Origin of the sequence: Arthrobacter woluwensis (assembly GCF_900105345.1) — a bacterium.
In the GTDB taxonomy this organism is placed as follows: domain Bacteria; phylum Actinomycetota; class Actinomycetes; order Actinomycetales; family Micrococcaceae; genus Arthrobacter_E; species Arthrobacter_E woluwensis.
This window is the reverse complement of sequence record NZ_FNSN01000004.1, coordinates 284,314-325,375: the sequence shown is the minus strand read 5'-3', so window position 1 is coordinate 325,375 and position 41,062 is coordinate 284,314. Positions and strand designations below refer to the sequence as shown.

Below are 41,062 nucleotides of genomic sequence, written 5' to 3'. Positions count from 1 at the left end.
GGTCACGCTGATCTGCCCGCCGGGGACGAGGACGCCGCCTTCGACGCGGAGTGTGCCACCTGGCGGGATGGTGGATGAGCTGTTCCGGTTGGCCCCGTCAAGGGCCTGCTGCTTCCGTGCCAGCTCATCGACCCGGTTCCGCGCATCGGTGACACCGAAGGGGCGGGGGATGAAGCTGTTTATCCACTGGCACCAATGTCACCTCCTGTCAGGTCGGCAAGGGTCGGCTTCCAGGTCTTCATGTCCTGGCTCAGGGAGTACGATGACAGGCCAGACAGCATCAAGCTCGATGGCGAACTCGTCCAGGTCGACGGGGGTCTTGCCCGACGCGGACGTTGACCTGTGCGGTATCGCCCAGGGTCAGGTCCGCCGGCCCGGTGTAGTAGTCCCGTCGCCGGGGATCTTCGCTTCAAGAGTCACGAGGGTCTGGCCGCCGAAGAACGCTTGCTTCATGCGGGCCATGTGGGCGGCGATGGTTTCTTCGCTGTCCACGCCGGAGAAGTTGCGGCGTTCTTCCAGGCGTGGCCATCCAGCGGCTTCCCGGATGGTGTCGATCCCGGGTGCGGAGATCAGCCGGGATTCGCCTTCACCGTCGCCGACTGCGGTGACGAGGGTCGCGGCGTCTCCCTGGCCCCACCGGGTCTCTGGGGTGGCGTCGGTGATGTTCACCCGGAGATGAACGCGTGCTCCGGGGTGGTGGTGCGGTTGCCCATGGTGGGGCGCATCCGTGCGATCTTCCGCACCCGCGACTGGGCGGCGTCGGCCCATTGGATATCAATCATCCAGTCGAAGCCGGGGAAGCGTTGGACAGTTCCGTGAGACGGTCCCCGATCCTGGTGTTCTCCGCGTCCTGATAGAGGCGTTCCAAGATCACCCCCGTCAGTGGGGCGTCCACCTCGAGGCCGATGCCGTTGACGTTCGCGGCGTTGATCATGGCGGCGAAGATGTTGGCCTGGTCGACGTCAAGGAACTCGGCGGTGGGCATGTACCGGCGCAGAAGGTATTCCTCCACGGTCCTGCAGGGATTTCCTGACCGTTGATACCTGGTGTGGCGGTGCTGTTGGGGATCCCGTGCCAGATGATCCGGCCATCCTCGTCGGTGACGAGGATGAGGGACTTCCACGGAACGATCAGCTTCTCCCAGTACCGGCTCTTGTAGAGGCGGCCTTCCCCGTCGAAGAACGGGGCGAAGAACTTGCCCTCGCCCACGCCCTTGAGCTGGCGGGTCAGGTCCTCCGCGATGACCAGGGGCGCTTCGTCTAGGACGGTGCCGGTGATCAGGTCACAGATGATGAACCTCACGGCATCCTAGGCTTCGTCAGCGGGGCATTCCTCAACCCAGAACTTCGTGATCTTCGGATCCACGGACACGCCCGTGAAGACGTTGCCGGTGACCTTGTCCACCCAGAAGCGCGGGATGGGCAGGAGTTTGCCGGGACGATGATCTCTTCGGTTTCGATGTAGCTGCTCATCAGGTAGTTGCCGGGGGCTGTCCAGCACAGCGGGGAGCGGGTCTGGGCGTTGGATGCCTGGGACTGCATGAGGGATGCGCACACATCCCACCGGCTGATCCCGGAGGCGATGGCACCCGAGTTCACGCTGGTCTGGACGAAGACCTTCATGCGCCGGTCGTAGGCTTCCGCGTTCATCGACATGGTCGCCACGGCACGGGAGCCGGTGCCATCACTGGCCGAGGTGGGGATGTTCGTGGAATTGACGGTGAAGGTGGTGCGCTTCCACGGTCCGACATGGGTCCAGACGGTGCCGTTGTAGACTGCGTGGGGAACCCGGGAAGGTCCATGCGGAGCCTCTGCAGGCCGCGCACCTTGGGCAGGGCGCGGGCCTCGGCCAGGCTGTTGACCGGGATCGGTGCTCCCGCTGCTGCGGTGATTGGCCGCTGATCGGTTACCACGGGGGAGCCGCTTCCGGCCTTGGGGACGTCGATGAACGCCAGAGTCAGGGCCAGACCTGGTTCGGGCTTCACCCCGCCGCCCGTGGTGGCGAGCGGGTCCGGGTCCCCGGTGAGTATCCGGACGACACCCTTACGGTTCGTCCCGCCGCTGGTGCCGTCATTCTGCGGGTTGCTGGGGTCCCAGACCTGAAGGATCACCCGGTCACGGCGGGGGTTGTTCGCATCCGCTGCGACCAGGGGGTCAACGGTGGCTGAAGTGGCCAGTCCGGTGAGGTACGCTCCCGTACTGGACGCGACCGCTGCCGGCCCTGCCGTTGCCAGGACATTGTTGCCCGAGAGGGTGATCGCCAGGGCGCGGGCGTCAAGGACACCGCTGCGGCTGGTCCCCACCGCGGCACCGGGGGCCAGGAGCCCGCGATGTCACGGCGCAGGGACTCTCCCGTGTAGAGGGGAGGGCCAGCGGGGGGGGGCGCGTTGATGAAGCTGGGGTCGATTGCGTCAAGAGGCACAGTAGGCCCTCCTAATTCCAGGTGTCAGTCCAGGCCACGGTGGCGGTGGCCTGGTTGGTGGAGAGGAACCCCTCAGCGTTGAAGGTGAGGGTCATGCCGGGCGGGGGTTGATCCACGATCCTCGTAGGGCGGTGCGCCGTGAGGCGGTGCCGTTCAGCAGGATCGTTTTCTTGTCCAGGTCGATCACGAGGAACTGCCCCACGGTCAGGACGAGGTTGAACGTCATGCGGTTGCCGAGGTCATCGGTGATCTGAGGGTTGGTCAGATGCGTGTTCACGGCGGCGATGGTCACCACGACCCGGGGTCCCGGTGCCGGAGGATCCGACCGTGACGGCGTTGTTCGTCACGGTCGCGGTGATCGCGAACGGCACGGTCAAACCGGCGAGCTGAACCTTCTCCGAGGTGCTCTTTCCCGCTGTGGACGTGTTACCGGAACGTGTACCCGCCGGAGGGTGCGGAGCCGCCATCGAAGTAGTCCCCGGCAAAGGCGACCGCAGCGGACTGGGTAGCAGCGGCGCTGATCTGACGGCGTCGAAGTCCAGCTTCACGCCGGAGGGGATGACGGTTCCGCCGTTGTACAGGTAGGGCACTGGCTGGCGTAGATTGTGCCTGCCGGGGCCTGTGCCGAGTGTGTGACCCTGCCCCCGGTGTTGTTGGTGGGGGCGCTCATGGACTCACTGATACGGGTGTTGGTGGAGTCGAAGAAGCGGATCCCGATCTGGCTGGTGTAGCCGGAATCGTTGGCCATCAGCATCGACACCGCCGCCCAGTCCCCGGGGAGAGGTTCACCCGCTGGTCCGTGGATGATGCGGCCAGGACGCCGGGTCGGGTTGCCCCGGAACCGGTGGTGAGTCTGCCCCAGGCCGTGCCGACGATCCACGCCGGAGGGGATACGGTCTCCCGCGTCAGGGCTCCACCGACACCGACCCAGCCAGAGGTGTCTACCTCGAAGGACGGGTTGTTGGACCAGTTGGTGTCCGCGACAGTGGTGGGCGGGATGACCAGGCCCCCATCGGTGATGGGGAGCCTGGCGACCCCGGAGCCGCTGATGTCGTTCGGTCCGGTCCCGGCGAATCGGCGGTGGTCCGTGGCGACGAACTGCACGTTCACGCTGATCGTCTCGACCCCGTCCCACACCACCTCCGGCGTTCCCACGACACGGACCATCGCGTACCGGGGTCAGTTCCGCTTCAGCGACGATCAGGGGCTTGTAGACCTTCATGGGCAGGGCGGCGACGAACTGGTCCCGCACGAGCGCCGCACGGGCGAACGACGGGACCACGAGGACGCCCCGGAGGACGTAGTTCGCGCCGTCGTAGTAGGCCGGGTCAGACCAGGCCCCGTCGCGGTCGGGCCACGGGTTCACGTCCCCGCGTGTTCCCGGGTTACCCCATCCTTCGATGGGTGCTGTGAGGACCCCGCCGACGGTGTCCGCCGGGTCAAGGTAGAGCCCTGACCCGCCGAACGTTCGCCCGCCGATGGTGGCCGTTACGATGTCGGTCACAGACCCTCCAATCGACGCGCCGTCTCAAGAGCGGTAGCGCGCGGGTTGCGGTTTCGTGGATGTCGATCTTCACGGGGGTCCGCCCATCGGCCCACCGTCCGTGACTTCCAGGAGCGGGCACGTAGGAGGCTGGCCGGTAGGGCTGGGAAGCGACGGCGCTGGGGATCTGCACCAGGGAATCCACAGCACGGGACACCAGCCCCGTACCGTCCCGGACACCAAGCGCCAGGCCAGCAGGGACCTGCCGCCCGACCTCATACCGGAACACCCGCGACGGTGAGTGGATCCCGAGGTTCTTCTTCACCTGCGAGGTCATCCGGTCGGTGACCTTCTTGATCGCCGCATCCACGGCCTTGAGGTTCCCGGACAGCCCGTTCACAAGACCCTGCTGCGCGGCGATCCCCGCCCCGTACATCCCATTCGCCAACGACATGCCCGCGGACTGGGACACCGAACCGAGCTGTTTCCACTGCCCGTTGAGCTGACCGACAAGACCCTTGCCCCCGGCGATGAGGGACTTAGCGATGGAGCCGCCCTTACCGGTGCCAAGCTCACCGATCTGCGCGAGCAGACTGGAATCAAGGCCCATGGACCGCAGCTTGTCGAGTTGGCCCTTGAACCCTTGGACGCTGCCTACGGTCTTCTTCGCAGCCGCCACAATGCCCTGAGCGCTACGCCCGGCAAGGTCCCCCAGGTTGAACTCGTCCCGGAACTTCTCAGCCGCGTCACTGGCCGCCTTGTCCCGGGTCTTGACCGCATCCGAAAGGCTCTTCTGCGCTGTCTTCAGACGGGACGCGATGCTGGCGCGCTGGGTGGTGAGTTTGGAGATCTGCGCGTTGCTGGCGCTGATCATCCGCGACGTCGCATCCAACGTCCGCCCCAGAGACGTTTCCCGGTTGGCCTCGGCAAGCTTCTGCCGGCCCTGAGCGACCAGGGACGCGACCTGCTTATTCCGCTTCGAGATCGCCGCGTAGTAGGCGGTCATCTTCTTCGCGTTAGCCTTCGCGTCCTTCCCCAGGGTCGGGGCCTTCACCCCGGAGACCTGAGCGGCACGGCTCATCAGCGACGAGGCGGCCTTGCGGAGCTGGTCAGCCTTTGTGAAGTGCTTCGTGGCCTCAGAGGTGACCTTCCGTGCCACAGCGGTAATGGCTGCCGTTGCCTGCGGCCCGGCCTTCTTCACCCCACCGGCAAGGCCCTGAACGATGAACTCACCGAACTGCCGGAACACTCGCGACGGTGAGTGGATCCCCAGGGCCGCTTTGAACGGCCCGACGATCCAGCCGGGGAGCTGGTTGAGGAAGAAGCTGCCAATGCTGGACAGGAGGCTGCCGGCACCGTTGAGAAGACCCTGGATCATGTCTCGACCGATCTGGACGAGGGAGCCCGTCAGACCGGAGAGCGCGCCGAGGATCTTGCCAGGGAGGTCACGGAAGAACGAGACCACGTTGTTGATCCCGGACGAGATCGCACCCGTGATGTTCGACCAGAGCCCGGTGAAGAACGACTTGATGCCGTTCCAGGCTGAAGACCACAGCGACCCGATCAGTGAAAGGCCACTACTAATCACGGTCCGGACAATGCTGATAGCACCCGTGACGATGGACCCGATGGTGTTCCAGATGCCCTTGAAAATGTTCTGGATCCCTTGCCACACCTGGGACCAGTTGCCCGAGATGATGCCAGTGACTACCTGGATCACACCCTGAACGATCTGCATGACCGATGTGATGACGTTGGCTATCGCGCCGAACACCGTCGTCACTACCGGCATGAGGGCCTGGATGACGGGGATCAAAACGGCCAAGAGGATATTGATCAGTGGGGTTATCGCGGACACGATCGCCGTGAACAGCGAGATCACGGGCGGCAGGACCGTTGAAACCAACATCGTGATCACCGGAACAAGCGCCGATACCAGAGCTGACACCAGCGGCATCAGAGCAGCAAGAACCTGCATCACCGCCGGGCCGATAACTTGGAAGATCTGGACGACCGCCGGTAGCAGGGTCGAAACGAGCTGTGCGAGTACGGGAGCCAGCTGCGATGCCAGTTGCGCGCCCAGTTGAGCGAATGCCGCCCCAAGAGGCTGGAAAGCAGTCGCCAATGCGCTGATTACGGGCGAGAAGGCCTGGAACTGAGCCGAAATCTGTGCCCACAACGCACGTCCAGCATCGGTTTGGGTGAAGAAGTATGCCAGTGCCGTCCCGACGCCAACGAGGGCAGACAGAATAGTGACGAACGGATTGGTTTTCAGGACCTTCGTGAAGAGGGCCGCTGCAATTGCTGCCCCCTTAGTCACCGCGGTGTACACCGAAGTTGCGGTTGTGAGGACTTTGAAAGCTATCGCGCTAGCGCCAATTGCTGCCGCAACTGCCTTGAACGCGGAGGCGTTCTCACGCACGAAGGCCACTGCCGATGCCGCCGCGAGTCCAAGGCGCTCCATGAACCCGGAGAACCCGGACGACGTGACGTCATCTCCACCTGCCTTGAAGGCAGCGAAGAAGGCCTGGACTGATCCGACAGCGCTACGCGCAAAAAGGCCGACGCGCTCGAGCACCCCAGCGAACCCGGTTGACGTCACATCTGAGCCGCCCGCTTGGTAGGCGGCGACCATCGCCGTGATCCCACCCTTGACTTCGTCGAACGCCTTGCGTGCTCCCGCGCCGATTCGGAGGAACGTTCCCACAAAACCGGTGGCATTGACCTGAGCATTTGCGTTCTGCCAGCCGCCAATCAGGGCGTCGTAGCCCTTCATGACGTTTGCGAAGACTGGCTTGAGCTTCTTGTTTACGCCATCGATGATCGGAATAAGCCCGTTCATCCCGTCCTTGGCTGCGCTCAAGAAAGGGAGCATGACGGTTTCGCCGACGCGTCCGAGGGCTGCTTTGAGGTTCGCCATCGAGCCACGGAAGGTCTCTCCGGACTTCAGGGCTGCACCGCCGAGGCCCTTCTCCATGGCGTTTTGGAAGGTCGCGAAGTCGATCTTGCCCTTGGAGGCGAGGTCGTACACCTCGTCGGAGGTCTTACCCAGTTCCTTGCCCAAGAGCTGGACAATCGGAATGCCAGCGTCGTTCAGCTGGGCGATGACATCGCCCTGGATCTTGTTCGACGCGGCGACCTTGTTGAAGATCGCTCCCATCTCACCCATGCCGACACCCGCAATGGTGGCCGAGTCGCCCACGAGCTTCAGGGTCCGTTCAAGGTCTTGGCCGGGTTTCACCCCAGCAGCGACCACGCCAGCAGCCACGGTGGCCGCGTCACCCATGCCGAACGCCGTGCCCTTCACTGCGGCCATGGCATTGTTCATGATCTTCGTTACCGACTGGGTGGAGTGGCCCAGCCCGGTGAGTTTGGCCTGCGCGTCCTCGATGTTCAGTGCTCGAGAGATCCCGCCTTTGACTGCCAGCCCTGCAACCATTGCAGGTCCAGCGACGGCGAGGACCTTGCCGGCGATACCGGCGAATGCAGCGCCGAACGAGCTTCCGCCGCGCTTGCCAGCGGCCGCGCTGCCCGCGTCTGCTGCCCCAGTTAGGTCGTTGACGATGCTCTTGCCAAGGCCCTTGGAGGAGGCGACGATGTTGACATAGGCGGTCGCCAGTTCAGACATGGGGCCTCCTGGAATGCGGCTAGCCCCCGCACCAGGACGGTGCAGGGGCTAGCGGTTTCTGTTGTAATAGGCGACTTGTCGTTCGGTGACGAACTTGACCACGCCGGCCTTGGTGGTGTGAGCAACCTTCCCCGGTGGGGGTTGCGGTGCACGCCGAGCCTGTTTCCACTTCTCGGCCTGTTCGAGGCTCATGGGTTTGCCCTTGAACGTCGTGGTGGTCTTGTCCTCGAACCCTGGGCGCGGAATGGGCTTGGGTGGGCGTTTGCCCTTCTGCCCGTCAGCGGTCTTCTGCCATGCCAGGACTGCCAAGCGGTCTGCTATCAAGGCAGTAAGTTGTTCGAGAAGCGTCCAGCCTTGTCCGAGCGCCCGCTTGGTCGCCGAATCGTCAGGGAGATGTTCAGCGAAATCGGCAACCTCCCAGAGGTGGAAGCCGGGAACCCTGCCGGTGCGGGTGAGACGGAGCCCGTAGTATCGCAAGAAGTCGGCCCGCAACTGCCCGCCGAACTCCCGAAGGAGAGCGGCGAGCGTTAGGAGTTTGGGGCCAGTTCCTTGATGAGGTCCTGGACCAGTTCACTGCCAGCTTCCACGGAGACCCGCCCCGTCTCGGGGTCCCTAACCGATTCGAGCGCCGTTTTGAATGACTCCTTGCCAAGCAGCCGGCGCAGGATCCGGGGGAGCCGCTGCACCTCACCCTCATCGAGGGAGTCCAGGTCGTCGAGAAGTTCGAAGTCATCGAGTGCGTCGGCCGCGATGGTGTACTCCTGACCATGCACAGTGACGGTCTTTGTGCCGTCCTTGTTGACCCTGGGCTTGCGATCCTGGGGCTTCTTGACACCTTCCGGGATGGTGGTGGTGTCGTCGGTGATCTTGATTTCAGACATGGGTGCCTCCTGCGGGCAGAGAACTTGGTAGGGGTTGCGGGACTGGTGGTGACCTGTGGGGCGCGGTCCCGCAACACGCGCCCCACAGGGGTTGGGATCAGGCCATGTAGATGTAGGCCTTGGTGCCGGTGGAGTCCGGGTAGGCGGTCAGGGTGACGTCGTAGCCGATGGCCTCGTCACCCTTGAGGGAGACGTCGCCGCGTTCGGTGACCTGTGCGTCCGGGAGGCAGATGCGGATGGTCTTGGCACCATCACGGACCTCGATGACCCAGACCAGGTGATCGGTCTGAGTGCCCTTGATCTTGATCGCCGAAGCGGTGGCCGTGGGGTCCGCGTAGTAGACCTTCAGGACCTCTGCGGACGTCTCGATCATGGTGAACTGGTAGGTCAGGTCGTGGCTGGTCTGGATCTTCCGGACCACGTCACCGTTCTGCCAGGCCTTGATGTCGGTCTGGTCGGTGCTGATCGCCTGGGTGATGCCGTCCTCGGAGGCATAGCCGAGATCCTTGAGGGCGGCGTTCAGGGCGGTCGTGGTGTCAGTGGGGAGTGCGGTTCCGAGCGGGCCGGACGAGATCGTTCCGGTGACCGCGACGCGCACATTGCCGGCAGTGAGTGCCATGTTGTCCCTCCTGGGGGCATGAAAAAAGCCCCGCCAGGTGGCAGGGCTTGCAAGGGTTGGATGGGGTTAGATCGGCGTCCCACGAACAGCGAGTTCGAAGTTCTGCCGGTAGCGCGGGATCTTGGCGTCCGGGTCAGGAATATCCACGAGCCCACCCATGGGGTGGGCCCAGTAGATGACGACATCCATTGCTTGGGAATCGGCACTGGCCGGGACAGTGATGGTGTCATTGCTCAGGGCCGACAGGTGCGCCCGGACGAGCTGCGCCTTGGCCTTAGCAACGTTCTTCGTCGGCCCCCACGTATCGACCATGAGGAACGCCTTCTCATGGATCGGCGAGAACTGCCGGCCACCAGCATCACTGATGAGAACGAACTGGTCCGGACGAGGATTCGGTTCAGTACCGACGACGGTCAGGCCAGGGATCCTCGCGATCAGCCATAGCCGGGCCGCTGCCATGGCATTGCCGAACAGGACAACTTGGTTAGCCACTACCCACCGCCTTCGACAGCGCACCGTACTTCGCCTCAGCCCGGTACGCCTCTTCGGTGTCGGGGTAGATGGCAACACGAGCACGGGCACCACCTGTATGGGTGTCGGTCTCGAACCCTGGGCCGGCTGCATTCGCGACGCGTTCCGCCTGGGACTCGAGGAAAGCGACTACAGGTGGTGCGTTGCGAAGTTCGCGGAACCCTCGCTGGTTGAGCTTCACCCTGATTGCCATCAGCCCTCCACCCGCTTGAGGTTGATCCGGTAACCCGGTGCCCATCGCCAAGGCCCGTGGTTGTAGTCCTCGGGCCACCCGACAGCGAAGAACTCAACGCCGTCGATGATGACCTTGTCCTGGGGCTTCGTGAACCCGGTGGGGCTATAGAGGTCCAGATCCCGGTCGACTCCGGAGCCTGTGGGGCGGATCTCCACGTCTGAACCGGGTGTTGCCCAGCCCATGACCTTCTGATCAGGGCGGTCCTCCCAGTGCTCCGGGAGCGGATCACCCATAGGATCCTCGCCCCCCGCAATGCGCTCCTGGTGACCGACCGTGTAGGGGGAGGGGAATTTCATGGTGTCCCGCCTTCGTAGATCGGTTCCCCGGCGATGTCTGTCCCGCAGGAGCAGTACATTGCCCCGAAGTTCAGACTGCACCAGGGCAGATGGCGTCCTTCCGGGCGGAATGCGATCTGCACCCCGAAAGCCTTGGACTTCCCGCAGCCGAGCGCGATCTTCTCCTGCTTGTTCAGGTAGTAGTTACCGTCAGGGTTCGAGATCTTCCAGGTCTGCTGGAATGGCCCTGCCCCCTGAGTCATAGACTCCATGCCCTCGCCGCCGTCGGGGGTGCCCATTGCGCGGCGAACGACGGAGCAGACGACCCGGCGACGGGTCGAAGCGCTGGCGTTGGCGGCCCCTGAGCAGACGTCCAAGATGAATTGGGACGCATCCTCAAGGGCAACCGTCGCCGCTGCTTCACCCCCGGTAGGGAAGTCGGGCCACCGCTGCTTCAGTTCCTCCACAGTGGCGAACGGAAACGGTGTCACATCAGCCATGGCCCGACCTCCTTACTCGTCCTCGGACTTCTCGCCCTCGCCATGGCCTTCGGGTTCCTTGGCCTTGGCGGCTCGCCCGGTCGCAGCCTTCCGGGCTGCCGGCTTGCGCCCCGCCGGGGCCTCGTACTCGTCCTCCGGGACGTACTGGGAACCCAGGGACTCGGCCAGCTCGTCGTCAACGACGACGGTGGATCCGGTGTAGGTGTCGATCATCCGGCGGCTCACGGGGTCACCTTGTCTTCCACGACGGCGAAGCGGTCCGTGAAGACGTACCAGCCGTAGACGATCTCGAGGCGGAGAGCGATCTGGTTGTTTCGCATGAGGTCGCCCTGGCCGTCCGGGTCGCCGTAACGGATCAGCTCGACCGGGAGTTCACGCTGAACGCCCCAGCGGATGCCGTTCTGGAAGTCGCCAACGATGGCGCGCAGCTTCGTGTCGGCCGCTTCCGGGGTGCCGGAGACGGTGTTGCCCGTCGCTGCCGGGACGCCGAGGAAGTCGGTGACGTTGGTGCCGAAGCCGAGGTTCGGGTAACGCTGCACACCTGAGGGGGAGCCGTCGGCGTTCTTGCTCTGCAAGTTCGCCAGGGCCCAGGCCATCTTCGGGTCGAGGGCGATGCCGTTGACACCCCAGTTAGTCGGGGAGTTCACCAGCAGACCGACAGCGGCACGAATGTCCTGATCTGCCTCCGAGGACGCGGTGATCTCCACGCGCTTCGTGGTGGCGTTCAGGTAGTTCGACCAGCTCGAGATCACGGTGCCCGTGAGCGGGTTGATGCGGTGGTACAGGCCCAGATCAAGACCTCGGGACAGTGCCTTACTGCCCGCAGTGGCCAGCTCGGACAGGATGCCAAGCTGGTAATCCTCGTCTGCCCACTGGACTTCCTGATTGAAACGGAGAGTGACCTGCGCCTTCTTCGGGGTGGATTTCACGGAGGTGAAGCCGCCCGTGGTGGAACCCTTCTGGGCTCCCTCCTCCACGAACTCCGCCTTCGGGAAGTCGTTGAAGATGATGTACTCCGTCTCGCCGAACCGCTGAGGTTCGCGGGCGGAGAGCTGGCCAACGGTCGAGCCCGTACGGGCTTCCGTGACAATGCCGTCAGCGATGTTCTTGGGGAGCATCACCTTGGCGTCGGTGGTCGTGAAAACGGCCATGATTTACCTCCAGGTGGGGTTAGTTGTTGCCGAAGAGCTTCCGAGCCGTCTCCCGGGTCGGGTCGTCGGTGATCTTGGATGGGGTCTTCCCCTGGGCGGGGACGACAGGTGCGGTCTGCTTGGTCCCACGGAAGGCCAGAAGCGCGTCAGCGGCGGCTTCAATCTCTTCCCTGGTTCCACCGCTCAGAAGGTTCTCCGGGACGCCCTTAGCGGCTGCCACAGAGGCGCGCAGTGCGGTCGCCTGAAGAGTGGCGTTCTCCTTGGCGAGCTGTTCAGCCCGCTCGGTAGCCTTCTGCAGTTCGGTCTTGTTCGCTTCCTCGAGCTTCGTGAACTGTTCAGCCTTGGCCTTCAGTTCCTCGTAGTCCGCGTACTTGTCGCGTTCACGAGCCAGACGCTGGCCCACGATCCGGTCAAGGTCCTCCTGCGTGGCAGGCGGGACGAATGCCTTCGGCTCGGGCTGGGGCAGGGGCTCGGTGGATTCTCCCGCTGGTGCGGTGTTGTTCGTGTCGCCCAAGGCGGCACCTCACTTTCCGTTTAGGCCCCGTACGGGCATAGAGGGTGAAAACCGCGCAGACGGGCGCGTACCGCTTCACGGGAGAACCGTGGAAGTCACTTCACGCCGAGTTCGGCGCGCATGTACTGAAGGACCTGGCTGGTCCGGTCCTTGGGAGAGGACTTCTCACCAATGGGGGTTTCCCAGTGGCCGGTGCCGGAACGGGAGCCGTCCTGTGTACGTTGGGCAGGGACCCAGATCTTGCCGTCCTGGGCCTGCTCGTAGCCCTTGCGGTAGGTATCCAGGTAGCGGTCCGCGTCGGCCTGCATCTGCACCGCGTTCTGAGGTGTGACCGCGACGACGGCGCAGCGGCAGTGGTCGTGGAAGGACTCGCCCAGGCGACGGGAGCCCCGGGGGTTGATGCCCCTGCCCTGCCCGCCACGGCGGCCCTTGGTCTTCTCCAACGGCACGCCACGGCCCACCACAGTCCCGGCAGAGTCCCGGGAGGTGTAGGCGGCACCGCGGGAGGCGAGCATCCCGCAGAACGCGCAGCAACCCGGCTTGGGGACGCGCTGGTAACCCATGCCGCCCTGCGCCTCGGCGTTGCCGATCATCGTGTCAGCCGCCATCGACGTAAGAATCCGTGTCAGCCCACCGGACAGGAGCGAGAACATCAACGCGTTACCGCCCTGCTCGAACACAGCAGGGCGGGAAGCCCAACCAGCCAACGAACTCCACCGGTCACTACCCGCGCCGGCGAGGCTCTGCGCGTCCACAGGGTTACGGACCTCAAGGACCTGTTGCAGCTCCGTGAAGAATTGCGCCGAGATCAGCGACGTCATCCCCGCGTACTGGTCACCCAGCACCGGCAACAGGTCCCGCATGGTCCGCTGCTTCACCTCAGGCGACGCGTCAAGGACCGGGCCGATAGTGCGCTGCAGGTCAACAAGAGCCCGGGTCGAAAGCTCACTAAGGAGCAACGAGTAGCCATTGACCATGGCGAGAGGAATCACAAGAGCCCTCCTCGAAGATGTCAGGTACCCGGCTCACGAATCGTGATCGGGGAACCTGGCATGAACTGCACATCGGGTAGCCCCGCAAGGGAGGCAGCAGACGATGCCTCAACACCGGCGCGACGCAGAACACCGAGTGCGTCAGCCTTTGCCTTCAGCACCTGGGCGTCCTCTAGTGCACTACTTGCCCCCCCCTGAAATAGATGCTCTGCCTTGCTGGTTGTCGGCCCCCTTGGCGACCTCAGCGGCAACCTCAGGAGTAACCGCGCTTTGACCGGCCACGCGGTTGATGAAGTCTGAGACCATTCCCTTCTGGGCCTCCTGGCGCAGGCTGTCCACCTCGTCATCGGTGAAGACCCGGCCAGCAAGAGTCGGGTACTGGATGATCTGAGGAAGCACAGGGGCGAGCTTCGTGAGGGCATCAGCCTCAGCCGACATCGAGCGGAACTCCGGATTACGGAACCGTGCCGAGAGCTTCCAGAACTCGTCCGGGAGGCTCGTCTCGTCCTCCTTGACCATGTAAGCCAACCCGGCGATCTCTTCGACAGCAGGGGCAAGCACGTACTGGTTCTGCCACATGATGTCGATCAGTAGCTCATGCTCTGCCGCACGGATCGCCTCGGCGCTGGACGGCTGATCATGAAGCACGCCGAGAGAAGATGGTGACAAGCCAGTCTCGCCGCTGAACGCCATCGCAACTGTCCGGAGCATGTCGCTGTGAGGTGTCATCGTCGCCTGCTGCAGCTGTTTGAGCTGCGGGATATCCCCGTCCTCGTCCTTCGTCAGGGCAAGCAGACGGGCCATAGCGAGCTTGAATTTGGCCTCTTCCACCGAACCGCTGAAGGCATCCTCCGCAATGCCCAAGATCGCGAGCTGCGGGGTCGAGTAGAACTCGGCGTTGCCTTCCATACGAACGAACGCACGAACTGCCATGTCGTTCAGGGCCATCACGGAATTCGTCAGGCGGGATCGACCGAACGGTGCATTGCCTTGCGGATCGTTACGGATGGCAACGGCAAGGACGCGCCCAATCGAATGTTTTTCCTTGTTCGACTTCCACTTGCCATCATCAAGCTTGCACGTGATCACTGAGTCTTCGAGCCACAGGACGAACTCGGTAGGGTTGCTGAGCTGATCGACGTCAGTGATGGTCAGGAGCGCCGACATTCGACGCTTACGCCTGTCCCAGATGCCAGCAGCAGACTCTGCGGAATGCCCAATGATCTGGGCAGGCGCTTCACCATCAGTACCCTTAGCAACGGTCATGAACGACACCGAATGCTTATTCGCGCCGGTCACGGCCTGCTGGAACTCGAGCCCGAAGTTGTTGGCCTTCAACACCTCGCCAAGATCGAACGGGTCCTCAGAACCAGGAAGATGAAGGCCATCAAACTGCACCCGCAGGGAAGGCCTACGAACCGCCATGGCTGCCCAGGACAGATAGAACTTCGCGTTCCGAAGCTGAGGCGGCAGAGCGATGCCGAGGTCCTTGAACGGGTTCTCAGCATCCGCGTACTGGGACCGGCGCAGCGTCTTCGGCAGGCGGGCCGCCCACGTAGCAAACAGCTTCCGGGCGATCCTCAGCTCATCATCGCCGAGCCCTTCGACCGTCAGTTTGGAAAGATCCTGGTAGCCCCAACTCATAGGAACCCTCCCTTCCGGCCAGGCCGTCGTTTCGTGGTCTTTGCGCCCCAGTACGCCAGGGTGGCGGCGTCCAGTAGGGCGACGCTGGTCCCGTCGGCGGGGGAGTCCCAGCCGAAGCCGCCAGCTTTGCCGATCTTGCGCTTGATGGCCGCCTCAGCCTGTGTGGTCAGTTCACTCTCGCCAGAGTGCTCGAGGCCGCCTTCGATCACGCCACGTTCGAACATGGAGTGCGCGGCGATGACTTCCTCGGTGTTCGGGGTCAGGATGGCCTTGGCCGGCACTTTCTCCTGGCGAAGCGCGTTCACGAGGAACCCGACCCCGGAGCGACCGTCGATGACGATCTGCGCGGCCTCGTCCTTCCGCTCGACCAGGAAGTCAACGAGCCAGGCAGTGGACTCAGACGCCGACATGGACTTGATCGCCTCCACGAAAATCGGCGCGTCCGGGTCGTCCGGACGCAGAGCACCGGAGAGAGCCACGGTCGCGCCGTCCGGGGAGAACTTCACCCCGAAGACCTTCCGGCCACCCTCAGGCTTAGTGCCCTTGCACTTGGCCCACAGGCCCGGAGAGAAGGCCGTCTTGACCGTCGTCCGCTCATCCCAGATACCAAGGCCCTCACGGAGGAACGATTCGACGTTCCCCAAGAGCTTCCGCATCCGCAGGATCGCGGCACGCTTCACACGGTGAGGGAAGGATGGGTTGGCTTTCGCCCACTGGGATTCGTCGTCCGGGTTGGCGTGCGGGTCAGCGGAGAACTCGACATAGAGGGTGTCGGGGTCGTCGTCGTGCAGCTTGGCGGAACGGCGGCCGCTGAACACCTCGCCCGGGTCAATCGGACGCGGCGGGGTGCCGATCAGGATGACCAGACCGTTCGCGGCGGCGTTCGTCGCCGGCACCATGTCTTCCATCGCCTTCTCGGTGAGAATCTGAGCCTCATCCAGGACGATGATGTCCACCTCCGCGAAGCCACGCCCGAAGCCAGCCTCACGGGCACCGAACAGGATCCGCGACCCGTTGGTGAACTCGATCTCCTGCTCACCATTGGTCTTGCGGATCGCCTTGATGAACGGGGCGATCCGCTTACGCTTCGCCATGGACTCCATGGCCTTGAAGGTCTCGTTGTGAGTCCTGGTTCGGTGAGCTGTCCAGAGAACAAGAGTCCCAGGGTCTCTCTGACAGAGAGCGAAGATCAGGGCACCGATGGTGAACGTCTTGCCGACCTGCCGGGGGATGGAGATGATCGCCCCACCGATACCGCATGCATACAGGCCATCCTCGCGCTGCGCGGTAATCGCCTTGCTCAAGCCGACCTGCCAGGTATCCATGTCGATACCCATCCGGTCCAGCTCCGGCGCGATCTCCGGCCAACGGTGCGTCATGATGCCCTCTGGCATCAGCAGGTGGCGGGCTACCTCAGATAGCAGTCGGTCCTTCCCACCTGTTGCCACCAGCCTTCACCCCTGCCTCTGCCCGGGAACGCTCTTCCTCGTCCTCCTGGGCTTCCTTCGCCTCAAGGGCCTCGATCTCCTTGGCGAGATCCACCAACCTCTTCGACAGCGCAGCAAGATCCCGAGGCGGAACGCCGTTGTCAATGTCCATCGAGATCTTGTCTCGTAACGCCCTTCGCAGGTAGAGTGGTGATAGCTTCGAGGCTTCAAAAACTGACATCGGCTCAGCGCTTCTCGCAGCCTCAACGGCCTCATCTTCAGGCCCCGCGACTCGGAGTGTCTTCTTCGACGTCAAACGAATCACCTCTTCTGAAACATCAACTAATTCCGCAATGCGGAAAAACCGCCTTTCCCTCTATGTGGAAAAAGGAACGGGGAGAGATCGCTATGCCGCGAGAGCGACTTGGGCGGGGTGGGGGACCGGGTTCCCCCTGGGGTCACCAGTTGACTGTTGTCACTGGGTCCGCGATGGCTGGCTTCGGTCGGCCTTTGCGGCGTTTGTTTCCGAGTTGTTGGTTGCAGAGGCGGCATAGCGTCTGGGAGTTGGCGAGGGTGTCTGGTCCGCCGAGGGAGTGGGGGGTGATGTGGTCTACTTCGGCGCTGTTGGGGAGTCGGCCTTGTTCCCAGTTGAGCCATACGCCGCAGTGTGGGCACCGTGTGAGGCCGCGTTCTTGGTCGATGCGTCTGCGTTCGCGTACGACGCGTTTCCATTGGCCTGTGCCTGTGCGGCTGGTGACCATTGGTTACTCGGGGATGACGCGGACACGCTCGGCCAGGAGTGTGATGGTGACCTGCTGTATGCCGCTCCTGGGCTCGTAAAGGCTCACGTGGATACCTTCGTCGGCGGACAGGTACCACGGGAAGGGCTGGCCGTCGATGAGGAGCGGCACGGCTCCTTTCGTGTGGTCCACGGTCACGAGGTCAGGGAGCTTGGTGACCTCGTGGATGCTCAGCTTCCGAATGTCGTTTGCCATGGGCCCTCCTTGCGTGGGGCGGGGGTTTGTTTCACCGGAGTTCCTTGATGGCGTCGGTGTCGTAGGCTTTGGCCCAGCCGTCTTGGAGTGTGAGGCCGTCGGTGTCTTTGCTGTGGTGCCAGCAGAGGTAGAGGGGGCCGGCTGGTGTGTCGAGGCGCATGATTGAGCGGGCTACTCGGCATTGGTCGCAGGGTGGCATGTGGGCCTCCTTGGTGCCAGGCTCCCGGCTCGTTCCCGGGTGGGCCGGGGATCCAGCGGTGCGGTCGTCGTGACCCAGCGACCGCGCTGGGAGTGAACATGGTCATGGAGTAGGCGCGTAGCGTCGCCTCGTTCTTAGGCCGCCGCTAAGCTCGGTCCTCTGCCAACGCTGAGCGTTGACGTCACCCGGCTTACCGTTCGCCAGCACGTTTAGGGAACTTGTCCTAGTACCTAGCAGCGGTCTCCATGACCACGAGAGCGATAGCTGGGAGTTGAACCCAGGCTCCCGACTTGGAAGGACGGCGCTCTACCAACTGAGCTACTATCGCGTGCACTCAGCCCGTGGGCTGAGGCGGTGCATCTCCCCGTGATGGGGCAACGCGGGCCAGCCATTCCCGGGGGAAGGCTGGCAGTTATGGCGCAGGTCGATTGTGGATCGCTCTCGCTGCGTCGGGTGCCATCTTTCGCTGATGGCGCGTGGGTGATCAACCCAGTGGACAGGCCTGGTGTTGCACCAGGCTGAGGACCCTACAGGGGGCGTGTGGTCCTGTTCGCTACGATCCTGCCCTTGGTGTGTACCCGCCCATTGCTGGGCGGGCTCCCGTCACCATCCGGAAGGAGGGCATGAAAAAAGCCGGTTGCTGTGCGATCCGGCTGTTTTGAGAGTTCTGCCCTCAACATGAACCACTTTAACACGGGCGTGTTAGTGGTTCAAGGTCATGTGAGGCGTGTTGCGGCTACGAACCATTTGAGGTTGTCGCCGTCCCATGTTGCCCCGCATCCGTCGCACCCTGCGGTCCATTCTCCGGGTTTGGCCATGGTGTCGTTGTCGTGGTCCCAGACATCGACCCAGAGGCATTGGTCGCGTTCTTCGCCGTGGAAGCGTTGGCCGCATGAGGGGCAGGGGATTGACGGGCGCATGGGTGGTTTGCGTTGGGTGAAGAGCGCGTTGATGCTGGTGACCCAGTCGGCGGTGATGTTTTCGAGGAAGGCTTCCCATTCGGGGTCGTCGAGGTCTGCCCAGATTTTGAGCACTTCGGGTGTCGGCGTTGAGCAGCGTTCGCCGGTTCGTTCTTCTTGGTGGATGACGAGGTCTTTGCGGATCTCGATGTCGAGGTCTACTGCGGCGGCGTTGATGGGTATCCGGCCTGCAGTGCCGCGTCCGTTGCCGCTGGTGCCGAGGTCGCTGCTGCAAGCCTCCTTGAGCTGTTCGAGTAGGGGCCTGTTGGTGGTGTAGCCGCCGTATCCGTCGCTGACGACGTGTTCGTTGATGAGCTGGTGGATGTTCTGGGCGAGGGTCACGGGGGTCCTTTCAGTTGGTCAGGTCGATGATGAACAGGACGCATGAGAGCGCAGATAGGCTCATGAGCGACCAGAATCGCCAGCCGATTGCGTACTTTGGTGGTTTTCGGATGCCGTGGCCGTGTTCGGCGCAGGCGTCGAGGCCTTTGCCGAACCATTCGGAGCGTTGGTGGGTGAGCCAGTGGTCGAAGTCTTCGGGTTTGCCGCCGCAGTCTCGCCAGGCGGTGCGGATGTGCTCTGGGCTGATCGCCATGTCAGCAGCACCCCGAATCGGGGAAGGCTGCAATGCAGTCAGGCTCAGCGTCGGGCACTTCAATGGACCTGGTCGGGGCGGGAAGGTTTGGCCGCGCAGACCGGGGGTACTCTGCGGTGTCCTGGACGAGATCCAGGTACCTGACGTAGGCGGCTTGCGGGTTCCCTGATGTGATGATTACCAGCCCGCCGCCTGGGTGGTACCGGCCGGATACGATCTCGACATCCTCGTAGAGGTAGAGCTTCTTGGACATGTCACGTGTCCTTTCCGTGGTGGGTGATGGTGAGTGTGATGGCGTTGGGGCCGGGGTGTCCTCGTCGGTGGTCGGGGCCTTCGAGTTCGCGCCAGGAGTCGTCGGGGATGAGCCCGGCGTCTACGAGGCCGTCAACGATGGCTTTGGTGGTGGGGGCGAGATTATTCGGATCCCACCTGCCGCCTCGGGTCTTGTGGATTCGGGCTTCGATGTGGACTGGGGTTTTGAGTTGGAGGCCGGGTGCGACTCGTTGGCATTCGGTCATTGCTGCTGTGCGCCATGCTTTGGTGAGGTGGGCTTTGGCGAGTGGGTGGAGTCGGTGGTTGCTGTTGATCCAGTCGCAGGGGGCTTCGATGGTGAAGATGAGGATGCGGGTCATCGCACGTTCCCCCTGTTGCGGGCCTGTTCGTCGTCAAGGATGCGTTGAGTCTCTTTGAGCGCCTGGCTAGTTTTCTTCGCGGTTCGCAAGGTCCATATGACGAATAAGAAAGTGGCGAGCGAGATCAGGATTGAGGCGGCCGACATGATGCTCATCGCACACCCCACATGCGGGCGAGGATGATGAGGATGCCGATGGCGAGGCCTACGGCGATTGCGGTGAGGATTCCGGTGTCAGGGTGCTTCATGGCTGCGTGCCTTTCTGGGGCGTGAAAATAGCCGCGCCCTTGTTCTGGGTGCGGCTTGAGGGTTTGGGGCGGTTGTAGGGGCGGTGGAGGGTTAATCAGGCGGGCTCTGGTCCGTCGAGGGGTTCGTAGTGTTGGCGGTGGTGGGTTTCTGGTCGCATGCCGGTGATGATTTCGGAGCGGCAGCCGGGGCACCATTTGCGGTCCGGTCTGTCGTCGGGGTGGATGGGGCATCGGGCGCCTGCGGGTTTGTCCGCGGCTGCGCGGGGCCAGAAGCGGGGGTCTTGGAAGGCGAGGCCTGGGGTGTTGGTTTTGTCGTCTCTCGCGGCTGTGCAGAGTGCGTGTGCGATGTCCGGGAAGGGTGCTGGGTGGTCGTGGTGCTTTTCCATGAGGGACATGAGTGATGGGACTGTCCAGGCTTGGCGGAGGTCGTGGAGGTGGTTGGCGAGGTTCACTGCCTGCCGCCGCGTGATCGGCATCATTAGCCCTCGTTCGCCTGGCGGCCAACTACCTCTGTCAGCCACGCTTCAACGTCGGCCTTCCTGTATCGAACGGCCCGAGTGCCGACTCGAATGAACGCCGGCCCGACGCCTCGGTATCGATCCTGCGCGAGCGACTGCACGCTCTTCCCCAACCAACTCGCTATCTCCTCGGCGGTCAGAAGTTCATCAAGCCCGCCAGTCTGAGTCGTGTGGCGCTTTACCTGGTTGCTGCCAAGCTCGGAGCGGAGCTCTTCGAGTTCTGCAATGAGCGCATCGATGCGGGCGACGATGTCGGAGTGGATCTTCGTGGTCATGGCTTGTCCTTTCGGATGATGGTTTCGGTCAGTCAGGGCGTCGCGGTCTCGCGCGTCACTATGGTGACGATCTGACTGAAAGTGATTGATCTCTTCTTTAGAACTTGAGTGGAGACTTAGGTGAGTTTCGCTACTTACGTAAGTAAGTACTCTTAACTCTGCGAGCTGTTTGCGACGGTTTTGCGACGGTTTTTGCTCGCAAACGGATCGCAAGTGCGATCGCATTTGCGAGGATTTTGCGACGGTTTGCGAGGCTACTTCGGTACCGTTTCGGGGTGCGTGACCCACTGTTCGCCCTTGTCAGCGGCGGTTTTGCAGTGGGTGCAGGCCCCGTCGAAGACGCGTTTGTTCTCGTGGTGTCTGACGTGGTTCCCGCGAGCCCCTGCGGAGGCCCTATTTTCGGTGAGGTTTTCGGGCTCCGTTTGGTGCTTCTCGTAGTCGTGGATTGCCCACTTCTGAGGGCCCTTCCTGTCGAGGAGGCCAGCGTCAACCAGCTCCTTGAACGGGGCCGCGCCACGCACTTTGCATGCCCGCTCAGCGAGCATCCCGCCACGCCCCTGCGCCTTCGCTTTCAGGATCAACTGGAGGTGGAGGAGCTGTGCCGAGTCGGTCAGGAACTCGATCTTCGGGTTGTCGAAGTAGTCAACGGAGACCTTCGCCCACAGCCGCTTGTCTGGGGCTGACATCCGCTCCTCCTTCCTGTTCTTGTCGTGCTGCCATGCGGTGGAGGGCTTCGAGTGCTTGTTGGGTGACGACGCCGTTGCCGCAGGCTTTGATCTGGTCGTTGGCGCTGATGTCCACGGCGGTGATCCAGCCGGCGGGTTGGCCCATCATCCACTCGGTGAAGGCGGGGTTGAGGCGATGCTTGCCGCGGCTGTTCGGTACGGTGGGCGGCGGCGAGGGCGTGCGCATGACGTTCTCCCACCGACGGATCGCGGGTGCGCGTTTGAGCCGATGGATGGTTTGAACGGCCTGGGCGAGTCGGGCGCGGGGGTCCATGCCGTCATGTGCGGGGGTTGCGGGGGGTTTGTTTCCGCGGTACTGGTACATGGTTCCTCCTTTCGCGGTCGACGTTGGCTGCTGCGAGGTCACCGACTGGGTCTGGGTGGTCGCGGGTTGCGCGGTGGTCGAGGTCTTCTTGCGCCTCGTACTCTTTGTGGTGGTCGCATTGGAAGCGGGTGAGGCAGACGCCGGTGTGGGAGCGGCAGAGGTGGCAGCAGCGATCCGTCATGCGGCGTCCTCGCGACCGGTGATGTGCTTCGCGATAAGGTCGGGACGGAACCCATACCAGTGCAGGTCTTCCTCAGGGGTGGATACGTAGAGGACGGGGGCCGCCATGTAGCCGAGGTTCTTGACGAAAAGGAATGCATAGGGATCTTCCGTGATGTCAACTCGTCCGTATACGACGCCAGCTTCGTCGAGGCGCTTTTTGGACAGGGTGCACTGCGAGCACTCGGGCTTCTCATAGATCACCACGGCGACACCGTCGCGGTCTTGAATTGTTCGAGGATCGTGAGTCATGTGTGAGTCCTGTGAGTTTGGGCGGGTGCTGTGCCGGTGAGCTACAGCACCCGCTTTTGGGCATGAAAAAAGCCAGTCTGTGTGTGACTGGCTCAGAAGGGAGGTGCGGCGTCCCAGCCTTGGGGTTCGGTTGGTGGCTGCTCCCACGCGGGTTGCGTTGGTGTCGACTGCCTGTTGTGCTGGACAGCGTCGAAAGGCTGGTTGCCGCCGTGTTGGCGCTGCTGGTTCTTCTCGTTCTTTTTGATGATCGAGACGCCGGTGACAGTCACATCCATGGACTTTTCGGGTCCGTTGCCTCTGTCGTAGTCGCGGGTGTAAAACTCGCCGTGAACTTTGACCTTGTCGCCGCTGAGTAGCCGGTCCGCGAAGTACTCTGCATCAGTGCCCCAGATGGTGCAGTTGAACCACTGCTCCCTCAGCTTTTCCCAGCTGCCGTCTTGCAGACGCTTGGATTTCGTGTCGCAGACGCTGAACGACAGGCGAGGCGATCCATTCTTGTCGAACTGGATATTTGAGTCCTTGCCGATGTTGCCAATGAAGGTAATCTCAGCCATTGGTTGCGGCCTCCTTGATGTAGTTCAGCTCGTCGAGGCTGGCACCGTTCTTCTGCGCTTCGGTCCAGAGGGCTTTGAGCTTGGGTTCGTTGCCGGCGATCTTGTCGGCTTCGGCCTGCCAGTTCCGGGGTGGTGGTGCGTCGGCGAGGGGCTGGACGGTGTAGATCTCGGACTTGCCGCGCTTGACGAGGAGTGCGGTCTTCAGCGGCCCGTTGATGTGGGACATGTGGCTGATGCGCACTCCGCCAACGGCTTGGTTGCCGAACATGACGGTGGGGTCGCAGAAGAGGGTGACGGATCGTCCGGCGTATTGTGTGGCGTCGGTGCCCCATGCGTTGGCGATGACCAGCAGCATCGACTTGGCGGGTCGCCAGGGGCGGGGGAAGCCTGCCAGGTGGAAGTTCCAGGGCTGTTCGGCGTTGTTGGGGGTGACCTTCTCAATGGTGAAGGTACGGGGTGCAACGAGTTCAACGGCGTCGAGCTGGTCGGATTTCGGGGCGAGGGAAGCGGTGATGTCCACCTAGATGCTCCTTTCAAGGGTGATCTGGTCTTCTTCGAACGGGTCGAACCATTTGGCAGCGGGGAGCGAGTATCGTTTGACGTTCGCCTGGTAGTAGTTGAGGGCGTCAGTGATTCGTTCCTCGGCAGCAACGAACGCCGTGATTAGCGTTGCCCGCCATGCGGGTGAGGGTTCTACCCGGCGTACGAACGTATTGGCCCCAGGGCAGAAACTGACAAAGTCAATCCATGTCCGTCCTGAAACCAGGAGCCCGGCCTGTAGCTGACCCCAGTGTTCGTCTGGAACTTTGTTGTCCACGACAGTTTGGAAGTGGGTGTCTGGGCCCGGGCATTTGATTTCGATGAGCCCGTCATCGCCCACGAGACCGTCCGGGCTATATCCGAGACTCCCGCCCTCGGTGTCTATGCGCATGAACCCGACCTCATCGACGGTGACGCCCGCGTGCTCGGCGTATGCGTCGCGCGCCCAAGGTTCGAGGAGGGTGCCGCGCTGCATTGCCTTGGTCGGGTACGTGGTGATGGGGTGCCCGGTGATGCGTTCGGCGGCGAGTTTGCGGATGAGCCGGCGGGACGTTTCGTTGTCCGCGATCCCGAGGCTGGGTGTGATGAGTTGGCCGATGACTGAGGCGGTGAGGATGCCGCAGCGTGCTTGGAGCCACTCGTCCGCGCCTTGCTCGAGGTTGTTGTAGATGGTGAGGGTCATGGGGTGTCCTTGTCGAGTCCGAGCATGGCGAGAACGTCGTCTGCGCTGTGTGCGATGCAGATCGCGGCCGCAGCGGTCTTCTCGTCGTCGGTGTTGTCGGCGGTGATGATGGTGCGGTCCTGGTAACCGACCGCGACGCCCTTGACGGGTGACGGGTTGATGGTGTGGTCGTAGCCCGCGTACTTCCGGGTCATGGCTTCACCCGCCCACGAGCAACATCCAGGGCGTGGATGGCTTCCCGATGCGTGTGAGCCAGGTGGACAGATTCTGGGTAGTTGAACTCCTTGTTCCAGAAGATGCGCTGAAGATCTGCTGCCAGCACGAACCAGTAGCCGCTCTTCTTGACGACACGGTCACGGTTGAGCCGCAGCCCAACCGGCCTGGGGTCCTTGCTCATTCGCCTTTCCTCCTGTCGGTTCCGTTGTGAGTAAAGAGTTGGTTCCGCATCTCGGTTGCGGCACGTGCGGCGGAGGCTATGTCGATGAATGCGCCGCAGTAGTAGACCTTGCCCCGGTGCTTCACCTGGGCTACAAATCGATTTCCTTTTGGGCTCACCCCCCGAACCCCCGTTCGAGAGTTGGCCTGTGCGCCTGCCCTGTTTTCCCCGTTCTGTTTGTTGGTCACTTCCCGAAGGTGGTCTGGGCGCACGCATGATGGGTTATGGCATACATGGTCGATCGCGAGGCCTGATGAGATGGGGCCGTAAAAAAGTTCGTAGGCAACTCGATGGGCGAGTTTCATACCTCCGTTGAAACGGAATTGTCCGTATCCGTGCTCGTTTCTGAATGCATTCCAGACCCAGCAGCTTTCGCTCTTGTCGACTTTCGACCAGAATCTGGCCTCATCCTGGGTCATGACTTGTCCTTTCTCATCTCGTCGGCGCGGTCGTTGTATCGGGTGTCCGCTTCAGCTTCCTCAGCCTCACGGTCCCGGTCGTCGGGCTCGTCGTAGTAGCCCATGCGGTTCTCCTTCCGGGCATGAAAAAAGCACCCAGGAAGGGTGCTTGGTATGTTTTGGGGATGGTTTCTGATGTTCCTGAGCCGTGGGCCGGGTTGATGGTGTCGGCGGGTTTTCGTTCGATGCGGGCGTTGGCTGTTGCTGCGGGCCTGTCGGGGCCGACGGTTGCCAGGTTGGTGAACGGGACTGGGACGTCGTCGGTGGAGACGGTCAATGCTGTGGCGTCGGCGTTGGGTGTCCGGGTACAGGATCTTCCCGGGGTTGGGGTGCGGGATGATTTCGGGGCTTACGTGCCGCCGGCTGAGTCGTCGCGTCTGACGTTGCAGCAACGCCAGCTGATTGATGCGCTGATCAGGAACATGACCGCCTAGACGGCTTGGTCGTGGGTGGCGAAGCGTTCGATGATGGGCGCCCATCTCGCGTACTTGTGGTTCTGCTCCACCCAGTATTCGAAGTGCGGATGCCCAGGGCCGACCGTCATTCCTTCGACCTGGCATTGCGCTTCGTGGAACACAGTCCAGTGGACTTCCGCGGCGCATTCGGCGTCGGTGAGGTGCTTCGCCCGGCGGAGGTCGTCTACTTGTCCAGCGGCGAGTGGGTCTTCGGTTTCATCAGGACTGACGTACACCACCTGGCGGCGCGTATTGCCAGGGAAGTCCTTCCACTCTTCGCCTTCGCGTTCCCAGATGGTCACGGGCTCACTCATCGTTTCTCCTGTAGGGGTTTGTGAACAGGGGCCCGTCGTCGCCTTCGAAGTCGTGGCGCTTCCCGTCGGCGAACCCTTCGTCCCACGCGTCGGCCAGCCCAGCCCGTGCTTCCCGGAGCTGCCGGACGAGTTCTTTCACGACGTCGGGACCGGTCTCCGCGATGAACACGGCATCGGCTTCGGTGAGCCTGGGCCGGCCGTTCATGAGGGTGTTTGGTCCCCACCACTTGAGGTCGTTGCTTGCGGCGTCGGCTAGGGCTTCGATCCGGTCAAGATCAAGCTCGGTCATCGTGGGTCTCCTTCCGAGAGGACGGTGGCGGGGCCGAGGCCCAGGATGAACTCGGGCGTGTGCTCGCCGTAAGCGGTCGGGTACTTCCACCACGTGCCACGCAAGTTCTTCCTCATGCAAACGAGAGCGTCACCGAAGACGTCGAGAACGACAGCGCGATACCCCAGTTTGTCGAGTTCGTCGGCGGCCTCGATCACCCGGGGCCGGCGGTACCCGGCGGCGAGGACCGCGGCGGCGAGTTCGTCCGACCACACGCTGATCACGCCAGCATCGGAGTCCGGGAAGGTGTCGCTCGTGGAGTGGATCAGCGCGGACAGCTCGTCGCGTTCAGCGGTCATGATATTTCCTCGGCTCTCCGCAGTATGTGAGGTCCGTCCCGTCGGACCGGTGGGTGCACTCATCGTCGTCAGGGTGGCCGTACACGCCTTGGAACTCGTGGTCCGGGATCGGGTGGCTGGACTCGTCGCCGTTCTCTGCCTCCTTCAACTTCGCGCGGAGCCATTGCGCTGCGAAGTCGGCGACGCTTCCCACGGGGAGGTCCTCGTCGCGCTCGAACGTGGCATCTGCTTCGTTGATGAGTTCCTGGATGATGGCCTTGCGCAGGTGCGGCAGGGCACGGTTGATTGCGGTGCGTGCTTCGTCCATGTCGCACCCGTAGTACTCGGCGACGTTCTCAACAGCGGATTCGAGGTGGTCAGGGTTCATCGCGGTCTCCGGTCCATGTCGTTGTGGGTAAAGAGTTCGTTGCGCTTAGCGATTACGGCCGCCTCGGCATCTGCGAGTTCGGCGAAGAATCCTGCGTGCACTTGCCTGCCGTGGTGGTATGCCTTGGCCCGCCACATGCCTCTTTGCCGATCCCAGAACACTCCACGAACGCCCGACTTGCTATTTCTATGGGCGCCCGCGTGGTTCTCCTGGTTCTGCTTTTGGGTAACGAGCCGCAAGTGGGATGGGCGAACGCACGCGCGGTTGTGGCAGATGTGGTCCACAAACAGGCCGGGCGGAACTGCACCATGCTCAAACTCGTAGCTGACCCTGTGGGCTAGCAGTACACGACCCCCGAGCCCAAACTGTCCGTAGCCGTCAGGCGTGATGCAGGCGTTCCATTCCCAGCAGGCTTCACCTCTCCGTACTTTTGCCCAGAAGCGCTCCTGGTCAGTCATCGGAGGCCCATGCCTTTCAGGAGTCGTTCGAGCTTGATGCGTTCTTCGCCGTCTTTCACGACGACGTCGGTCACTGTTCGGTCGTTGAGCGCTTCGAACGCTTCGGCGATGGTGTTCACCGTTGCTGTGCCGTTTTCGATCTGGATCACGTTGTTCTCCTTGGTGTGTTTGTTGTCGGTCCCGGGTGGGATGGTGGTGTTGTGAGTGAGGATGTTGGGTTCCGGGACCCGAAGCCGTGGCAGCTCCCGGTCGTGGTGCCGGATGATGCGATTGATGAGCGGTTGGTGTACCGGTCGGAGCATGGGATCGCGGTGTGGGCGACCCTGACATTCGACGGTGGTGAGCCGGACCGGATCGTGGAAGGGTTCGCCGTCGCATGGACCCGCGAGTACGTCCTCGTGCAGACCCGGTGGCAGCAGTCCTACTTCCTCGGCTCCCGCGAGTTCTGGCTGAACGCCGCCCAGGTGAAGCGCCGCGCCATCATCCCCGTCCGCCCCAACCGGTCACCCGAACAGGCCCACAACCGGCCTCAAAGAGGGTGGCGGCGGGTGGAGTAGACCTACTCGTCTTCTCGATACGCTCGGAAGTTCGTGGGGTTCCTGAACTCGTCGATCTGGAAGTCCACGCGTTCGCCTTCGCCGACCTTCACCAGTCGGATGGCCTCCGCCTTGGAACTCGCCTCGACGGCCTCAGTGACGACGGCGACCTCGTTGAAGTTGACGTAGTAGAGCCTGCGCTCAGCCATGGTCGCGCGCCTCCTCCACGAGTTCTTCGACGGACCGAAGGCGTACCACTTGGGCGATGATCGTCGCGCCATCCGGGTCGGCCTCGGTCCACGCACCCGCATCGTTGATCTTCTTCGCCGCTGCGCCCGCCCGCTGGCGAGAGCGGAAGGGGCCGCAGGCGTCGACCACGAGACTGAGGTCCGGAAGGACAGCCACGATGTACTGCTCGCTCACGCCTTCAGCTCCTGCCAGGGAAGAACCAGACGGGCGACAGCGACATCAACGAACCCGTGGTCAGCGCCTTGCCTTACGAACTCGCGGGACGTTGACTCGTGGCCCGTCATGTCCACGTCGGACGAGCCTTCCCATCGCACGCCCCATTCGGTGGTGGTGTGTTGGGCGATGGTCTCCATGACCACAGCGGCCTGATGGTTGCGAAGCCACGCCTTTGCAGTTGTTCGAAGGGGCGAGCCGCTGTCTTCCTTGCAGCCAGTGCATCGATAGGTTGCCGCGTAACGCAGCGCTGCGACCACGGATTGGTGTCGTTCCAGCGCGTCGGTGATTGCGGTTTCCAGTTCGGGCGGGAACGGGGCGGGCGTGGTCATGGCGTCACCTCCGGGGTGAAGATCGGGGCGGTGTTCCAGGTGCCCCAGAGTGGCTGCTGCGAGTACATGTAAGCGTTCGCCGTCTCGCGGTCCGGGAACGGGCCGATCAGCCGAGGCAGTGGCCGCGTGCCCGCTTCGTCGCGGTAGGCGTTGACCTTCACGATGATCTGCTCGCTCATTGCTTCTGTCCTTCCAGTTCGGCGACACGGGCACTGAGATGGGTCACAAGGTCGCAGGCACGCTGCTTCTTGCGCCCGACCGGCAGCTCTCCGAATACCCGCTCCGCCCGTTCGAGTTCTTCGCGGAGCACGATCAGGCGGTAGTGGTCCAGGAGTGCCTCGTCGGCCTGGTCGTCCTGGCCCTTGATGATGCGTTCCAGGTAGTGGTCGTGGAGGTGTTCATCGGCGGCGGCGAGGACATCGCGCGAGTCGGCGAATGAGGTGTGATTCGTGACAGGCAGCGCATCCGCTCCTGCGTGGACGGCGTCTTCCCAGTGGCTCATGACTGGGTCTCCTTGTTGGTGTGGAGCCGGCGGACCTCACGCGCGGCACGGGCGGCAGTGATCCCAAGCCCCTGCGACTCCGCGGACCAATGAGCCCAATCGGGGGCAAGGTTGCCAGGGTGCATGGCGTTGAGGATCGCCAGCGCCTCTGCCCGGAGTTCGGCGGCCTCCGCCTCAGCGGCAGCCTGGGCATCGAGCATCCTGAAGTGATCGGTCAAGCGTTTAGCGGCCTCTTCCAGGTCACTACCAAATGCGACGGCCTCTACCTTCCCGGGGCCGGTGAGGATCGCCAGGGCGACACGGTGCGCCTGCTCAGGGGACTTGGGCGTGAAGGTCAGCTCTTCGCGGCCCTGGTTCAACTTGATCCTCAGCGCACCGCCTCCCACACGGAGGAAGCGGTCGCCGTCGCGGTTCTCGAACTCGGTGGGCTGGGTGGTGGTCATTGGTGGGTCTCCTTGGATACGACTGAGGCCCCGGTGTTCGGGGCCTCAGAGTCCTTCATTGCTGGTCCGATTTCTTGCACTGTTCCGCACATGGCGTTCAAAGTCCTCCACAGACATCGGCGATCCGGTGAAGTGAACCTCAGACCGTGAGGACTTTCGGTTCTTCATCTGCTCTGCGTGGTCGATCTGGCCCTTGATGTAGCCACGACCGAAGGCTTTCCGCTCGAGCTGCCACGCGAACACCGCCCAAAACACTGTCAGGCTGATGTACACGGCCGTCTCGCGCTCGCCACGGATCAATGCCATGACAGCGTAGATAGTCAGGATCAGAGCGGTGAGTAGGGCTGGCCAGTAAGTGTTGCTGAGCCAGCGGAATGCTCGTGCGAAGTTCATTTGTTCTCCTCAGTGTCGAATGGGTCAGTGGGTTCGGTGTACGGCCAGTGTTTCGGCGGCGGGAAGAGGAATGCTCCTGTGAACGCGCACCCGACGAGCAGGAACAGGGTGAGCAAGGAGTTGTAGGCGTTCATCGTGCATCACGCTCCCGAATCGCAGAACGAGTTAGCCGCCACTGCATCTCATGCCGCTTCTCTCCCTTGACGGAACCAGCGGACTCCACGACACCGCGTTTCACCAGCTCAGAACACCTCGACCGGATCGACGAGTCCTCCGGGTAGTTACCAGCCGTTCTAATGTTCTGGTCGCATATCCCGTGGACCAGCTTCACTAGCACGCGATGAGTCACCGGATTGTTCCTTTGGGAGTACAGGGCATCCAGGACCAGCGACTCACACCAGCCGGTACGCACCTTGGCGGCTGCCTCATGCGACGTCCCAGGGTCACTCGTACGGGCATACGCGGTCATGCCTTCCCCCTCACCACAACACGCTCACGAACATCAGGATCAATAACCACCGGACCCACAGCCCGGTCATGCACACGCACCGGACGAAAACCCAGCAACCGACGAATCGTGTTCACGCCGCCACCGCCCGCATGTAGAGAGAGCCGTTGCGGAACACGGCCTCGAAGCCAGGCTCACGGAACGCGGCAAGGTTGCCCTTCCGCACCTCCGACGGCACACAACGACGACGGTCCTCGGACAGATGGCTGATCTTCACAGCACGCCACATGCCTGGGGTCTCAAGCAGCGCCGACCTGACGCTCATCCAGTGCGGGGCAGGTTCGTAGTTACCAGTCCGTTCAGGAGACGGCAGATCGGCAAGTGGCGGGGACAGCTCCACAACAGGCGGGGCGCTCATCGAATGAACACTGAGCTGCGGAGACTTTGTGACGGTCTTAGACATAATGATGGTTCCTTCCAAAATGGTGATGGTGATCAGGTGGTGATGAACTCAAACCAGCGGGCCGCGATGCCCTCCCCAACAGGGTCGGAATAGCAGAGCCGCCGATAGTCGTCCGGGTCAGTGGCAGTGAGCGCCAACCCCGCGATTCGCTTGGCATCCCTGACGCTCAAACGCTCGCCAGCTTCCCTAGCCCAAGCGAGCAACTGGGCCTTAGCAGCGACAAACCCGAGCGACTGAAGAGTCCCAAGGAAGCTGTTTTCGGGCATGACAAATCAACCTTTCTCAGCCGTGCGGCCTGCCGTCAGACAACGGACTTAGATGGGGTAGTGCCCAGAGAGTGGGCGAAAGGGCTACGGAGCTTCGGACGGAAGCGAATCGAGCCAGGATTCGAGTTCGGAAGCCAGGATCACCGGCTTCGAGTTGGGGTACTTCACTGACAGATCGCCGCGAGCAATGCTCCGTCGGATCGTGTCGGTGGACTGACCGATTGCTTCGGCCGCCTCCGGGATGCTGTAAGCCAGCTTCCGTTTCTCGATACTCACGATGCCTCCGCAAGTGCAAAACGATCCGGCAAGAAGCTCGAAGGCTTTACGCCTAGTACGTCACCAACAGCGGCGAGTTCTTCTACGGTCCACGGGGTAGTGCCGTTGATCTTGCGCTGGAAAGTGGTTCTTGGGATGCCTGATTCAGTCGCAACGCTGTTGAGTGATCTGCCTGACCTGAAGATTGCTGCGGCAATCTTGTCTGCAATTTCTCTGTTTGTCTGGCTCATGTAAAAAGCATAAGTGGCCCAATTGGGCCATGTCAACCACCAAACGGGCCATCGCGGGCATTGCAGTGGCCCAAAATGGTGCTAATGTGGACCGCATGGGCATCTATGGAGAGAAGTTACCGGCCGCAGTTGCGGCGCAACTTAGGGCTGAGAAAGCGGCCCGCTCGATGAGCTTGGACGAAATAGCTCAACTGTCGGGCGTTGGAAAGCGCACCCTTCAGCGCTACCTAAGCGGGGAGCGTCAAATCCCCATCGACGCCATGTGCGATGTGGCCGAGGCGCTCGGGCTTTCCCCCCGGGAGCTCATGGCGCGCGCCGAACAGCGCATCAAGTAGCAGTGAAGGGTCTGCGGATCGGTCCATGAGGATTGCGAGATCCTGGATGGTGTGAATGCGTGTCATTGCCTCGCCCCCCGTGGGTGATTCGAATGTATGTTCGAAGAAACATAGCACCTGTGGATGACAAAAAACCGCCCCCACCCTTAAGGGTGGGGGCGGTTTTCATTGATGACTCAGGCCGTGAGCTGCTTGCTCAACTTGGTCATGGCGTCGGTGAGGCGCTTGATGTCGGTCCTGGTCCGGTAGCCTCGGGTCACGGAGCGCACGGAGTGGCCGAGGATGTCCATGATGAGGTCTTCGGGTACACCCGCCGCGTAGAGCAGATCCGCTGTGGTGTGGCGGGAGCCGTGCAGGACGATGTCGTCCGGGAGGCCAGCGCCGGCCAGAACCTCCTTCCACCTGTCGGTCGCAGCGTCCGGGTCCCACGCCTGACCATTCCGAGTGAATACCAACTCGTCCTCTGCTGCCTGGACCGCAAGGCCCATGATCGACTTGAGCGGTTCCACGAGCGGGATGATCCGCCAGCCCTTGGACGACTTGGGGCGGGTCAGGTAAAGGGAGCCGTTCAGGTGCCGGTACTCGTAGTCTGCGGCTGCGTCACGCTTGAGGTTGGGGATCCGTTGAAGCTGCCAGGAAAGGTCAAGGAGGTCCTGCACCCGGTCGCGCTCAAGGCCAAGAATCTCGCCACGGCGAGCGCCCGTCAGTAGGTAGGTGGCCCACAGCGGGCCGTCCTCGATGGTCGTGCAGTAGGCAAGGAGCTGGATCGCCTCTTCCAGGCTAAGGGCCTTCTGTTCGGCCTTCCTGGGGCGCGGGCGCGCGGCCCGGTCGCAGGGATTGCTTCTGAGGATCCCGTCACTCACGGCGGTCTTGAGGGCCGCGCTCATGGCGTTGTGGACGTTCAGGGCGTACGTGGACGAGAGCATGACGACATCGTCCGGCCATTCCTCCTGCGGCTTCTCACGGAGACCTTTGGGCTTCGGGGTGTTCAGTACCCTGTCGTGGACCTTGCGGATGTGGGCCGGGGTGATCTTCTCGAGCGGCAACGACCCCAGCTCGGGGATTGCGAACCCGACGAGCCCCGACCGGTATCCGGCGAGAGTCTTAGGCCGGGTGTCCAGACGGGGCGCGATGTCGTCCAGCCAATGCATGAACCACTTGTCGGCGCGCCATGAGGCAGTGGGCATGTCGCCGACTTCGGCAAGCTGGGCTTTGAACTCGCGGAGCTGCTTGATGACCGTGCCGCGATCCTTGTTCCGGAACACCTTGCGTCGGCGCTTGCCGTTCTCGGACGGAAGCTCGAGCGAGCAGGTCCAGAGACCCTGGGCGTTCTTGTAGATACTGCCGTCGCCTTTGGCTCTGGTCTTGGTTGCCATGGAGTCCCCCTGATGATGGTGTAGCCATTAGTGTAGCCATTGCTGGCTACAGCTAGCCTATTGCAGCGTCTCGATTGACGCCAGAATCCGCGTGATTTAGCGGTTTTTGCTACTCCCAGGGTAGCAAGACGTTCGACTGAAAATCGAAAGGTCACCGGATCGACGCCGGTCGGAGCCACTGAAACCCTCGCCTAGCTTCTACATGGCGAGGGCTTCTTCAATTTAACGGCGGTTTCCTGAAGCCGCGTCACGAGCCGCCCTCCGGGGCGGCTTTTTCGTTTAATCGCCGTCCGGCCCCGGGCCGCCGTTCGCCCGTGACAGGGCGCTTCGCGGCTAGAGTCGTGCTGACCGCAAGAACAGTTCCAAGCAGCCCTGGGGGACCGCTGATGACCGCGCCCGTGCCACCCACCGTCCGGTGGGGCCGCGCCTATTTCGCGTTGCAGTCGGTGGCCGGCCTGCTCTGGTGGATTCTCGTCCCCGTGTCGCCGCTGGTCCGCCACATCACCCTGGGCTCGCTGGACCCTGCGCTGGTGGCGCTCTTCGACCTTCCGCTGTTCGTCGTCGCCGCCGGCCTGGCCGCGGCGGGATCGCGAGTGGCGGCCCTGGTGAACACCGCCTGGACGCTCCTGGTGACGGTGTTGATGGCGCTGTATGCCACCGTGACCACCGAAGCCGGGTGGGGTGTGGTCGCGATGGCCGCCGCCGCGCTCGGTTCGCTGCTCGCGCTGAGCCTGGTGTGGCTGGGCAGGATTCCGTTCGAGTGGGTCACCCGCGGGCCGCTCGCCTTCCGGCCGGCTGATCGACGGCGGACCACGGCCGGTCATGTGGGCTGGACGTTCACGCAGCTCGTCGTGGTCTGGGGCCTCTTCCTCGGGGTTTTCCCACTGATCATCCGGGCTCTGGAGGATCGCTGGAAGGTGGGCCTGGGCCTGCCGGAGGGGGCCGCCGTCGTCGGCTGGACGGTCTTCGTCCTGGCCAGTCTGCTGGGGATCTGCTCCGCGGTCGTCATGTCCTCCCAGGGGCGCGGCACGCCCCTGCCATCGGTGATGCCCAATGAGCTCGTGATCGCGGGCCCGTACCGCTGGGTCCGCAACCCCATGGCCGTGGCGGGCGTGGCGCAGGCGGCGTCGGTGGGGCTGATCCTCGGGTCCTGGCTCGTGGTGGTGTACGCCGTGGGCGGGGCGCTGCTCTGGAACGTCGGCATCCGGCCCCTGGAGGAGCGCGACCTCGAGGCGCGGTTCGGCGACCCCTACCGCCGGTACCGGGAGTCGGTCCGCTGCTGGATCCCCCGGTGGCCTGTGGCGTCTGGCAGCGCCGGCCGACCCTCTAGAGAAGGCTGACCCCTAGAGAAGTACGGGCTCCAGCGGCTCGAAGTCGGCCCCGGGCTTCGCGCCCGCATCCTGCGGGCGGAGCCGCTCGACCACCTCGTGCAGATCGTCCCCGATCCGGGTCAGCGACGTGAACCGGCTGGTGAGGTAGATCGTGAGTTCGCCCTCGGCGTCACGGCTGCCGGTGTCCCAGGCGAGGTAATCGCCGTTCTCGCTCATGGCGAAGACCTCCAGCCGCGACGGCAGATCCCAGGCGCCGTCCGGTTCGATCGCCCAGTCATATCCCTCCTGCTGCCATTCGCTGAACTCCTCCCGCAGGCGCGTGGTGAGGGCGCCGCCCCGGCCCAGCAGCCCGTCGGCCCGCCCGGAGGGGACCGGGGTGTAGACGAGCCACAGGCCGAAGAGGCGTCCCCATCCGAAGGTCCGGACGAACGACCCGTACGACGGCGGGAGGCCGCCTCCGTCCGAAAGCCGGTGGCCATCCAGCACTCGCGGGTCGAGCAGTGGCTCCGGCGGGCGGGACGTGGACAGGTTCCAGGAGGCTTCAGTGGTCACGAGGTGATCGTAGTGGTCGCGGAGTGACATATACTGCGTGAATTACAGCACACTAATTTGACGTAAAGGCAAGCCTAAGTAAGGCTTGGCTTGCCTAACGTTGCTTGCGGTCGTTGGGCATTCCCGATCCCCGACGGAAAGTAGTGTCCTGTGACATCGTCCCGAGTCGAACTCTCCCCAGGCCAGGACTTCGGTTCCGGCGTCGAACTCGCGCTGGCGGCGAGCAACCAGCTCCTCAACGCCAGGAACTCCCCGAATTACGTGGCGCAGGTCCTTCAGGGCGTGAACGCCGTGGCCACCAAGATCCAGCGCACCTCGCAGCCGTTCACCGGCGTCACGCCCGCCGGCCTGGAGCGCCAGGTCGCCGCCGTCGAACTCGATCAGCCGCTCCCGGATCTGACCGCGGCGCTCGAGGAGCTCGACGAGCTGTATCTGAAGGACGCCGTCTACTTCCACGATTCCCGCTATGCCGCGCACCTGAACTGCCCCGTGGTGATCCCGGCGCTGGTCGGGGAGGCGATCCTCTCCGCCGTGAACTCCTCCCTGGACACGTGGGATCAGAGCGCGGGCGCCACGCTCATCGAGCGGCGGCTGATCGACTGGACCGCGGAACGGATCGGTCTCGGCCGGGACGCGGACGGCGTGTTCACCTCCGGCGGCAGCCAGTCCAACTTCCAGGCCCTGCTCATGGCCCGCAATCACGCCGTCGCGCGACTCCGGGCCGAGTCCGCCGAGCACCGCGAGCTGCGCCTGCCGCTGCTCCTGGACCGCCTGCGGATCTTCACCTCCGCGGACAGCCACTTCAGCATCCAGAAGTCGGCCGCCATGCTGGGCCTCGGCTTCGACGCCGTCATCCCGGTTCCCACGACGCCGGACCACCGCCTGGACCCGGCCGCCCTCGGCGCCGCCCTCGCCGAGTCCCAGGAGGCCGGTCTGATCCCGATGGCAGTGGTGGCGACGGCGGGCACCACCGACTTCGGCGCGGTCGACCCGCTGCACGAGGTCTCCGCGCTGGCGAAGGCATACGACGCCTGGATGCACGTCGACGCCGCGTACGGTGGCGGGCTGCTCGTCTCGCCGCGCCACGGCGGGCTGCTGAACGGCATCCACCTGGCGGACTCCGTGACGGTCGACTTCCACAAGACCTTCTTCCAGCCCGTGAGCTCCAGCGCCGTTCTGGTCCGGGACCGCGCGATGCTCCGCCACGTGACCTACTACGCGGACTACCTCAACCCGGAGAGCGCCGCCAAGGCCCAGATCCCCAATCAGGTGGACAAGAGCATCCAGACCACCCGCCGCTTCGACGCCCTCAAGCTGTGGCTCACGCTCCGCACCATGGGCGCGGATGCCGTCGGGGCGCTCTTCGACGAAGCCATCGACCTCACCGCCCGCGTGGGGACCCTCCTCGACGAGGACCCGGATTTCGAACTCGCGGCCGCGCCCCAGCTCAGCACCCTGGTGTTCCGTTACCGCCCCCTGCTGAACGGGGTCCCGCTGGACGAGGATCTCGCGGACCGACTCAACCCCGCCATCCGCGCCGCCGTGTTCGCCTCCGGTGAGGCCGTGGTGGCCGGGACGACCGTGCACGGGCGTCACCATCTCAAGTTCACGCTCCTGAACGCCGAGACCCGTCTCAGCGACATCCAGGACATCATCGAGCTCCTGCGCCGCACCGGCGCGGACCTCCTCGGCACTCTGACAGCACCACGCGACGACGCTGCCGTCTCCTCCGTCTCCTCCGACCAGAAGGACCTCTCCGCATGACCACCACCGAGAACACCGCAGACGGCCGCATCCACGATCTGGTGGGCATCGGCCTCGGCCCGTTCAACCTGGGACTCGCCGCGCTGAGCGAGCCGCTGGACGGACTGGACCATCTCTTCCTGGAACGCCGGGAGAGCTTCGACTGGCACCCCGGCATGATGCTCGAACCGGCCCACCTCCAGGTGCCGTTCATGGCGGATCTCGTCACGCTCGCCGACCCGACCTCGCCCTACTCCTTCCTGAACTTCCTCAAGCAGACGGGCCGCCTCTACCGCTTCTACATCCGGGAGAACTTCTACCCGCTGCGCGCCGAGTTCAACCAGTACTGCCAGTGGGTGGCCGGTCAGCTCGACTCCATCCGTTTCAGCACAGATGTGCTGAATACCAGCTACGACGACGGCGTCTACACCCTCACCGTCCAGGGTCCCCAGGGCACGGAGCAGGTCCGGACGCGGCGGCTCGTGCTGGGCACCGGCACCACCCCCGGCGTCCCGGAAGCAGGCCGTGGAGTGCTCGACGCCGGCGGCCCGGCCCTGCACAACGCGGAGTACCTCCAGCGGAAGGAGGAGCTTCAGGCGCGGCGGAGCATCACCGTCGTCGGGAGCGGGCAGAGCGCCGCCGAGGTGTATCTGGACCTGCTGCAGGAGATCGACGTCCACGATTACCAGCTCACCTGGGTGACGCGCAGCGGCCGCTTCTTCCCGCTCGAATACACCAAGCTGACCCTGGAGATGACGTCCCCCGAGTACGTCGACTACTTCCACGGCCTGCCCGCGGAACAGCGCGACCACCTGATCGCGCACCAGAAGAACCTCTACAAGGGCATCGATTCGGAGCTCATCAACGAGATCTACGACCTGCTCTACGCGAAGAGCCTCAACGGCATGGTGGACACCCGGCTCTTCACGCACTCCGAACTCACACACGCCGCGTGGGACGCGGACGCCGGCGCCCACACGCTCACCTTCCGCCACGCCGAACAGGGCGGGGAGTTCACCGTCGAGTCCGAGGCCGTGGTCTTCGCAACGGGGTACTCGTACCAGGAACCGGCCTTCCTCGAGGGGATCGCGGACCGGATCCGGCGCGACGAGCTCGGACGCTTCGACGTGAACCGGCAGTACGGCATCGGCGTCGAACCGGGGGAGATCTTCGTCCAGAACGCCGAACTGCACACCCACGGCTTCGTCACCCCGGACCTCGGGATGGCCGCCTACCGCAACTCGTGCATCCTGCGGGAGATCCTCGGCACCGAGGTCTACCCGGTGGAGCGGAGCATCGCCTTCCAGCACTTCGGGGTCCCGGCCACGGAGCGCGCGGAGTCCGCGAAGTCCACCGAGTCCGCCGAGTCCCTGGCGGTGACGGCATGAACCACACTTTCCGCCCCGTCGATCCCGCCGCCGACGCGGAGCTGCTGCACGGCTGGGTCACGCAGCCCTACGCCCGGTTCTGGGGGATGCTCGCGGCGTCCGTCGAGGATGTCCGGGAGGAGTACGACGGCCTGGCCGCGACCGGTCACCACGAGGCGTTCCTGGGTCTCCGGGACGGCGTTCCGGAATTCCTGGTCGAGCGGTACCGGCCGGCCGAATCGCCGCTCAACGCGGTCTACCAGGTGCAGCCCGGCGACGTCGGCATGCACCTGCTGGTGGCGCCGCCGTCGTCGTCCGGCACCATCCCCGGCTTCACTCTCGGCGTGATGCAGTCCGTCATGGCCTGGCTGTTCGAGCACACGGGGGCCGAGCGCGTCGTCGTCGAGCCCGATGTCCGCAACCACAAGATCCACGTCCTGAACGAGCGGGTGGGGTTCCACGCGCACTCCGTCGTGACGCTGCCCCCGGTCGATCCCGCCGAAAGCACCAAGGAGGCCCTGCTGAGCTTCTGCACGCGGGACGACTTCCTCGCCACCCTCACCCCGCTCTCCGCCCCCGCCACCGAAGGAGCCTCAGCATGACCTCCACCGCCCTTTTCCAGGAAAGCAGCGCTCAGGACAGCCGCGCCCAGGACGGCCTCCGTGAACCCGCCGCTCCGGGCCGGGACGCCGGCGGAGTGGTCCACCTGGAGCCTGCCCGGTGGGCGGTGGCCAACCGGCACCTGATCCGGAAGGCGCTCGCCGAGTTCTCGCACGAGCGGCTCTTCGTCCCCGAGCGCACGGGCGACGGCGCGGACGGGCGCGGCGCCTACCGCCTCCTGAGCGACGACGGCGGCACCGAGTACCGCTTCGAGGCCACCCTCCGCGGGCTGGACCACTGGAGCATCCCGGCCGAGTCGATCACCCGCCACCGCGCGGGCCAGGACGGAGAGCTCCCGCTCGACGCGCTCGACTTCATCGCGGAGTTCCAGACCAGCCTGACGATCCGGCTGGAACAGCTGCCGGTCTACCTGGAAGAGATCAGCAGCACCCTCTCCGGCCACGCTTACAAGCAGGGCCACGGCGTCCCGTCGGGACTGCTGGCGCGAGGGGTGACGGGCGGCGCCGATGTGGCCCAGGACTTCCAGGCCATCGAACGGGGGATGACCGAGGGACACCCGTGCTTCGTGGCCAACAACGGCCGGCTCGGCTTCGGGATCTCGGACTATCACGCCTTCGCCCCGGAAACGGGCGCCCCGGTGCGCCTGCGCTGGATCGCCGTGCAGCGCAGCCGTGCCGTGTTCAGCGCGGAGGAAGGGCTGGACTACCGCCGTCACCTGACCGATGAACTCGGGTTCGACGCCATGGCCTTCTTCGACGCGGAGCTGTCCGCCGCCGGCCTGGATCCGGAGGACTACTACTACATGCCGGTCCATCCGTGGCAGTGGGAGCACAAGATCACGGTGACGTTCGCCGCCGAGATCGCTCAGCAGCGGATCGTGCTGCTCGGCACGGGCACCGATTCCTACCAGGCGCAGCAGTCCATCCGCACGTTCTTCAACCTCTCTGCCCCGGGGAAGAGCTACGTGAAGACGGCGATGTCCGTGGTGAACATGGGCTTCATGCGCGGCCTGTCTCCGCAGTACATGAAGGCCACCCCGGCCATCAATGACTGGCTGGAGGAACTGATCGACCAGGACGACGAACTGCAGCGCCACGGCCTGGCTCTGATCAAGGAGAAGGCCGCGCTCGGCTATCACAACCACTACTACGAGGCGGCCTCCGCGAAAGGCTCGCCGTACCGGAAGATGCTGTCGGCGCTCTGGCGGGAGAGCCCGGTGCACCTGCTGCGGGAAGGGCAGCAGCTGGCGACCATGGCGTCGCTGCTGCACGTCGACCAGTCGGGCACGTCCTTCGTCTCGGCACTCATCGAGCGCTCGGGGCTGTCTCCGGAGGTCTGGCTGCGCCGGTACTTCGACGCCTATCTCGTGCCGCTGGCGCACTGTCTCTTCGCCTATGAGCTGGCCTTCATGCCACACGGCGAGAATGTGATCCTTGTGCTCGAGGACGGTGTGCCCGTCCGGGCCATCATGAAGGACATCGCCGAGGAGATCGTCCTGATGGGCGACCGGGTGGAGGTTCCCGAGGACGTCGCCCGCATCAAGGCGCCCATCCCCGAGGACGAGAAGGCCGCGGCGATTTTCACCGACGTCTTCGACTGCATCTTCCGGTTCCTGGCCGCACAGCTCGCGGAGGACGGAGTGCTGGGGGAGGACGCCTTCTGGCGGACCGCGGCCGAGGCCCTGCACGAGTACCAGGCCCGGCACCCGGAGCTGTCGGACCAGTTCGCGGCGCACGACCTGTTCGTGGAGGAGTTCGAACTCTCCTGCCTGAACCGGCTCCAGCTGCGGAACAACCAGCACATGCTCGATCTGGACGACCCCTCCGGAGGCCTCCAGAAGGCCGGGATGCTCCGCAACCCGCTCGCGGCGTTCCGGGACCGCTGACGCGTGTGCGGTCGCCGTCCCCGTGGCGGGCCGGCGATCGCACCGGCTCAGCGGGGGTACGCGAGGGTTACCCTGGGGTCATGACGGCACGAGCGGATGCTTACACGGCCCTGGTCACGGGCGCCTCGGCGGGGCTGGGCGCGGAGTTCGCGCGGCAGCTCGCCGAGGAGGGCCACCACCTCATCCTCGTGGCGCGCGACGCCGGACGGCTCGCCACGGCGGCAGGCCACCTGGAGCGTGACTACGGCGTGACCGTGGAGGTGCTGCCCGCGGACCTGACGGACGACGCCGGGGTGGCCGCCGTCGTCGCGCGTCTCCGGGACGCCTCACGGCCGGTCGATGTGCTCGTGAACAACGCGGGCATCGGA

66 protein-coding genes and 1 tRNA gene (1 of these 67 cut by a window edge) are annotated in these 41,062 nt (G+C 63.9%); 9 read left to right on the top strand and 58 right to left on the bottom strand.

The window, feature by feature from the left end; genetic code table 11:
• Nucleotides 1-360 precede the first annotated feature (360 nt).
• The 39 genes from BLV63_RS17250 to BLV63_RS17075 all read right to left on the bottom strand — a co-directional run bounded on the left by BLV63_RS17250 (nt 361) and on the right by BLV63_RS17075 (nt 24,873).
• A complete protein-coding gene (locus tag BLV63_RS17250) occupies nt 361-669 on the bottom strand; it encodes a hypothetical protein (protein WP_074784673.1) in 309 nt (102 codons plus the stop codon).
• A 109-nt stretch (nt 670-778) separates the two neighbouring features.
• Entirely contained in the window at nt 779-985 is a 207-nt protein-coding gene (locus BLV63_RS18710; RefSeq protein WP_175533612.1) for a hypothetical protein, read from the bottom strand.
• On the bottom strand, nt 931-1,302 hold the full coding sequence (locus BLV63_RS18480; protein ID WP_139244789.1) for a hypothetical protein: 372 nt from the start codon (nt 1,300-1,302) through the stop codon (nt 931-933). The genes BLV63_RS18710 and BLV63_RS18480 overlap by 55 nt, the downstream gene beginning before the upstream one ends.
• A gap of 343 nt (nt 1,303-1,645) precedes the next feature.
• A complete protein-coding gene (locus BLV63_RS18475; protein WP_139244787.1) occupies nt 1,646-2,302 on the bottom strand; it encodes a hypothetical protein in 657 nt (218 codons plus the stop codon).
• Nucleotides 2,303-2,512: 210 nt separating this feature from the next.
• The gene (locus BLV63_RS17240) at nt 2,513-2,698 is read right to left on the bottom strand and encodes a hypothetical protein (protein WP_139244786.1); all 186 of its coding nucleotides are present in this window, start codon (nt 2,696-2,698) and stop codon (nt 2,513-2,515) included.
• Between the two features lie 470 nt (nt 2,699-3,168).
• Nucleotides 3,169-3,576: a hypothetical protein gene (locus BLV63_RS17235; RefSeq protein WP_139244785.1), complete on the bottom strand. Its 408-nt coding sequence runs from the start codon at nt 3,574-3,576 to the stop codon at nt 3,169-3,171.
• A 284-nt stretch (nt 3,577-3,860) separates the two neighbouring features.
• Complete coding sequence (locus BLV63_RS17230; protein ID WP_074784665.1) at nt 3,861-7,532, bottom strand: phage tail protein; 3,672 nt, start codon at nt 7,530-7,532, stop codon at nt 3,861-3,863.
• A 48-nt stretch (nt 7,533-7,580) separates the two neighbouring features.
• A complete protein-coding gene (locus tag BLV63_RS17225; RefSeq protein WP_139244576.1) occupies nt 7,581-8,009 on the bottom strand; it encodes a DUF5361 domain-containing protein in 429 nt (142 codons plus the stop codon).
• Nucleotides 8,010-8,059: 50 nt separating this feature from the next.
• On the bottom strand, nt 8,060-8,413 hold the full coding sequence (locus BLV63_RS17220; RefSeq protein ID WP_066217451.1) for a hypothetical protein: 354 nt from the start codon (nt 8,411-8,413) through the stop codon (nt 8,060-8,062).
• A gap of 97 nt (nt 8,414-8,510) precedes the next feature.
• A complete protein-coding gene (locus BLV63_RS17215; RefSeq protein WP_066217449.1) occupies nt 8,511-9,032 on the bottom strand; it encodes a phage tail tube protein in 522 nt (173 codons plus the stop codon).
• A gap of 66 nt (nt 9,033-9,098) precedes the next feature.
• Complete coding sequence (locus BLV63_RS17210; protein WP_066217447.1) at nt 9,099-9,524, bottom strand: hypothetical protein; 426 nt, start codon at nt 9,522-9,524, stop codon at nt 9,099-9,101.
• A complete protein-coding gene (locus BLV63_RS17205; protein ID WP_066217445.1) occupies nt 9,517-9,756 on the bottom strand; it encodes a hypothetical protein in 240 nt (79 codons plus the stop codon). Before BLV63_RS17205 ends, BLV63_RS17210 begins: the two co-directional genes overlap by 8 nt.
• Nucleotides 9,756-10,094 (bottom strand): hypothetical protein, encoded by a 339-nt coding sequence (locus tag BLV63_RS17200; RefSeq protein WP_139244717.1) that lies wholly within the window; start codon nt 10,092-10,094, stop codon nt 9,756-9,758. Before BLV63_RS17200 ends, BLV63_RS17205 begins: the two co-directional genes overlap by 1 nt.
• On the bottom strand, nt 10,091-10,573 hold the full coding sequence (locus BLV63_RS17195; RefSeq protein WP_066217441.1) for a hypothetical protein: 483 nt from the start codon (nt 10,571-10,573) through the stop codon (nt 10,091-10,093). Before BLV63_RS17195 ends, BLV63_RS17200 begins: the two co-directional genes overlap by 4 nt.
• 12 nt (nt 10,574-10,585) lie before the next feature.
• A complete protein-coding gene (locus tag BLV63_RS17190; RefSeq protein WP_139244716.1) occupies nt 10,586-10,798 on the bottom strand; it encodes a DUF7302 family protein in 213 nt (70 codons plus the stop codon).
• Nucleotides 10,795-11,724, bottom strand: a complete 930-nt coding sequence (locus BLV63_RS17185) for a phage major capsid family protein (RefSeq protein ID WP_066217437.1) — start codon at nt 11,722-11,724, stop codon at nt 10,795-10,797. The genes BLV63_RS17190 and BLV63_RS17185 overlap by 4 nt, the downstream gene beginning before the upstream one ends.
• A gap of 19 nt (nt 11,725-11,743) precedes the next feature.
• Nucleotides 11,744-12,238 (bottom strand): capsid assembly scaffolding protein Gp46 family protein, encoded by a 495-nt coding sequence (locus tag BLV63_RS17180; RefSeq protein WP_066217435.1) that lies wholly within the window; start codon nt 12,236-12,238, stop codon nt 11,744-11,746.
• A 95-nt stretch (nt 12,239-12,333) separates the two neighbouring features.
• The gene (locus BLV63_RS17175) at nt 12,334-13,230 is read right to left on the bottom strand and encodes a VG15 protein (RefSeq protein ID WP_066217434.1); all 897 of its coding nucleotides are present in this window, start codon (nt 13,228-13,230) and stop codon (nt 12,334-12,336) included.
• Nucleotides 13,231-13,410: 180 nt separating this feature from the next.
• Entirely contained in the window at nt 13,411-14,874 is a 1,464-nt protein-coding gene (locus BLV63_RS17170; protein WP_066217433.1) for a phage portal protein, read from the bottom strand.
• Nucleotides 14,871-16,253 (bottom strand): terminase large subunit domain-containing protein, encoded by a 1,383-nt coding sequence (locus tag BLV63_RS17165; protein WP_217640457.1) that lies wholly within the window; start codon nt 16,251-16,253, stop codon nt 14,871-14,873. The genes BLV63_RS17170 and BLV63_RS17165 overlap by 4 nt, the downstream gene beginning before the upstream one ends.
• 34 nt (nt 16,254-16,287) lie before the next feature.
• The gene (locus BLV63_RS18470) at nt 16,288-16,617 is read right to left on the bottom strand and encodes a hypothetical protein (protein WP_139244715.1); all 330 of its coding nucleotides are present in this window, start codon (nt 16,615-16,617) and stop codon (nt 16,288-16,290) included.
• 142 nt (nt 16,618-16,759) lie between these two features.
• The gene (locus BLV63_RS19160) at nt 16,760-17,062 is read right to left on the bottom strand and encodes an HNH endonuclease (protein WP_074784373.1); all 303 of its coding nucleotides are present in this window, start codon (nt 17,060-17,062) and stop codon (nt 16,760-16,762) included.
• 3 nt (nt 17,063-17,065) lie between these two features.
• Nucleotides 17,066-17,296 carry a hypothetical protein gene (locus BLV63_RS17150; RefSeq protein ID WP_066217431.1) on the bottom strand — a complete coding sequence of 77 codons (231 nt, stop codon included), beginning with the start codon at nt 17,294-17,296 and terminating at the stop codon, nt 17,066-17,068.
• A 31-nt stretch (nt 17,297-17,327) separates the two neighbouring features.
• Nucleotides 17,328-17,456: a hypothetical protein gene (locus BLV63_RS19080; protein WP_255218051.1), complete on the bottom strand. Its 129-nt coding sequence runs from the start codon at nt 17,454-17,456 to the stop codon at nt 17,328-17,330.
• Between the two features lie 295 nt (nt 17,457-17,751).
• Nucleotides 17,752-17,823: transfer RNA gene (locus BLV63_RS17145), tRNA-Gly, on the bottom strand.
• Between the two features lie 388 nt (nt 17,824-18,211).
• Nucleotides 18,212-18,796 (bottom strand): DUF7341 domain-containing protein, encoded by a 585-nt coding sequence (locus BLV63_RS17140; RefSeq protein WP_066217429.1) that lies wholly within the window; start codon nt 18,794-18,796, stop codon nt 18,212-18,214.
• 10 nt (nt 18,797-18,806) lie between these two features.
• Nucleotides 18,807-19,049: a hypothetical protein gene (locus tag BLV63_RS17135; protein WP_066217427.1), complete on the bottom strand. Its 243-nt coding sequence runs from the start codon at nt 19,047-19,049 to the stop codon at nt 18,807-18,809.
• Between the two features lies 1 nt (nt 19,050).
• Nucleotides 19,051-19,302 carry a hypothetical protein gene (locus BLV63_RS17130; RefSeq protein ID WP_066217425.1) on the bottom strand — a complete coding sequence of 84 codons (252 nt, stop codon included), beginning with the start codon at nt 19,300-19,302 and terminating at the stop codon, nt 19,051-19,053.
• 1 nt (nt 19,303) lies between these two features.
• Nucleotides 19,304-19,681 (bottom strand): RusA family crossover junction endodeoxyribonuclease, encoded by a 378-nt coding sequence (locus BLV63_RS17125; RefSeq protein ID WP_066217423.1) that lies wholly within the window; start codon nt 19,679-19,681, stop codon nt 19,304-19,306.
• A gap of 725 nt (nt 19,682-20,406) precedes the next feature.
• On the bottom strand, nt 20,407-20,721 hold the full coding sequence (locus BLV63_RS18995; RefSeq protein ID WP_254780576.1) for a helix-turn-helix transcriptional regulator: 315 nt from the start codon (nt 20,719-20,721) through the stop codon (nt 20,407-20,409).
• Between the two features lie 254 nt (nt 20,722-20,975).
• Nucleotides 20,976-21,407 carry a hypothetical protein gene (locus BLV63_RS17115; RefSeq protein WP_066217600.1) on the bottom strand — a complete coding sequence of 144 codons (432 nt, stop codon included), beginning with the start codon at nt 21,405-21,407 and terminating at the stop codon, nt 20,976-20,978.
• Complete coding sequence (locus BLV63_RS18465) at nt 21,364-21,771, bottom strand: hypothetical protein (RefSeq protein ID WP_139244714.1); 408 nt, start codon at nt 21,769-21,771, stop codon at nt 21,364-21,366. The genes BLV63_RS17115 and BLV63_RS18465 overlap by 44 nt, the downstream gene beginning before the upstream one ends.
• A 177-nt stretch (nt 21,772-21,948) precedes the next feature.
• Nucleotides 21,949-22,242 carry a glutaredoxin domain-containing protein gene (locus tag BLV63_RS17105; RefSeq protein WP_066217597.1) on the bottom strand — a complete coding sequence of 98 codons (294 nt, stop codon included), beginning with the start codon at nt 22,240-22,242 and terminating at the stop codon, nt 21,949-21,951.
• Nucleotides 22,243-22,334: 92 nt separating this feature from the next.
• Nucleotides 22,335-22,796, bottom strand: coding sequence for a single-stranded DNA-binding protein (locus BLV63_RS17100; protein ID WP_066217570.1), 462 nt, complete (start codon nt 22,794-22,796; stop codon nt 22,335-22,337).
• Nucleotides 22,789-23,316, bottom strand: coding sequence for a hypothetical protein (locus tag BLV63_RS17095; protein WP_066217575.1), 528 nt, complete (start codon nt 23,314-23,316; stop codon nt 22,789-22,791). Before BLV63_RS17095 ends, BLV63_RS17100 begins: the two co-directional genes overlap by 8 nt.
• Nucleotides 23,317-24,018 carry a lambda exonuclease family protein gene (locus tag BLV63_RS17090; protein ID WP_066217577.1) on the bottom strand — a complete coding sequence of 234 codons (702 nt, stop codon included), beginning with the start codon at nt 24,016-24,018 and terminating at the stop codon, nt 23,317-23,319.
• The gene (locus BLV63_RS17085; protein WP_066217581.1) at nt 24,015-24,212 is read right to left on the bottom strand and encodes a hypothetical protein; all 198 of its coding nucleotides are present in this window, start codon (nt 24,210-24,212) and stop codon (nt 24,015-24,017) included. The genes BLV63_RS17090 and BLV63_RS17085 overlap by 4 nt, the downstream gene beginning before the upstream one ends.
• Nucleotides 24,209-24,415 (bottom strand): hypothetical protein, encoded by a 207-nt coding sequence (locus tag BLV63_RS17080; RefSeq protein WP_074783851.1) that lies wholly within the window; start codon nt 24,413-24,415, stop codon nt 24,209-24,211. The genes BLV63_RS17085 and BLV63_RS17080 overlap by 4 nt, the downstream gene beginning before the upstream one ends.
• A complete protein-coding gene (locus BLV63_RS17075) occupies nt 24,412-24,873 on the bottom strand; it encodes an HNH endonuclease signature motif containing protein (protein ID WP_074783849.1) in 462 nt (153 codons plus the stop codon). Before BLV63_RS17075 ends, BLV63_RS17080 begins: the two co-directional genes overlap by 4 nt.
• A gap of 122 nt (nt 24,874-24,995) precedes the next feature.
• Between BLV63_RS17075 and BLV63_RS17070 the strand changes: the two genes are divergently transcribed.
• Complete coding sequence (locus tag BLV63_RS17070) at nt 24,996-25,346, top strand: helix-turn-helix domain-containing protein (RefSeq protein WP_139244784.1); 351 nt, start codon at nt 24,996-24,998, stop codon at nt 25,344-25,346.
• Here the strand turns inward: BLV63_RS17070 and BLV63_RS17065 are convergent.
• The 6 genes from BLV63_RS17065 to BLV63_RS18705 are packed head-to-tail and all read right to left on the bottom strand — an operon-like array spanning nt 25,343 to nt 27,282.
• A complete protein-coding gene (locus tag BLV63_RS17065) occupies nt 25,343-25,681 on the bottom strand; it encodes a hypothetical protein (protein ID WP_066217541.1) in 339 nt (112 codons plus the stop codon). The two genes, BLV63_RS17070 and BLV63_RS17065, sit on opposite strands and share 4 nt — an antisense overlap.
• Complete coding sequence (locus BLV63_RS17060) at nt 25,674-25,970, bottom strand: hypothetical protein (protein WP_066217538.1); 297 nt, start codon at nt 25,968-25,970, stop codon at nt 25,674-25,676. Before BLV63_RS17060 ends, BLV63_RS17065 begins: the two co-directional genes overlap by 8 nt.
• The gene (locus BLV63_RS17055; protein WP_066217536.1) at nt 25,967-26,308 is read right to left on the bottom strand and encodes a hypothetical protein; all 342 of its coding nucleotides are present in this window, start codon (nt 26,306-26,308) and stop codon (nt 25,967-25,969) included. The genes BLV63_RS17060 and BLV63_RS17055 overlap by 4 nt, the downstream gene beginning before the upstream one ends.
• The gene (locus BLV63_RS17050) at nt 26,298-26,675 is read right to left on the bottom strand and encodes a hypothetical protein (protein WP_066217532.1); all 378 of its coding nucleotides are present in this window, start codon (nt 26,673-26,675) and stop codon (nt 26,298-26,300) included. Before BLV63_RS17050 ends, BLV63_RS17055 begins: the two co-directional genes overlap by 11 nt.
• Entirely contained in the window at nt 26,672-27,133 is a 462-nt protein-coding gene (locus BLV63_RS19155) for an HNH endonuclease (RefSeq protein WP_074784663.1), read from the bottom strand. The genes BLV63_RS17050 and BLV63_RS19155 overlap by 4 nt, the downstream gene beginning before the upstream one ends.
• Nucleotides 27,130-27,282, bottom strand: coding sequence for a hypothetical protein (locus BLV63_RS18705; protein WP_157412743.1), 153 nt, complete (start codon nt 27,280-27,282; stop codon nt 27,130-27,132). The genes BLV63_RS19155 and BLV63_RS18705 overlap by 4 nt, the downstream gene beginning before the upstream one ends.
• 51 nt (nt 27,283-27,333) lie before the next feature.
• Between BLV63_RS18705 and BLV63_RS17035 the strand changes: the two genes are divergently transcribed.
• On the top strand, nt 27,334-27,690 hold the full coding sequence (locus BLV63_RS17035; RefSeq protein ID WP_139244783.1) for a hypothetical protein: 357 nt from the start codon (nt 27,334-27,336) through the stop codon (nt 27,688-27,690).
• Between the two features lie 2 nt (nt 27,691-27,692).
• On the opposite strand, the gene BLV63_RS17030 is transcribed toward BLV63_RS17035, so the two are convergent.
• The 11 genes from BLV63_RS17030 to BLV63_RS18455 form a co-directional block, all read right to left on the bottom strand.
• On the bottom strand, nt 27,693-27,878 hold the full coding sequence (locus BLV63_RS17030) for a hypothetical protein (protein WP_066217524.1): 186 nt from the start codon (nt 27,876-27,878) through the stop codon (nt 27,693-27,695).
• Entirely contained in the window at nt 27,871-28,092 is a 222-nt protein-coding gene (locus BLV63_RS17025) for a hypothetical protein (RefSeq protein ID WP_066217522.1), read from the bottom strand. The genes BLV63_RS17030 and BLV63_RS17025 overlap by 8 nt, the downstream gene beginning before the upstream one ends.
• Entirely contained in the window at nt 28,089-28,463 is a 375-nt protein-coding gene (locus BLV63_RS17020; RefSeq protein WP_066217520.1) for a hypothetical protein, read from the bottom strand. The genes BLV63_RS17025 and BLV63_RS17020 overlap by 4 nt, the downstream gene beginning before the upstream one ends.
• Nucleotides 28,460-28,642: a hypothetical protein gene (locus BLV63_RS17015; protein ID WP_066217518.1), complete on the bottom strand. Its 183-nt coding sequence runs from the start codon at nt 28,640-28,642 to the stop codon at nt 28,460-28,462. The genes BLV63_RS17020 and BLV63_RS17015 overlap by 4 nt, the downstream gene beginning before the upstream one ends.
• Nucleotides 28,639-28,965, bottom strand: a complete 327-nt coding sequence (locus BLV63_RS17010; RefSeq protein ID WP_066217517.1) for a hypothetical protein — start codon at nt 28,963-28,965, stop codon at nt 28,639-28,641. The genes BLV63_RS17015 and BLV63_RS17010 overlap by 4 nt, the downstream gene beginning before the upstream one ends.
• Entirely contained in the window at nt 28,962-29,408 is a 447-nt protein-coding gene (locus tag BLV63_RS17005) for a hypothetical protein (protein WP_074784661.1), read from the bottom strand. Before BLV63_RS17005 ends, BLV63_RS17010 begins: the two co-directional genes overlap by 4 nt.
• A gap of 45 nt (nt 29,409-29,453) precedes the next feature.
• The gene (locus tag BLV63_RS17000; protein ID WP_066217393.1) at nt 29,454-29,801 is read right to left on the bottom strand and encodes a hypothetical protein; all 348 of its coding nucleotides are present in this window, start codon (nt 29,799-29,801) and stop codon (nt 29,454-29,456) included.
• 581 nt (nt 29,802-30,382) lie between these two features.
• On the bottom strand, nt 30,383-30,712 hold the full coding sequence (locus BLV63_RS18460) for a hypothetical protein (RefSeq protein WP_139244782.1): 330 nt from the start codon (nt 30,710-30,712) through the stop codon (nt 30,383-30,385).
• Between the two features lie 32 nt (nt 30,713-30,744).
• Entirely contained in the window at nt 30,745-30,978 is a 234-nt protein-coding gene (locus BLV63_RS16995) for a hypothetical protein (protein WP_066217294.1), read from the bottom strand.
• A gap of 84 nt (nt 30,979-31,062) precedes the next feature.
• The gene (locus BLV63_RS16990) at nt 31,063-31,254 is read right to left on the bottom strand and encodes a helix-turn-helix transcriptional regulator (RefSeq protein ID WP_254780624.1); all 192 of its coding nucleotides are present in this window, start codon (nt 31,252-31,254) and stop codon (nt 31,063-31,065) included.
• Entirely contained in the window at nt 31,251-31,484 is a 234-nt protein-coding gene (locus tag BLV63_RS18455) for a helix-turn-helix domain-containing protein (RefSeq protein ID WP_074784660.1), read from the bottom strand. The genes BLV63_RS16990 and BLV63_RS18455 overlap by 4 nt, the downstream gene beginning before the upstream one ends.
• A 29-nt stretch (nt 31,485-31,513) precedes the next feature.
• Here BLV63_RS18455 and BLV63_RS16980 point away from each other — a divergent pair, with 29 nt between their 5' ends.
• Nucleotides 31,514-31,819, top strand: a complete 306-nt coding sequence (locus tag BLV63_RS16980) for a helix-turn-helix domain-containing protein (protein ID WP_082724321.1) — start codon at nt 31,514-31,516, stop codon at nt 31,817-31,819.
• A gap of 176 nt (nt 31,820-31,995) precedes the next feature.
• Here the strand turns inward: BLV63_RS16980 and BLV63_RS16975 are convergent, their stop codons facing one another.
• Entirely contained in the window at nt 31,996-33,195 is a 1,200-nt protein-coding gene (locus tag BLV63_RS16975) for a tyrosine-type recombinase/integrase (protein WP_066217290.1), read from the bottom strand.
• A gap of 386 nt (nt 33,196-33,581) precedes the next feature.
• On the opposite strand from BLV63_RS16975, the gene BLV63_RS16970 reads away from it, so the two are divergent.
• The gene (locus BLV63_RS16970) at nt 33,582-34,535 is read left to right on the top strand and encodes a methyltransferase family protein (protein ID WP_066217289.1); all 954 of its coding nucleotides are present in this window, start codon (nt 33,582-33,584) and stop codon (nt 34,533-34,535) included.
• A 3-nt stretch (nt 34,536-34,538) separates the two neighbouring features.
• Here BLV63_RS16970 and BLV63_RS16965 read toward each other — a convergent pair whose 3' ends face one another.
• A complete protein-coding gene (locus BLV63_RS16965; protein ID WP_066217304.1) occupies nt 34,539-35,078 on the bottom strand; it encodes an SMI1/KNR4 family protein in 540 nt (179 codons plus the stop codon).
• A gap of 150 nt (nt 35,079-35,228) precedes the next feature.
• Between BLV63_RS16965 and BLV63_RS16960 the strand changes: the two genes are divergently transcribed.
• The 5 genes from BLV63_RS16960 to BLV63_RS16940 form a co-directional block, all read left to right on the top strand.
• On the top strand, nt 35,229-36,842 hold the full coding sequence (locus BLV63_RS16960) for a pyridoxal phosphate-dependent decarboxylase family protein (protein ID WP_066217287.1): 1,614 nt from the start codon (nt 35,229-35,231) through the stop codon (nt 36,840-36,842).
• Nucleotides 36,839-38,209, top strand: coding sequence for a lysine N(6)-hydroxylase/L-ornithine N(5)-oxygenase family protein (locus BLV63_RS16955; protein ID WP_066217285.1), 1,371 nt, complete (start codon nt 36,839-36,841; stop codon nt 38,207-38,209). Before BLV63_RS16960 ends, BLV63_RS16955 begins: the two co-directional genes overlap by 4 nt.
• The gene (locus BLV63_RS16950; RefSeq protein ID WP_066217283.1) at nt 38,206-38,790 is read left to right on the top strand and encodes a GNAT family N-acetyltransferase; all 585 of its coding nucleotides are present in this window, start codon (nt 38,206-38,208) and stop codon (nt 38,788-38,790) included. Before BLV63_RS16955 ends, BLV63_RS16950 begins: the two co-directional genes overlap by 4 nt.
• Complete coding sequence (locus BLV63_RS16945; protein WP_074784658.1) at nt 38,787-40,694, top strand: IucA/IucC family protein; 1,908 nt, start codon at nt 38,787-38,789, stop codon at nt 40,692-40,694. Before BLV63_RS16950 ends, BLV63_RS16945 begins: the two co-directional genes overlap by 4 nt.
• An 80-nt stretch (nt 40,695-40,774) precedes the next feature.
• On the top strand, nt 40,775-41,062 hold the beginning of the coding sequence (locus BLV63_RS16940) for an SDR family NAD(P)-dependent oxidoreductase (RefSeq protein WP_066217281.1). Its footprint extends 495 nt past the window's final position; 288 of the gene's 783 nt are visible here — the first part of the coding sequence; its start codon is at nt 40,775-40,777; its stop codon lies beyond the right edge, outside the window.

Bases quoted from the DNA above. Each gene is read 5' to 3' on its own strand.
- BLV63_RS17085 (WP_066217581.1), bottom strand. From the start codon at position 24,212: ATGACCCGGAAGTACGCGGGCTACGACCACACCATCAACCCGTCACCC.
- BLV63_RS17125 (WP_066217423.1), bottom strand. From the start codon at position 19,681: ATGACCCGCATCCTCATCTTCACCATCGAAGCCCCCTGCGACTGGATC.
- BLV63_RS17115 (WP_066217600.1), bottom strand. From the start codon at position 21,407: ATGTCAGCCCCAGACAAGCGGCTGTGGGCGAAGGTCTCCGTTGACTAC.
- BLV63_RS18995 (WP_254780576.1), bottom strand. From the start codon at position 20,721: ATGACCACGAAGATCCACTCCGACATCGTCGCCCGCATCGATGCGCTC.
- BLV63_RS17000 (WP_066217393.1), bottom strand. From the start codon at position 29,801: ATGAACTTCGCACGAGCATTCCGCTGGCTCAGCAACACTTACTGGCCA.
- BLV63_RS17150 (WP_066217431.1), bottom strand. From the start codon at position 17,296: ATGGCAAACGACATTCGGAAGCTGAGCATCCACGAGGTCACCAAGCTC.
- BLV63_RS16975 (WP_066217290.1), bottom strand. From the start codon at position 33,195: ATGGCAACCAAGACCAGAGCCAAAGGCGACGGCAGTATCTACAAGAAC.
- BLV63_RS17065 (WP_066217541.1), bottom strand. From the start codon at position 25,681: ATGAGTGAGCCCGTGACCATCTGGGAACGCGAAGGCGAAGAGTGGAAG.
- BLV63_RS17030 (WP_066217524.1), bottom strand. From the start codon at position 27,878: ATGGCTGAGCGCAGGCTCTACTACGTCAACTTCAACGAGGTCGCCGTC.
- BLV63_RS17005 (WP_074784661.1), bottom strand. From the start codon at position 29,408: ATGACCACCACCCAGCCCACCGAGTTCGAGAACCGCGACGGCGACCGC.
- BLV63_RS17130 (WP_066217425.1), bottom strand. From the start codon at position 19,302: ATGTCCAAGAAGCTCTACCTCTACGAGGATGTCGAGATCGTATCCGGC.
- BLV63_RS16950 (WP_066217283.1), top strand. From the start codon at position 38,206: ATGAACCACACTTTCCGCCCCGTCGATCCCGCCGCCGACGCGGAGCTG.
- BLV63_RS17100 (WP_066217570.1), bottom strand. From the start codon at position 22,796: ATGGCTGAGATTACCTTCATTGGCAACATCGGCAAGGACTCAAATATC.
- BLV63_RS18465 (WP_139244714.1), bottom strand. From the start codon at position 21,771: ATGTACCAGTACCGCGGAAACAAACCCCCCGCAACCCCCGCACATGAC.
- BLV63_RS17170 (WP_066217433.1), bottom strand. From the start codon at position 14,874: ATGAGTTGGGGCTACCAGGATCTTTCCAAACTGACGGTCGAAGGGCTC.
- BLV63_RS17230 (WP_074784665.1), bottom strand. From the start codon at position 7,532: ATGTCTGAACTGGCGACCGCCTATGTCAACATCGTCGCCTCCTCCAAG.
- BLV63_RS16995 (WP_066217294.1), bottom strand. From the start codon at position 30,978: ATGCCCGAAAACAGCTTCCTTGGGACTCTTCAGTCGCTCGGGTTTGTC.
- BLV63_RS17215 (WP_066217449.1), bottom strand. From the start codon at position 9,032: ATGGCACTCACTGCCGGCAATGTGCGCGTCGCGGTCACCGGAACGATC.
- BLV63_RS17055 (WP_066217536.1), bottom strand. From the start codon at position 26,308: ATGACCGCTGAACGCGACGAGCTGTCCGCGCTGATCCACTCCACGAGC.
- BLV63_RS17010 (WP_066217517.1), bottom strand. From the start codon at position 28,965: ATGAGCCACTGGGAAGACGCCGTCCACGCAGGAGCGGATGCGCTGCCT.
- BLV63_RS17015 (WP_066217518.1), bottom strand. From the start codon at position 28,642: ATGAGCGAGCAGATCATCGTGAAGGTCAACGCCTACCGCGACGAAGCG.
- BLV63_RS17165 (WP_217640457.1), bottom strand. From the start codon at position 16,253: ATGACGCACCGTTGGCCGGAGATCGCGCCGGAGCTGGACCGGATGGGT.
- BLV63_RS17205 (WP_066217445.1), bottom strand. From the start codon at position 9,756: ATGGCAATCAGGGTGAAGCTCAACCAGCGAGGGTTCCGCGAACTTCGC.
- BLV63_RS17060 (WP_066217538.1), bottom strand. From the start codon at position 25,970: ATGACCGAGCTTGATCTTGACCGGATCGAAGCCCTAGCCGACGCCGCA.
- BLV63_RS16945 (WP_074784658.1), top strand. From the start codon at position 38,787: ATGACCTCCACCGCCCTTTTCCAGGAAAGCAGCGCTCAGGACAGCCGC.
- BLV63_RS17195 (WP_066217441.1), bottom strand. From the start codon at position 10,573: ATGGCTGATGTGACACCGTTTCCGTTCGCCACTGTGGAGGAACTGAAG.
- BLV63_RS18460 (WP_139244782.1), bottom strand. From the start codon at position 30,712: ATGTCTAAGACCGTCACAAAGTCTCCGCAGCTCAGTGTTCATTCGATG.
- BLV63_RS17220 (WP_066217451.1), bottom strand. From the start codon at position 8,413: ATGTCTGAAATCAAGATCACCGACGACACCACCACCATCCCGGAAGGT.
- BLV63_RS17080 (WP_074783851.1), bottom strand. From the start codon at position 24,415: ATGAGCAAGGACCCCAGGCCGGTTGGGCTGCGGCTCAACCGTGACCGT.
- BLV63_RS17200 (WP_139244717.1), bottom strand. From the start codon at position 10,094: ATGAAATTCCCCTCCCCCTACACGGTCGGTCACCAGGAGCGCATTGCG.
- BLV63_RS17020 (WP_066217520.1), bottom strand. From the start codon at position 28,463: ATGACCACGCCCGCCCCGTTCCCGCCCGAACTGGAAACCGCAATCACC.
- BLV63_RS17105 (WP_066217597.1), bottom strand. From the start codon at position 22,242: ATGACTCACGATCCTCGAACAATTCAAGACCGCGACGGTGTCGCCGTG.
- BLV63_RS16970 (WP_066217289.1), top strand. From the start codon at position 33,582: ATGACCGCGCCCGTGCCACCCACCGTCCGGTGGGGCCGCGCCTATTTC.
- BLV63_RS19080 (WP_255218051.1), bottom strand. From the start codon at position 17,456: ATGCGCCTCGACACACCAGCCGGCCCCCTCTACCTCTGCTGGCACCAC.
- BLV63_RS17090 (WP_066217577.1), bottom strand. From the start codon at position 24,018: ATGACCCTCACCATCTACAACAACCTCGAGCAAGGCGCGGACGAGTGG.
- BLV63_RS16955 (WP_066217285.1), top strand. From the start codon at position 36,839: ATGACCACCACCGAGAACACCGCAGACGGCCGCATCCACGATCTGGTG.
- BLV63_RS16980 (WP_082724321.1), top strand. From the start codon at position 31,514: ATGTCAACCACCAAACGGGCCATCGCGGGCATTGCAGTGGCCCAAAAT.
- BLV63_RS19155 (WP_074784663.1), bottom strand. From the start codon at position 27,133: ATGACTGACCAGGAGCGCTTCTGGGCAAAAGTACGGAGAGGTGAAGCC.
- BLV63_RS17135 (WP_066217427.1), bottom strand. From the start codon at position 19,049: ATGGCGATCAGCCCAGAGCACATCCGCACCGCCTGGCGAGACTGCGGC.
- BLV63_RS17075 (WP_074783849.1), bottom strand. From the start codon at position 24,873: ATGACCCAGGATGAGGCCAGATTCTGGTCGAAAGTCGACAAGAGCGAA.
- BLV63_RS17185 (WP_066217437.1), bottom strand. From the start codon at position 11,724: ATGGCCGTTTTCACGACCACCGACGCCAAGGTGATGCTCCCCAAGAAC.
- BLV63_RS18455 (WP_074784660.1), bottom strand. From the start codon at position 31,484: ATGAGCCAGACAAACAGAGAAATTGCAGACAAGATTGCCGCAGCAATC.
- BLV63_RS18710 (WP_175533612.1), bottom strand. From the start codon at position 985: ATGCCCACCGCCGAGTTCCTTGACGTCGACCAGGCCAACATCTTCGCC.
- BLV63_RS17050 (WP_066217532.1), bottom strand. From the start codon at position 26,675: ATGAACCCTGACCACCTCGAATCCGCTGTTGAGAACGTCGCCGAGTAC.
- BLV63_RS19160 (WP_074784373.1), bottom strand. From the start codon at position 17,062: ATGGTCACCAGCCGCACAGGCACAGGCCAATGGAAACGCGTCGTACGC.
- BLV63_RS17070 (WP_139244784.1), top strand. From the start codon at position 24,996: ATGAAAAAAGCACCCAGGAAGGGTGCTTGGTATGTTTTGGGGATGGTT.